Consider the following 46,728-nt stretch of genomic DNA (forward strand, 5'->3'; position numbering starts at 1 on the left):
GTTCAGATAGCCGTAGATGTAGATCTTCAGCAGGACAGCGGGATGGTAAGCCGGCCGGCCAGTATCTGCCGGTATGGCGCCTTCAAAACCCAGTTTGACCAGGTCAAGTTCGTCGACAAAGACGTCGACTACGCGCACCGGATTGGTATCCGTGACGTAATCGTCGAGGCTCTCTGGAAGGAAGGTGCTTTGGCCTCGATGTTCACCTTGGATAAAGCGCTTCATGGGCGATCCTTGCGATGAAATCCTCAGAAATCATAGCAAGGGTTTGCGAAAGAGTTTTTACACACTCTGGGCCGATAACTGTCACTCAGGCGTCATTAGGACTGCGAGCGTCAGATTGATGAACTCCTCGTTCTTGTCGATGGTGTCCAGGGCGCCGCGGACGTTGTCGGCGGCGGGCCTGGACCCAATTCGAAATCTCCATGATGGCGGCTTCAAGGGCGAGTTGGTTTTCGTTGATCTTGTACAGCAGGGAAGGAGCAGGTCTGAATGGGGCATCGCAAATCCTCTGTTTTGAGGACAGCGTAGCATCGCGTTACATGAAGGATGTTTAACGATCGGCAGGACGCCGCAGGATGGGAAAAACCGGAAAGTTTTGTAACGGTTACCAAATAGTTTTGTAACGCCTCCAAAAAGAAGATCCGCCACCCAAATCCCAGAAACGACAAAGCCCTGAAAAATCAGGGCTTTGTCGGTACAAATATGGCGGAGGCGATGGGATTCGAACTCATGGACCTGTTACAGTCGACGGTTTTCAAGACCGTTGCCTTAAACCACTCGGCCACACCTCCGTTTGCGTTGCGGGCGCCATAATACCTGAATGAAACACACTGTCAAACTCTCTGCATAGCTTGTTACAGAGCGTCTGTTATGATCTTTGCGACTGAACGTTTCAAACCAACAGGAGTGTCGCCATGCGCGAACAGGATTACGCAGTTAATAACAGCGTGCAGGCTGAGCAGCTAGAGGTTAGCCGCGTCCTGCGCAACACTTACGGCTTACTCGCTCTCACCCTCGCATTCAGCGGCGTGATGGCGTTTGTCGCTCAGCAGATGCGTGTCGGCTACCCGAACGTTTTCGTGGTGCTGATCGGTTTCTACGGCCTTTTCTTCCTCACCAACAAACTCCGTGATTCGGCCTGGGGCCTGGTGTCGGCATTTGCCCTGACCGGTTTCATGGGTTTCCTGCTCGGCCCGATCCTCAACCGTTACCTGGGCATGCAGGGTGGCGCCGAGGTGGTCAGTTCCGCGTTTGCGATGACTGCGCTGGTATTCGGCGGTCTGTCGGCCTACGTGCTGATTACCCGCAAGGACATGAGCTTCCTGGGTGGTTTCATCACCGCAGGCTTCTTCGTGCTGCTGGGTGCGACGCTGGCGAGCCTGTTCTTCCAGATCAGCGGTCTGCAACTGGCGATCAGCGCAGGTTTCGTGCTGTTCTCCTCGGTCTGCATTCTGTTCCAGACCAGCGCCATCATTCACGGCGGCGAGCGCAACTACATCATGGCGACCATTAGCCTGTATGTATCGATCTACAACCTGTTCATCAGCTTGTTGCAGCTGTTCGGCATCATGAGCCGCGATGACTAATCGTCAGCCTTGAGGAAAAAACCCGCTTCGGCGGGTTTTTTCTTGCCTGCGATTTGAGTAAAGGGTCACGCCATCGGTGGCAAGCGACGCTTGACCGGGGTTTTCTTGACGATTGCAGTGTTGGTTTCGGCGTGGGTGTTGAGGCGGTCGAGCAGGGTGTCCAGTTGTTCCATCGAACGCACATGCAGGCGGGCGATGAAACAGTCGTCGCCGGTGACTTTGTCGCACTCGGTAAATTCGGGAATGGCCTGGATCTGCCGTTCCACTTCCTGCAACTGGCCCGGCAGCGGGCGAATGCGGACGATGGCTTGTAGTTGATAGCCAAAGCATTTGGGGTCGATCTCGACGGTGTAACCCTTGAGTACGCCACGCTCTTCGAGGCGACGTAAACGCTCGGCGACGCTGGGCGAAGACAGGCCGCTGATTTGCGCCAGAGCCTTGAGCGAGCGGCGTGAGTCTTCCATCAATGCCGTGATCAGCACTTGGTCGATATCGTCGGTCATGGCGAAAATCCCTATTAGGCAATTAATTCAAACCGCCTTGATAAAAAAGGCAGAAACCGAGTTTAGCCTGCTTTTTGCGCTGGAGAAGCCCCTCGGCGGATTGGCATACTTTGGGCTCAAACACAGGAGTCTGATGATGGACAAAACAATACGTCACGGGTCATTTGAAATGACCGCCGCCATGCTGATTTCCGGGACCATCGGCTGGTTCGTGCTGGTGTCCGGGCAACCGGTGCTGGACGTAGTGTTCTGGCGTTGCGTGTTCGGCGCCGGCACGTTGTTGCTGATCTGCGCGGCATTCGGCTTCCTGCGCCCCGGCATTCTGACCCGCACCACGTTCCTGCTGGCGGTGCTCAGCGGTGTGGCGATTGTCGGCAACTGGGTGCTGTTGTTTGCTTCTTACTCCCGCGCCTCGATTGCCATCGGCACTGCGGTATACAACGTTCAACCGTTCATGCTGGTGGGGTTGGCCGCGTTGTTCCTCAACGAGAAAATCACCCTGCAGAAACTGTTCTGGCTGGGCATTTCGTTTCTCGGGATGCTGGCGATTGTCAGTGCACATGGCGGGCAGGGCGAGAGCGGCAATGATTACCTGATAGGCATCGCTCTGGCGCTGGGGGCGGCATTTCTTTACGCGATTGCCGCGTTGATCATCAAACGTCTGACCGGCACACCGCCGCATCTGATCGCGCTGATTCAGGTCCTCACCGGCGTGCTGTTACTCGCGCCATTCGCGCACTTTTCGGCACTGCCGCAAGCGCCGAGCGCATGGGCCAGTCTGGTAACCCTGGGCATTGTCCACACCGGTGTGATGTACGTGCTGCTCTACGGCGCCATTCAAAAACTGCCGACGGCGCTGACCGGTGCGTTGTCCTTCATCTACCCGATTGCGGCGATTTTCGTTGACTGGTTTGCCTTCGGCCATCGCCTGGAGCCGCTGCAATGGATCGGTGTTGCCGCGATTCTGTTGGCCGCTGCCGGCATGCAACAGGGTTGGAGCCTTAAGTTTCGTCGGACGGTGACGACGCCGTAAGCCGTCAAGAAACGTCAGATGTTCCAGCGCGGTGCCGTCTTGGCCAAGCGCTGGCGCATCTCGTCGATGTTGGCGGCTAATTGCCGGACCAATAACCGGTAGCCGTCCAGCGGACTGTAAACCGGCGCGGTCAGGCTTGAATCCGACGGCAGTTCGACGGGTCGATTCAGCCGCTGGGATGCACCGGATTTCAGCGCCCGGGCCATACCGATCAGTTGCACCCGAATCAACCGATGTTCGGCTTTCAAGGCCGATTGCAGATGGGCCATGGCATCGGGGTCACTGGCGTCAGGTCGGGTGTTGCCGAGGATTTCCAGGGTGCTGACACACATCCGCAGATGGCGCTGAATGGCATCGAGTTCGGTCATGGAGATCCGTACTTCCTTGGACACCGACGGCATCAACGAGCGCAGTTGCACCATCACCGTGTTCAGGCGGCTCACCAGTTTATGGTGTTCGTCATCGGTGACCGATTGGCCATTGATGATGCGTCCGTAGATCGTCGCGCAGTCGCGCAAGGCATCGGCCAGGTTGTAGCGCCAGGAGTAAACCGCGTAGAGCGGCAGGGCGAAAGAAAACGCCAGGGCCAGGGCGATGCCGATCAGGATGTCCACCCCACGCCACAACCCGTCGGTGATCGGATTGTCGCCATGCCCCGCGACGATAAACACGGTAATCGCCGACAGCAGCGCGGTGTAACCGCCCTTGCCGATGGCGTGGTACGAGAAGAATCCGCAGACCACCGCCATCGCAAAGTAGGTCAGCCAGGGCATCCCCAGCCAGGCCTGTTGCGCCACCAGCAGCAAGCCGACACCGGCACCGATCAAGGTACCGATGGCGCGTTCGGCGGCTTTTTTGCCGATGTTGCCGTGGTGCTGCAAACCGCCGATCACCACCAGCATCGTCACCGACGCCCACTCACCGTGGGGCAAGTGGATACCGGTGGTCAGCAGGATCGTTGCCAGCAACCCCAGCGACACGCGCACCGCGTGGATCACCCTGGCATGGCGATAGCGCCGGTACGGGTCCAGCAACGGACGCAGCAGTCGGCGCATTAGCGGTGGCAGTCGGCTGTCTCTGAATGTACTCAGGCTCGGTCTCCTCAGAAGATGTAATCGGTGGTCAGGAAACTTGAACTGCGTCCGCTGATGATCTCGCTGATGAGTTCTTTGTTGGTTTCCTGGAACTTGGTCGCCACCAGTGTCCGGATCGAAAACACCCGCAGCGCATCATGCACCGACAGCGTGCCTTCGGCGGAGTTCTTGCGGCCGTTGAACGGGAAGGTGTCCGGGCCGCGCTGGCACTGGGCGTTGAGGTTGATCCGGCCGACCTGGTTGGCGAAGGTGTCCACCAGCCGGCCGACCGCCACCGGGTTGGTGCCGAAGATACTCAGCTGCTGGCCGAAGTCCGATTCCAGGACGTAATCGATCACCGTATCCAGATGCCGGTAAGGCACGATCGGCACGACCGGGCCGAACTGTTCTTCTTGGTAGACGCGCATCTGCGGCGTCACCGGGTACAGCACGGCGGGGTAGAAGAATGATGCGCGGGATTCACCGCCATTGGGGTTGACCACGGTGGCGCCTTTGCCGACGGCATCCGCCACCAGCGAGTGCAGGTAATCGACCTTGCTCGCTTCTGGCAACGGCGTCAGCGCCACGCCGCTGTCCCATGGCATGCCCGGTTTCAGCGTGGCGAGTTTGGCGTTGAATTTCTCGATGAACGAGTCGACCACGTCTTCATGGACGAAAAGGATTTTCAACGCGGTGCAGCGCTGACCATTGAACGATAGCGAGCCGGTGAGTGCTTCGCTGACCGCGTTGTCCAGATCCACCTCAGGCAGCACGATGCCGGGGTTCTTCGCATCCAGGCCCAACGCCGCGCGCAAGCGGTGCGGTTTTGGATGGAGTTTTTTCAGGTCGCTGGCGGCTTTGTTGGTGCCAATAAACGCGAAGATGTCGATCTTGCCGCTGGCCATCAGCGCGCTGACGGTCTCGCGGCCGCTGCCGTAGATCACATTGATCACCCCGGCCGGGAAGCTGTCGCGGAACGCTTCCAGCAACGGACGAATCAGCAGCACACCCAGCTTGGCCGGTTTGAACACCACGGTGTTGCCCATGATCAGCGCCGGAATCAGCGTGGTGAAGGTTTCGTTCAGCGGGTAGTTGTAAGGTCCCATGCACAACGCCACACCCATCGGTACGCGGCGGATCTGGCCGAGGGTGTCCTGTTCCAGTTCGAAACGGCTGGAGCGGCGGTCGAGTTCCTTGAGCGCGTTGATGGTGTCGACGATGTAATCGCAGGTGCGGTCGAACTCTTTCTCCGAGTCCTTGAGGTTCTTGCCGATTTCCCACATCAGCAACTTGACCACGGCTTCGCGCTGTTCACGCATGCGTCCGAGGAAGGCTTCGACGTGCTGGATGCGCTCAGCCACCCGCATCGTCGGCCACAGGCCCTGGCCCCGGTCATAGGCACGGACGGCGGCGTCGAGGGCGGTCAATGCAGTGTCGGCGTCGAGCAGCGGCGTGCTACCGAGGATCACTTGTTCGTCGCCATTTTCGCCGGTCAGGTACACCGGGCTGCGGACTTGGGCAAGGGGCCCGGACCAGGTTTTCAGCTCGCCGTCGACCAGGTATTCACGCTGCTCGGTCTGGCCGTTCAGGCGATATTTTTCCGGGATGTCGGTGGCGTCGGGAAACAGGTTGCCAAGGATGTGTGCTGTGGTCATGTCGCTACCCCGTCTGGATTGGGTGATGCGGATAAGGTCTGTTATCGCTACGCACTGCTATCAGGTCAAGGCCTGATCACAACGCGGATGTCGAAAGTAGTGGCGAGAGGCTGCCGATTACAGGTTGCGCGCTCGATCAGCATAGCTGAATCGTTTTATCAGAGGGCAACATGTATTGTCATGACCCACAGCACACGCTGTCTTGATCGGTTGAAAGAGGGATGAAAGTGGCGGTTTTTGACCTGAAAACACACAACGGCCGATGCTGCGGTTAAACTTCGCGCTCTTTCTAAAGGAGTTCATATGAGTTACTACCAGCCGGGCATTCTCGCCACCCCAGTTCCGCCTCAAGCCCGTCATATGTTCTTCGCACTCGAATCCGCCGCAGCCTTGCCGGCCGCGCTGGAGAATCTGAAGGGGTTGGTGGACGGGAAGGCGGCCGTGGTCGGGTTCGGTGAATCCCTGGTCAAGGCCCTCAAGGGGCAAATCGAAGGCCTGCGCACCTTTCCAGCGTTGACCGGTGTCGGCGTCGACAACCCGTCGACCCAGCACGCGCTCTGGTGCTGGTTGCACGGTGTCGACCGTGGCGAATTGCTCAACCACAGCAACGCTATCGAAGCGGCACTGGCCCCGGCCCTGCGCCTGGTGCAGATGAACGAAACCTTCCGCCACCTCACCGGCCATGACCTGACCGGTTACGAAGACGGCACCGAAAACCCTCACGACGACGCCGCCGTGGCCGCTGCGCTGGTGGGTGACGGCGCTGACGGAATGGTCGGCGGCAGCTTCGCCGCGATCCAGCAGTGGCAGCACGACCTGAAAGGCTTTCACGCGATGCCTTCCCATGAGAAGGACAACATCATGGGCCGCCGCTTGAGCGACAACGAAGAACTCGACGACGCGCCGATTTCCGCCCACGTCAAACGCACCGCCCAGGAAAGCTTTGCCCCCGAGGCCTTCGTGGTCCGCCGTTCCATGCCGTGGATCGAAGGCGATCGCGCCGGTCTGATGTTCCTGGCCTTCGGTTTCTCCCTCGACGCCTTCGAAGCCCAACTGCGTCGCATGAGCGGTCTGGAAGACGGCATCACCGACGGTTTGTACCGCATCAGCCGGCCGATCACAGGCGGCTACTACTGGTGCCCGCCGCTCAAGGACGGTCATCTGGACCTGCGCGCACTGCGCATCGGCTAAACATCAAGGAGTGAGTATGAACGTGGTGCGCTGGGGCATGATCGGGTGTGGCAGCGTCGCTGAACGCAAGAGCGGGCCGGCCTTCTACAAGGCGCCTGGCTCGGCGTTGGTGGCGGTGATGGGCCGACGTCTGGAAGCGGTGACGGATTACGCCGCGCGCCACGGCATTGCTCGGGTCTACACCGACGTGGAAGCGTTGATCAATGATCCCGAGGTCGACGCGGTATACATCGCCACGCCGCCTGACAGTCATCACGCTTACGCCTTGAGGGTGGCCGCCGCCGGCAAACATTGCTGCGTCGAAAAACCCATGTCGCTGAATGCCGGGCAAAGCCGTGAGATGCAAAAGGTCTTTGCCGATGCCGGGCTGCACCTGTTTGTTTCCTACTACCGACGCTCGCTGCCGCGCTTTCAGCAAGTGCGGCAATGGCTGGAGGAAGGGCGGATCGGCGAGGTCCGGCACTTGACCTGGACCCTGACCAAAGCGCCATCTCCGACCGATCTTGGCGGTACAGATAACTGGCGCACCGACCCGACCATTGCGGGCGGTGGTTATTTCGCCGACCTGGCCAGTCATGGCTTCGACCTGTTCCAGTACCTGCTGGGTGACATCGTCGAAGTCGCAGGGTTTACGGCGCACCAGGCCGGTTTGTATGCCGCCGAGGATGCCGTCAGCGCCAGTTGGCGGTTTGCTTCGGGCACCCTGGGCATGGGCTGCTGGAATTTCGTGGCGGACCGACGCGAAGATCGGGTCGAACTGATCGGCAACAAAGGCCGGATCAGCTTTTCCGTATTCGATGAGCATCCGGTTCAGCTTGAAGCCGACGAAAACCTCAGCCTGCACATCGAAAACCACCCGCACATCCAGTGGCATCACGTGCTGGGCATGAACGCGCACATTCGGGGTGAAGCGCAGCATCCAGCGGTGGCCGAAGAGGCATTGAAAACCGATTGGGTGATGGACCAGATCCTCAAGCGCGGTTGATAAAAGATCAAAAGATCGCAGCCTCGTTTCACTCGTCAGCTAGTCCTTGCCAGAAAAAAGCCAAAAGAGTACATATGTACTCCATGACGACTTTAACTCCCCGCCGTACCGCCATCCTGACTTTTATCCGCGATCGAATTGCGGAACACGGTCAGTCCCCGAGCCTCGCTGAAATCAGCGAGGCGTTCGGTTTCGCCTCCCGTAGCGTGGCGCGCAAGCATGTGCTGGCGCTGACCGAGGCCGGTTTTATCGAGGTCAATGCGCATCAGGCCCGGGGCATTCGTTTGCTCGGGCAACCGGCGCGGCCCGAGTTGCTGGACATTCCGGTACTCGGTCGGGTGGCGGCGGGTGCGCCGATCGGTGCCGATGCCGAGGTTCACAGCCGCTTGCTGCTCGACCCGTCGATCTTCTCGCGGGTGCCGGATTACATGCTGCGGGTCCAGGGGGACTCGATGATCGAGGACGGCATTCTCGACGGCGATCTGGTGGGCGTGCACCGCAATCCCGAGGCGTTCAACGGCCAGATCGTCGTCGCGCGACTCGACGGGGAAGTCACCATCAAACGTTTCGAACGGGTCGGCGAGGTTGTCCGATTGCTGCCACGCAATCCGGCCTATAAGCCGATCATCGTCGAAGCCAATCAGGACCTGGCCATCGAAGGGGTGTTCTGCGGTCTGGTGAGGCAAGGGTGATGGGCGCCGTCGTTGCGCTGGATACGCTGTTCAATGGCGGCCAGGTCTGGAAGGGCCGGCCTGCGCCACCGGCTGTCAGCCCGCAACCCACCGGGCATGCCGCGCTGGATGCGGCGTTGCCTACGGGGGGGTGGCCGGAAGCGGCGCTGACCGAAATCCTGTTGGCCGGGCAGGGCGTCGGTGAGCTGCAACTGGTGTGGCCGGCGCTGGCGCGGTTGTCCGCCGCGGGCGAGCGCATCGTGCTGGTGGCGCCACCTTACGTGCCGTATCCCCAGGCCTGGCAGAACGCCGGGGTCGATCTGCGTCACTTATCGATCATCCAGGCCTGCGAGCGCGATGCCTTGTGGGCAGCGGAACAATGCCTGCGTTCGGGCAGTTGCGGCGCAGTGCTGTGCTGGCCGCACAAGGCCGATGACCGGGCGTTGCGGCGCTTGCAGGTGGCGGCGGAAACCGGCTCGACCCTGGCGTTTGCCTACCGCTCGATCAATGAGGCAATCAACCCTTCGCCCGCGGCGCTGCGCATCGCCATCGATGCCAAACCTGCGCAATTGCGCGTGCTCAAGTGCCGGGGCGGGTTGGCGCGTTCGGCGCCGATTGCCTTCCCTGTGGGACATTGAGGTTGCCATGCGCTGGGTGTGCATTCTCTTCCCGCAATTGGCGCTGGACGCGGTACTGCGTCAGCGCTCCGATCCCGATGAGCCGCTGGCGCTGCTGACCGGCCCGGCCCAGCGTCGGGTGTTGCAAGCGGTCAACGCTTCGGCCCGGGCGCTGGGCTTGCGTCCGGGCCAGTCGATGACCGCCGCCCAGGCCTTGAGCAAAGGGTTTGTCACGGCTGAATACGACGCTGCCGAGATCGAGCACTGGCAGCAGTTTCTGGCCGCCTGGGCTTATCGATTCAGTTCACAAGTCAGCGTGCATTACCCGCGTGCGGTGGTGTTTGAAATCGAGTCCAGCCTGGGATTGTTCGGCGCCTGGCCGCAATTCGAGGCGCGGTTGCGGGCCGAGCTCGGCGAGCTGGGGTTTCGCCATCGGATTGTTGCCGCGCCCAACCCGGTGGCCGCACGGGTACTGGCCAACGCTTATGACGGCCTGGTGGTGCCCGACGATCAAGCCTTGCAGCATCATCTAGGGCAGTTGCCCATCGACCGGATCGGGCTGGAAACCAGCGTTGCCACCGCGTTGTCGCGCATGGGGTTGCGCACCTTGAGTCAGGTTCAGGCGTTGCCTCGCCATAGTCTGGCCCGGCGTTTCGAGGCCCAGGTGCTCAAGCATCTGGACGCCTTGCTCGGGTTACGGCAGCTGGCGCTGGCGTTCTACTTGCCGCCGGACCGGTTCGATGTGCGCATCGAGCTCAACTTCGACGTGCTGTCCCATCAGGCGCTGCTGTTTCCGTTACGCCGGCTGACCGGCGACCTGTCGGCGTTTCTTTGCGGTCGGGACAGCGGCGTGCAGCGTTTCGACCTGCACCTGGAACACGCCGGGTTGCCGGACACCGTCATCAAGGTCGGCCTGCTCAGCGCCGAACGTGATCCGGCGATGCTCTTTGAACTGGCCCGGGGCCGGTTGGAGCACGTCCAGGTCGAGGCCCCGGTACGCGGTTTTCGCCTGCGCGCCGAAGACTTGCCGGCCTTCGTTCCCCAGTATCAGGAGCTGTTCGACGACCGCCCGCAGCAGTCCTTGCCTTGGGAGCAACTGCGCGAACGCTTGCGCGCGCGGTTGGGGGATGACGCGGTGCAGGGCTTGCGGTTCCAGGCCGATCACCGACCGGAATGCGCGTGGCAGGCCAGTGCCGACAGTCAGCGCTGTGCAGGGCTGCCTGGCGTGCAACGTCCGGGTTGGTTGCTGACGGAACCGCTGGCGGTGCACGAAGGTTCGGCGCGCATCCTGATGGGGCCGGAACGCATCGAGTCCGGTTGGTGGGACGGCGCCGATGTGCGCCGTGATTACTTCCTGATCGAAACCCGTTCCGGCCAGCAGGGCTGGGCCTATCGTGCGGTCGGTGAGGGCGGCCCGTTGTGGTTGCAAGGCTGGTTCGCATGAGCATCGACTATGCCGAGCTGCACTGCCTGTCGAACTTCAGTTTCCAGCGCGGTGCTTCCAGCGCCCTCGAACTCTTTCAGCGGGCGAAAAAGCAGGGCTATCAGGCCTTGGCGATCACCGATGAATGCACCCTGGCCGGTATCGTCCGCGCCTGGCAAGCGGCCAAATCCGTGGAGCTACCGCTGATTATCGGCAGCGAAGTGCGCATCGAGAACGGTCCGAAACTGGTGTTGCTGGTGGAAAACCTTGAGGGTTACCAGACCTTGTGCCGACTGATTACCCGAGCGCGGCGCCGCACGCAGAAAGGCCAGTATCAAGTGCTGCGGGAAGACTTCAGCGAACCCTTGCCGGGGCTGTTGGTGTTGTGGGTGCCGGACGCCGTCGATGACTTCGAACAGGGCCACTGGCTGAAACAGACCTTCGCCGAACGCCTGTGGCTGGCCGTCCAGCTGCATCGCGGCCAGGACGATACCCGGCGTCTGGGCGCATTGCTGGCTCTGGCGAGGGAACTGCGAATCCCGGCAGTGGCCAGCGGTGATGTGCACATGCACGCTCGTGGGCGACGCGCCTTGCAGGACACCATGACCGCGATCCGTCATCACGTGCCGGTGGCGGAGGCCGGGTTGCGTCTTCATCCCAATGGCGAGCGGCATCTGCGCAGTCTCGATGCGCTGCAATCGATCTACCCGCAAACACTGCTCGACGAAACGCTGAACATCGCCCGGCGCTGCTCCTTCGACCTCGGTCAGTTGCGTTATCAATATCCCCGGGAGTTGGTCCCTGAAGGCCAGACAGCCACGTCCTGGCTGCGTCATTTGACCGAGGAGGGCATCGCGTGGCGCTGGCCAAAAGGCCCGCAGGCCCAGGTGCTGACGCAGATCGACAAGGAACTGGAGCTGATCGCCGAGCTGGGCTACGAAAGCTATTTCCTGACGGTTCACGACATTGTGCGATTCGCCCGTGAGCAAAAAATCCTGTGTCAGGGCCGTGGTTCGGCGGCCAACTCCGCAGTGTGCTTTGCCTTGGGCATCACGGAAATCGATCCGGATCGCACCACGCTGTTGTTCGAGCGCTTTCTCTCCAAAGAGCGCAACGAACCGCCGGACATCGACGTCGATTTCGAGCATGAGCGTCGCGAAGAAGTCCTGCAGTACGTGTTCCAGCGTTATGGCCGGACCCGCGCGGCGTTGACGGCGGTGGTCAGCACGTATCACGCGGCCGGCGCGGTGCGTGATGTGGCCAAGGCCCTGGGTTTGCCGTCGGATCAGATCAACGCCCTGGCCGATTGCTGTGGCCACTGGAGTGATGAAACACCGCCCGTGGAGCGCCTGCTTGAAGGCGGGTTCGATCCCGAGAGCCCGGTGCTGCGCCGGGTGCTCAGCCTGACGGGGCAGTTGATCGGTTTTCCCCGACACCTGTCCCAGCACCCCGGCGGTTTCGTGATTTCCGAGCAGCCTCTGGACAGCCTGGTCCCCGTGGAAAACGCCGCCATGGCCGAGCGCACCATCATCCAGTGGGACAAGGACGACCTCGATGCCGTCGGGTTGCTCAAAGTGGATATCCTGGCGTTGGGCATGCTCAGTGCAATCCGCCGCTGCTTCGATCTGTTGCGCCGTCATCGCCATCGGGACCTGAGCCTGGCGACGATCCCGTCCGAAGACTCGCAGACCTACGACATGATTGGTCGTGCGGACACCATCGGCGTGTTTCAGATCGAGTCCCGGGCGCAGATGTCGATGTTGCCGAGGCTCAAACCCCGGACCTTCTATGACCTGGTGATCGAGGTGGCGATCGTCCGTCCGGGGCCGATTCAGGGCGGGATGGTGCATCCGTACCTGCGACGCCGAAACAAGGAAGAACCGGAGATCTATCCGTCCCCGGCACTGGAAACCGTGCTCAAGCGCACCCTGGGCGTGCCGCTGTTCCAGGAACAGGTGATGCAGATTGCGATCGTCGCCGCCGATTACAGCCCCGGCGAGGCCGATCAGTTGCGCCGCTCCATGGCTGCCTGGAAACGCCACGGCGGGCTGGAGCCGCACAAGGATCGTCTGGCCGCCGGGATGAAGAAAAACGGCTACACGGCCGAGTTTGCCGCGCAGATTTTCGAGCAGATCAAAGGCTTTGGCAGTTATGGTTTTCCCGAGTCCCACGCCGCCAGTTTCGCCTTGCTGACCTACGCCAGTTGCTGGTTGAAATGCCACGAGCCGGCGGCCTTCGCCTGTGCGCTGATCAACAGCTGGCCCATGGGTTTCTACAGCCCGGACCAGATTCTGCAGGACGCGCGCCGGCATCATTTGCAGATTCGCCCGGTGGACGTGCGCGCCAGTGACTGGGATTGCAGCCTCGAACCGATCACCGATGCCCAACCGGCGATTCGCATGGGATTGCGGATGATCAAAGGCTTTCGCGAGGACGATGCCCGGCGCATCGAAACCGCACGGTCGAAGGGGGCGTTTATCGACGTTGCCGACCTCGGCGAACGGGCGCGACTCGACGCCCGCGCCCAGGAACAACTGGCCGATGCCGGTGCGCTGCGCGGCCTGGCCGGTGACCGTCATCGGGCTCGCTGGGAAGTGGCGGGGGTGCAGAAACAGCTCGGCTTGTTTGCCGGTCTGCCGAGTCAGGAGGAGGGCGCGGTATCGTTGCCCAAACCCACCGTCGGCGAGGATCTGCTGGCCGATTACAACAGTGTCGGCACCACGCTCGGTCCGCATCCGCTGGCGTTGTTGCGGGGTGAATTGAAAGCCCGGCGCTGCCGCAGTTCGAAGGAACTGCTGGAGGTCGAGCATGGACGACCGGTCAGCGTCGCCGGGCTGGTGACCGGCCGACAACGCCCGGGCACCGCCAGTGGTGTGACCTTTGTCACCCTTGAAGATGAGTTCGGCAACGTCAACGTCATTGTCTGGCGCGACCTGGCCGACCGGCAGCGCCAGGTGTTGGTGGGCTCGCAATTGCTCAAGGTCGACGGGCGCTGGGAAAAGGAAGGCGAAGTGCGGCATTTGATTGCCGGACGGTTGAGCGACCTGAGCCCATTGCTCGACGGCATCAGCGTGCGCAGCCGGGATTTCCGTTGACCTGTGGCGAGGGGGCTTGCCCCTCGCCACAAGGAGTCGCTCTGCAAGGGTCAATGACCTGACGCCAAAATAATTTAATACTGTCTTCGATAGTGGCACTTTGGCATAATGCCGGCCGCCGACGTCCCACACGTCGATTGTCGATTTGATTCCCCCTCGCTTTTTCGCCGCTGCAACCCGCAGTGGCTGGCTATTGCCGTGTCGGGATAAACCGTTTTTCAAAAGGAATGCGCAGTGAGAATGATCTCTCGGATGTTGGTATCGGCGGCAGCGGTTGCCGTCTTGGGCGCGATGGCTGGGTGTGCGACCGAAAGCTCGCGTGCCTTGCCGGTAGAAAAGGTCGAAAGCGCCAGCCTCGCTTATGCCGGCGTTCGCGTACCCATGGCGGTCGGCAAGTTCGACAACCGTTCGAGCTACATGCGCGGGATCTTTTCCGACGGTGTAGATCGCCTTGGCGGTCAGGCCAAGACCATCCTGATTACTCACTTGCAGCAAACCAACCGCTTCAGCGTGCTGGATCGCGACAACATGGACGAGATCCAGCAGGAGGCCGCGATCAAGGGCCAGTCCCAGCGCCTCAAGGGGGCTGACTTTGTGGTCACTGGTGATGTCACCGAATTCGGCCGCAAAGAGACTGGCGATCACCAGTTGTTCGGCATTCTCGGTCGCGCCAAGACCCAGGTGGCCTACGCCAAGGTCAATTTGAACATCGTCAACATCAGCACCTCGGAAGTCGTTTATTCGACTCAGGGCGCGGGCGAATACGCCTTGTCCAACCGTGAAGTCATCGGCTTTGGCGGCACCGCTGCCTACGATTCGACCCTCAATGGCAAAGTGCTCGACCTGGCCATGCGCGAGGCGATCAATCGTCTGGTGGACGGCATGAATGCCGGTGCATGGAAACCGGGCAACTGATCAAGGTCGATGACAAGGAGCGGTACAAGCATGTTCAAGAGTTATGCGAAATGGGCGCTGATGGCGTCGACCGTGCTGGTCAGTGGCCTGTTGGCCGGCTGCAACAGCGGCCCGAAAACCCTTTACCAGTGGGAAAGCTACCAGCCGGAAGTCTACGAGTACTTCAAGGGTGAAGAGCCCAAGGAAGCTCAGGCCGAAGCCCTGGAGCGCGACTTGCAGAAAATCAGGTCCACCGGCAAGACGCCGCCGCCTGGCTACCACGCTCATTTGGGGCTGTTGTACCTGAGCATGGGCAAGGACGATCAGATGGTGCAGCAATTCAGAACCGAGAAGACGTTGTTCCCCGAGTCGACGCCGTACATGGACTTTCTGCTTAAAAACGCCAAGACCGGAGACACCCAATGATCGCGCGCTCATTGAAACTGATGGCCGGGCTACTGGCTCTGGCGGTACTCGGCGGTTGCGTCAGTCCCAAGACCGTGGACTATTCGGCATACAAGCAAAGTCGTCCGAAAACCATTCTGGTGCTGCCGCCGCTGAACAACTCGCCGGACGTCAAGGCGTCCTACAGCCTGTTGTCGCAGGTCACGTATCCGTTGGCTGAAGCCGGTTACTACGTGCTGCCGATTGCCCTGGTCGATGAGACGTTCCGCCAGAATGGCTTGACCACACCGGCGGATATCCATCAGGCACCGGCCAACAAACTGCAAGAAATCTTCGGTGCCGATGCTGCGCTGTACATCACTGTGACGGACTACGGCACTCGCTACATGATCATCAGCAGCGAAACCGTGGTTACGGCCAGCGCGAAACTGGTGGACCTCAAGAGCGGCACCACCCTGTGGACCGGCTCGGCCCGGGCTTCGAGCGAGGAGGGCGGTAACAACGGTGGCGGTGGTTTGATTGGCATGCTGATTACGGCTGCAGTGAAGCAAGTGATCAACAATTCCACCGATGCCGGTCACCCGATTGCCGGGGTGACCAGTGCAAGGCTGTTGTCAGCCGGGCAACCGGCGGGGTTGTTATACGGGCCGCGTTCGCCGAAATACGGCACTGACTGAAACCCGTCAGTTCAAGCAAGCTCCCGTGGCAACGGAGCTTGCTTGCGTTGGCCGGTCTGCGCTCGGCAAGAGGCCGGCCAACACACCTTCAGCGAATCACCTGGCTCTTTTTAACCGGACCGAAACACACAATCCGCTCTTGTTAATCTGATCCGAAAAACTCAATCGCAGGTGTGCCCCCATACGATCAGCGATCGCTTTGACGATAGCTAATCCCAGCCCGGAGCCTGCTTCATTGGTCCCCAGACTGCGGTAAAACGGATCGAACACCAGCAATTGTTCTTCTGCGCTGATACCCGGACCCGAGTCCTTGACTTCAAGGATCACCGTTTCACCCGCCAACTCGACCGCCAGGTCAACTCGTCCGCCAACGGGGGTATAACGGATCGCGTTGTCCACCAGATTCCTGACCAGGATCAAGAGATCCATCTCGTTACCAACGACCTGCACGTCTTCGAAGCTTTCGACTCCGATATCGATGTGTCGGCGCTCTGCCAGCGGCAGTAAGTCCTCAAGTACCCATCGATAGATTTCATGGACTGAAACGGATGTCTGTGATCGATCCGAGCTCGATTGTGCTGCCGCCAGGGCCAGCAGTTGATCGATTAATTTTCTGCTGCGTTCAATTCCCCCGGTCAATGGCAACAAACGCTCATAGGCCGCTGCCGACATTTCTATGGCCGACAGTCGCTCGGCTTGTAGTGACAGGGCTGTCATCGGGGAACGCAGTTCGTGGGCTGCGTCGGCAATGAAGCGACGCTGGGCTTCCATGGATTGCGCGACGCGCGTCAACAATCGATTGATTGCCACGACGAAAGGTCGGATCTCGGTTGGCAGGTGGTTATCGTCGATAGGGTGCAGCGCCTGCTCGTCGCGCTGATCGATTTCGTCCGAAAGGGTTGCTATGGGACGAAACAGTTTGCGCACCAGATCGCTTACCACCAGCAACAGCACCGGAAACAGAATGAGAAACGGCAACAGGCTGCGCCAGGCACTCTTTCTTGCCTCTTTTTCACGCACGTCCGCTTCTTGGGCGACAACGATGCGTTCGCCGCTGGCTGTTGTTCTCACCAGCACGCGAAAATTTTCGCCTGCGACGCTCAAAGTCGAGAAGCCATCGGCCAGTCCGGTCGGGAAGGGCAGCGGCGTTGTTGCGTCATCACTGCCATTCGCTTTAGTGCTATCGGCCAGGTATTGGACGATAACCCTGGACTCTTCGTCGTCGCCGGCTACCTGCTCCACCACAGGGTAGTGCAAGGTCATCTTTTGCCGATCAAAAAGGATGGCCACTTGACGCAGGGTCTCGTCCTGCATTTCGTGCGTCTCGTTGATCGCAGAGAAAAAAGCGAAAAAACCTGCCAGTACCGCCACGATTAGGATGGCCAGCGACAGCGTTACAGACAAACGTACCTGCACCGAGTCATTCAAGCGCTCTTTGAAACCATCCATCCCATACCCCTGACATTCTTGATGATGTGGTTTCCCAGTTTTCGCCGCAGCGCATGAATCAGAAATTCCACCGCGTTGCTTTCCACCTCATTGCCCCAGCCGTAAATTCGCTCTTCGAGTTCGCTGCGGGAGAGAATGGCACCCGGCCGGATCAACAGAGCCTGTAGCAGCGCGAACTCACGACTGGAAAGCTGAACATCGGGGGTTTCGGCGGTGCTGGCTTGTTTGGAGAGAAGATCCAGCGACACCACGCCGTTGTCCAGCCGTGACTGGGCGCTGCCGCCTTTACGGCGCAACACCGCGCGGATACGAGCTAGCAGCTCCGCCATGGCGAAGGGTTTAAGCAAGAAATCGTCAGCACCGCCGTCGAGGCCGCGCAGGCGGTCTTCGAGACCATCTCTCGCGGTGATGACCAGCAGCGGTACCGGGTTGTTGCGGCCGCGTATGCCATCGAGCACATCGAGCCCGTCTTTGCCGGGCAATCCGAGATCCAGCAACACCAGGTCATAGACATGGGTTTCCAGTGCCGCAAGGGCGATGAGTCCGTTTTTGACCCAATCGGTGGCGTAGCTTGCATCGTTCAGCGCGCCCTGGATGGCGTCACCAATCATCGAGTCATCTTCGACCAGCAAGATTCGCATGTACGGCTCCGAAAAAAAGCGCGACGGTCATGACCGTCGCGCCTGTATTGAAGCACCTGAGCCGGCGTTTGTCCGCCAGCGGATGAGTGCATGTGCGACGGTTGGTCACTGTTTGCCTTTCATCGAATCGAAAGCTTTCAGCAGATCATCCATTGTTGCCTTGCAATCGCCCTGCTTTGGTGTGCTGGCACGCAGGGCATCGAGTGCCCGGTCAATGGCTTTGTCCAGCACATGCCAGTCACTGGCGGCACGGGGTTTGATGCCGGCTTCGGCAGAGTCCCAAGACGTTTCCAGATCCTTGATGCGGGTTTTCGCGCCGGGCAGGTCGCCTTTATCGACGAGCGCGGCGACATCCGCTGCGATGGCACGGAACTGGGACAAATCACCCAGTTTTGAACCGGTCTGTGCAGATGCGCTTACCGAAGTGGCCGGTGTGCCTGCACCGGGTTTGTCGGCAGGTTTCGAGCAGCCAGCGGCGACGCTGAGCAAAAAGATCGACGAAACGAAGGCAATGTGGCGAAGGACATTTTGAAGTGGGCGCATGACAATCCTTGATTGGCTTTTGAAGGGTTACTGAGTGACGGTTTTACGGTTGACTACGTTGAATTGAGCAACCGCGACCAAAAGCATAATGACGCACAGGAAAATGGCGCTCGTCCACGCGGCTCCCATGCCGAGGCCACCATAGGTTTTAGCCTGGGTCAGCAAATCGCCGAGAGAGGCACCAAACGGACGGGTCAGGATGTAGGCCAGCCAAAAGGTCAGCACCACATTGCCGCCTAAGCGCCAAGCCACTAGCGTTGTGGCGATAAGCGCACCGAAAATCACCACGCCAAGGGTGAAGCCCAGGCCCAGCGCTTCAGTGGCCAGGTCGCCCGCTGCAGTCCCGAGGGCAAAGGTACAAAGCACGGTCGCCCAGTAGAAAAGCTCCCGTCGCGGGGTAACGATTTCGCGGATCGACAGGTTGTGCTCCACCCCGTACCAGACCAGGAAGTTGATTGCCAGCAGAACAGCGAAGACCGCCGTGCTGGTGTACAAGCTGATGTCGAGCATGTCGGTCATGATGTCGGTGATCTGTGTCCCGACAATGCTGACCAACACCACGGTTAACCAGTAGATCCAGGGTGAATAGGCTTTGGTACGCAGTTGAAAAAACAACGCTAGCGCCAGCAAGACGGCCATACCGATGCTCGTCCAACCAGCGCCAAAACCAGCATCCACGGCCAGAAAGTCCGCGCCGGTTTCACCCACAGTTGTCGATAGAATCTTGATAACCCAGAATGACAGCGTCACCTCGGGCACTTTGTTGAGCCATCCGGCTTTTTCGAGATTCATGTGCTGGTAGCCTCTCCTGATCTGCGCTGAACTTGCGTAGAGGGAGAAGATACGTCGCTAAACTTAGCTGAGACTGAGGGGCGGTGATGCGAATGCCACAATTCCCTGGGGCAAGCCGCCTGCCACGGTGAGTGTGAGGCTGTTCTATTTGGTGTCAGGCCAAAACCGCTGCCCACCCCCCGGCGCCTCCGTCCACGCCTGCAACGACCGTGTCGGCAAATCGAAATAATCCCGCGTGCGCGCATACCCATGCCCACCCATCCGGCCAATTGCATCGAGCCCGAGCTGATCGATATACAGGGTTTTCGGGTCGATCAATTCATCCCGCACATGCGCCATCAGTACTTCGCCAAAGATGATCTCCCGGGACTGTCCGATGGACAGCGCCATCATCCGTCGACATTCCAACGCCACCGGGGCTTCGCCGATCCTTGGGCATTTGACCGTGGTGCCGGGAATGGCCGTGAGGCCGGCGGCCGTCAGCTCGTCGAAACCAGGGGCGAACGGCACGGCGCAGACGTTCATGGCTTCCACCAGAGCATCGCTGACGATGTTGACGGTGAATTCCTGGTTGAGCTGGATATTGCGCGTGGTGTCCTTGGGGCTTTGGTCGCCGTAGTTTTCCACGCCCAACGCGAGGATCGGCGGGTCGGCCGAGAGGGCGTTGAAGAAGCTGAAGGGCGCGGCATTGATCCGGCCTTCGCCGTCGATGGTGGTGACCAGGGCAATCGGCCGTGGCACCACGCTGCCGATCAGAATCTTGTATTTGTCTCGCGGGCTCAATTGGCTGAAGTCGAAGCTTTGCATGGGCAGAATTCTCTAAAGAAGGGGATCAATCGCGCTCAGCGGCGCGTGTGCGCTGTAGTCGTCAGCGAACGGGATGGCCGGTTTGAACAGGCCTTTCCAGTCCGGTTGGCCAAAGGCCCGGTCGCTGTGGCTGCGCATCAGTTTTTCGAATTGTTGTTGAGCCTGGCGTTGCAGGGCGGGGTAGTCGACGCCTTGAACCTGACCGTCCCGCATCACGCAGCGGCCGTCGATGTAGCTGGCGATGCAGTCGTCACCGCGCCCGGCCAGCACCAGGTTTTTCAGTGGATCGAACAGCGGCCCCAAATGCAGGCCGCGAAGGCTGAACACCGTGATGTCGGCCTTGGCGCCCGGTGCCAAGCGGCCCAGATCATCGCGACCCAGGGCCCTGGCGCCGCCGAGGGTGGCGGCGTTGTACAAATCCAGGGTGCTGGTGAGCAAGTTCCCGCCCTCCATCAATCGTGCGATGTTCAGACCCTGGCGCATGTTCTCCAACAGGTCCGCCGGCCAGGTGTCGGTGCCCAAGGCGAAGTTGATGCCCTTGGCCCGATAGCGACCGAAAGCGTTCAACGCCTCACCGTCACGGGCAAACACCACCGGGCAATGCACCAGACTCGCGCCGCCATCCACCACGCGTTGCAGATCGTCATCGCCTGAGGTGTAGATGCCGTGGGGCAGCAGACTGCGCGGGGTCAGCAGGTCCAGTTGCTGCAACCAGGTCAGGGGTGACACTCCGCGCAGTTGCTCGACCATCGCCACCTCACCGAGCCCCTGGCAGCAATGCAAACGCATCGGCGCGTTCAGTTCCCGACTCAACGCGGCAGTGCGTTGCAGCAGGGCCGGGGTGCAGGTCTGGATGCGGTCCGGCAGCAGCGCGCTGCGAATCAAACCCTCATGCGCACCGTCGACATCACGGAAAAACCGAGCAGCCGCATCGAGCCCCGCCATGCCTCGCGCTTCATCCCAGTGATGCCCGAGGCTTCCATCGGCGTGCCAGTAACTCATGCCGCTCATGTAGCAGGGACCGAGGTAAGTCCGCAGCCCCAACTCGGCAGCGACACCGGCCACTGCAGAAAACTCGTCGTAAGTTTCGGCCCACTCTCGGTAGTACATCGAGGTGATCGGCATGGCAGTAGTGATGCCGTTGCGGATCAACTGAGTGAAGGCATAGCGGTATTTGAAGACTTCTTCATCGGGGCTGTAACTCTCTCGCGGACCTGCCGTCAGGTAGTCCTCGGACCACATCCGCCCCATGTCGCGCTCATCGCCGTTGTCCAGCGTCAGCACCGTCGAATCCAGATCCCCGAGCGCATCCAGATCGATGAAGCCCGGACCGATCAACGCATTGCCATAATCGACCCACTGATCCACCGGCCCCGGATAGTCACGCCCGACAAACACGATGCGCGAACCTTCGAACACCACTTCGCCGTCGCGCCACAGCACATGCTGGGTGCCGTCGAACCCGACCACGCAACTGGCTTTCAATCCAATCCTTTTCACAAGCGACTTTCCAGCAGTCGGCCACCGGAAGCGATCAACTCACCGCCGCGATAAACCTGCCGTATCGGACGCGACACCACCGCCTCACCCAGCGTCTGCACCGGCATCAGCAAAAAGTCCGCCGGCGCACCAATCTCCACTCCATAACCTTCACAGCCCAACGCCCGGGCGCCATTCACCGTGGCGGCGTCGAACGCCGCCGCCAGTTCATCGTCCTTGTTCAAGTCGAAACGAAACGCCAGCAGCATCGCCCGTTCCAGCATGTCGCCGTTGCCCATGGGCGACCAGGCGTCGCGAATGCCGTCCGAACCCAGGCACACGTTTACCCCGGTCTCGCGCAACGCAAGGAACGGCGGCACCGCGCAATCCGCGGGTGCCGAACTCATCAGTGAAATGCCCAGCGCCGCCAAACGCTCGGCCACCGGTTTGACCTGGCTCCACGGCAACATGCCCAGGCAGTAAGCGTGGCTGATCATCACTCGACCCTGACGCCCGAAGCGTTCGGTGTAGTCGGCGATCAGTGCGATCTGCCACAGGCCGAGTTCGCCCTTGTCGTGCAGGTGAATGTCGACGCCACGCTCGAATTCGCTGGCCAGCTTAAACACGAAGTCGAGCTGGGCGATGGGGTCATTGTCGATGCCGCACGGGTCAAGGCCGCCGACGTTTTCCACGCCCAGGGCCATGGCTTCGCGCATCAGTTCGGTAGTGCCGGGGCGGCTGATCAGGCCGGTTTGCGGGAACACCACCAGTTGCAGGTCGATCAGGTCGCGGTAGTTTTCGCGCAGTTGCTGCATGGCCTCGACGTGGCGCAGGCCGAATTCCGGGTCGATGTCGACGTGACAACGCATCGTCAGCGAGCCACGGGCTATGCAGTTTTCCAGCAGGGCGCCAGCACGTTGGGCAATCGGTGCCTGGACTTCACGCAGCACGCGGCGCTCGTTGGCGATGTAGTCCTTGAGCGTCGGGCCGGCGCTGTTCGGGCGCCAGGGTTGACCCCAGAGGGTTTTGTCGAGGTGGACGTGGCTTTCAACCAGGGCAGGGGTGAGGAGCTGGTTTTGGCCGTCGATGTCGGTGGGGGTCAGGACCGCAGACGATGCCGGACGGCGTTGTTTAATCAGACCGTTTTCGATCAGTAGGTCTTCGGTGGTTGAACCGTAGGGGCGTACGTTACGTAGCCAGCGGGGTTGGGTCATTTCAAACCTCAAATTTTGTGGTGTTTGGTCGGGCCTCATCGCGAGCAGGCTCGCTCCCACAAGGGGTTTGTGTTGAACATGGAATGTGTGAACAACCCAATACCCTGTGGGAGCGAGCTTGCTCGCGATGGCCGCGCCTCGGTCTAAAGTCAGCCCTTGAGCTTCGACCAGATCCGGTCCTGCAGCTCCCGCGCCTTGTTGCTGCACTCTTTTTCCGGGCGCAGGCGCGAGGCGAACTCGTCGGGCATGTTGATCGCGTCCATCACCCGCCATTTGGCGTCGATCAGCTTGTCGCTCTGGATGCCGTTGTCGTAGGCGATGGCGTTGGACACGGCGGCGGCGTTTTCCGGCTTCATCATCCAATCGATGAAAATCTTCGCGTTGCCAGGGTGCGGGGCGCTTTTCGGTACGGCGAAGTTGTCCTGGAACATCGCCAGGCCTTCGCGTGGGTACACGTACTTGATGGTGCTTTTTTGCAACGTGGCCCGGGCGGTCGAGCCGTTCCAGTTCTGCATCATGATCACCTCACCGGAGGCCATGCGGTCGACGGTGTTGTCCGAGCTGTACATCTTCAAGTGCGGTTTCTGTTTTTGCAGCAGCTCCAGAATGCGCTTGGCGTCCTGCGGGTTTTCGCTGCATTCGTCGACGTTCAGGTAATGGCTGGCCGCGTTGATCACACTGCTGGAGGTGTCGAGGGCGGCGAGTTGGCCTTCGAGTTCCTTGCGCGGTTCGAAGAACTCTTTCCAAGAGTCATCGAGTTTGCCGCCGGGCACCCGCGCGCTGTCATAGGAAAACCCGGTAGTGCCCCACAGGTACGGGGCTGAGAACTTGCGGCCCGGGTCGAAACTCGGGTCGCGGAACGCCGGTTTGACGTACTGGAAGTTGGGCAAGGTCGACGCATCGATTTGCAGCAGCAGGTTCTGGTTGATCAACGTGCGCATGATCGACTGCGATGGCACGATCACGTCATACGCCGCGCCACCGGCCTGCAACTTGGCCAGCAGGGTTTCGTTGCTGTCGTAGCCGTCCATGGTGACCTTGATCCCGGTCTCCTTTTCGAACTTGGCCAGCAGTTCCACCGGGTAGTAGTCGGTCCAGTTGTAGAAGAACAATTCCTTGGGTTCGGCGGCCTGGGCGCTGAACGTCGTGAAGCAACTCAGGGCCAGACCGGCGACAGCGAAACGCATGCTTTTGATGCTCATAGATGTACGCTCCAGAAGTACCACGAAGGACAAAGGTTCATTGGTTTTTGCCGCGCTGTCCCAGCCAGAAGGCCAGTACCACCAGCACGATGGAAATCACCAGCGTCAGGGTCGAGATCGCGTTGATCTCCGGTGTTACCCCGGATTTGATTGCCGAGAAGATGTACACCGGCAACGTCGTCGAACCGGGGCCGGCAACGAAGAAGGTCATGATGAAATCGTCGAGGCTGACCACGAACGCCAACACCGAACCGGACAACACTGCCGGCCACAGCAGCGGCAGTGTCACCCGACGAAATACTTGCCACGGGTTGGCGTACAAATCGTTCGCCGCCTCCAGCAAGCTCTTGTCCAGGTCATTGAGCCGGGCGCGGATCGGCAGGTACGCGAAAGGAATGCAGAAGCCGATGTGCGCGACGATCACCGTCAGCAAACCGAGCTTGATCCCCAGGGCCATGAACAGCAGAAGCGTGGCGACGGCGGTGACGATCTCCGGCAGGATCAGCGGCAGGTTGATCCCGCCCTCGACCATCTTCTGTCCATAGAACGGCCGGTACGTCGCCAACGCCGCGAGCAAGGCAATGGCCGTGGCACACACCGTGGCGATGCCGGCGACGATGATCGAGTTCAGCGCCGCCGTCTGAATCGACGGGTTGGCCAGAATCCTTCCGTACCAGGCAAAGGAGAACTCGGTCCACACCGTGGCCGAACGGTTGGCGTTGAAGCTGTAGGCGATCAGCACGAAGATCGGCACGTACAGATACGCCAGGATCAACAGGCTGACTTCGCGGGTCAGGGGCAGTTTTTTCAGGTGCAGGGCGATCATGCGGTGGCTCCCCGACGCAGGGTTTTGGCGGCGCTGCGGCTGTAGAGGGCGTAAAGCACCAGGGACAGCAGCAGAATTCCCAGCAACAGGAATGACAGCGAACTGCCCAGCGGCCAGTTACGCGCGGTGCCGAACTGTTGCTGGATCAGGTTGCCGATCATCAGCGTCTTGCCGCCGCCGAGAATCGCTGGAGTGATGAAGGCGCCGAGGCTCGGCACGAACACCAGCAACGCACCGGCAATCACGCCGGGCATCGACAGCGGCAGGATGATTCGCCGCAACGCGTGCCAGCGATTGGCGCCAAGGTCGTAAGCCGCTTCCACCAGACGCCAGTCGAGTTTTTCCAGGGTCGAGTAGATCGGCAAAATCATGAACGGCAAGAAGCTGTAGACCAGCCCGACGCTGACGGCGAAGTCGTTGTAGAGCAGGGTGATGTCGCCGGCCTGCGGGAACAGCGCGTTAAGACTCTGGGCAACCCAACCGTGTTCGCGCAGGATGATCAGCCAGGCGTAGTTGCGGATCAGCAGGTTGGTCCAGAACGGAATGGTGATCAGCAACACCATGAGGTTGCGCCGCTGTGGTGTCAGGCTCGACATCCACAACGCCACTGGGAAGCCGAACAGGAAACATAGCAACGTGGTACCACCGGCCTGGAACACCGAGCGCAACAGCGCCTGGGCGTAGACCCAGTTCAGTTCCAGTTCACCGTCGAAACCTTCCTGGAAAAACAGCTGCACGTAGCTTTGCAATTGCCAGTTGGCCTGCCAGTCGACGCCGCCATACACGTTGCGCGGCAACAGGCTGATGTAGCCCATGATGCCGAGCGGAATGGCGATCAGCGCCAGCAAAGTCAGAACCACCGGGCTGAGCAACAGCGCACGGTTGAGGGCGGGAGAAGTGCTGCTGACGCTCATCTCAGGCCTCCATCAACAGGCAGGCGTGGGGCGGCAGGTTGACCGCGACGCGATCGCCGACCACCCGACCGCGGTTCAGACCTTCGTTGTTCTCGCGCAGCATGACCTTGATGTCGTTGTTCAACCGGCACTGGTAGAGGGTCGCGGTGCCGACATACAACACCGCTTCGATCACGCCGCGCAGGTGATGCGGTTGCGCCGGGTCGACCAACTGCGAGCGTTCCGGGCGGAACGCCAGTTGCACGCTGGTGCCGTCGAAGCCTTGGGCCGGGCAGGGGATTTCCACCGGCATGCCGTTCGGCACGAACAGTTTTTCGTTTTGCTGGCCGCGCTTGAGGTGGCCGGGGAGGAAGTTGATGTCGCCGATGAATTGAGCAACGAAACGGTGCTGCGGCCGTTCGTAGATATCGTTGGGTGTGCCGATTTGCAGGATCTTGCCGGCAGACATCACGGCGATTCGGTCGGACAGGGTCAGCGCTTCTTCCTGATCGTGGGTGACGAAAATGAAGGTGATCCCGGCTTCCTTCTGTACGCGCTTGAGTTCGACCTGCATTTCCTTGCGCAGCTTCAAGTCCAGCGCCGACAGCGGTTCGTCGAGCAACAGCACTTTGGGTTTCGGCGCCAGGGCCCGGGCCAGGGCTACGCGCTGCTGCTGGCCACCGGACAACTCGGCCGGTTTGCGCTGGGCCAGGTGTTGCATTTGTACCAGCGCGAGCATCTCATCGACCCGTTGCGGGATGAGCTTGCGATCAAGACCCTGCATCTCGAGGCCGAAGGCGATATTCTGCGCGACGCTCATGTGCGGAAACAGCGCGTAGCTCTGGAATACGGTGTTGACCCGGCGCTTGAACGGTGGCAAATCATTGACCGGTTCGCCCGCCAGACGAATCTCGCCTTCGCTGACCTGTTCGAAGCCGGCGATGGTGCGCAGCAGGGTGGTCTTGCCGCAGCCGGAAGGGCCGAGCAAAGTGAAGAATTCATTGTCGGCAATGTCGACTGAAACGTTGTCGAGGGCTGGAGCCAGCCCCGGATCGTCGGAATACCGCTTGGAGACGTTACGCACTTCAATCGCTGTTGGATGACCCATATTGGTGCATTCCTCTAATTATTGTATGCAATATCTGGATGCAATCTAGAAATAACCGGATTAATCTGCTCGTGCAACCCCCTTTTTCAAAGGTTGTTCATCGCCTGGGGCCGGTTGTTTAGCGCTAAAGGAGTGTTCAGATGACTGAGAAAAAACTCGAGACCACGGTCGACCGCGTCTACCAAGGGGTTTACGAGGCGATCAGCAAACGTTCATTGCGTCCCGGCATGAAGCTCGGCGAAGCGTCATTGGCCGAACTTTTTAATGTCAGCCGGACGTCGGTTCGTGCCGCGCTCAAACAGTTGGAGGCCGATGGCCTGGTCACCACCGAGCCCAACAAAGGGGCGTCGGTGTCGTTGCCCAGTGATGAGGAGATTCGCTCGCTGTTTGAAACGAGGCGTCTGATCGAGATCGGCATCGTCACTGAGCTCTGTCGTCGTCGTGATACTGCCGTGACCCAGGACCTGCGTGATCACCTGTTACTGGAGGATGAAGCGCACCGCAGTGGCGACCATGAACGGTTGATTCATCTGCTGGGTGAGTTCCATATCAAACTCGCGCAAAGCCTGAACAACCCGGTGTTGCTGGACTGGTTCCGCAAGCTGATTTCCCGCGCCTCGCTGTACGCCGCCGCGCTGGATGACGACAGTCACGAGGCCTGCCGCGACGATGAACATCTGCGGCTGATCGAGTTCATCGAAGCCGGCAACCAGAGCGCCGCGATCGAACTGACCTGCATGCATTTGAATGGCATCGAGAAGGCCATTCTCGACGTCGCCGCCACACTGAAAACCGGCTACCACCCGCTCAAGCACCTGATCGAGGTTTAACGACGAGATCCGTAGCAGCTGCCGAGCTGCGCGAGGCTGCGTTCGGCTGCGGAGCAGTCGTGAAATCAAACACCTCGGTGTGTCAGGACAAACTCGCATGCAGGGTTTACGACTGCTTCGCAGCCGAACGCAGCCTCGCGCAGCTCGGCAGCTGCTACAAGGTTCGTTCGCTGGGCAAGCTCCATTGCTGCAAAAACCTGGATGATGTCAATCAGCTAACCTCTATGAAACCATTGGCGACGGCGATGCTCGAAACAAACGGGCACGCACCGTCCTCATGCCGTTGCGATCCCTTAAGCCAGTCATCTACAGGGATACAGAGTCAGTCGATGCAGTTTCTAGAAGATAGCCATGGGTGTGCAGGCTGGAACGGTGAAATGGCCGGGCGCATCCGCGCGTTCGACTGGAGCCTGACTGAGCTTGGGAACATGGACACCTGGCCCAGAAGCCTGTGCAGCGCGGTGCAGTTGATGCTTGCGTCCCCACTGCCGATGGTGATGCTGTGGGGACGACCGGGTTACATGATCTATAACGATGCGTACTCGAAGTTTGCCGGTGGCCGCCATCCTTACCTGTTGGGCTCCCCGGTGGAACTGGGCTGGCCGGAAGTCGCCGAATTCAATCGGCAGGTGGTCGACACCTGCCTGGCCGGCGGCACCTTGTCCTATCGCAACAAAGTCCTGGAGTTGCTGCGCGACGGGATACCCGAAGACGTCTGGCTGGACCTCTATTACAGCCCCGTGGCGGATGATGACGGGAAACCGGCCGGGGTCATGGCGATGGTGGTCGAGACCACCGAGCATGTGATTTCCGAACGCCGTCGTCAGGCCGCCGAGGACGCCTATCACGCCGACAACGAACGGGTGCGCCTGGCGCTCAATGCCGGGGCTTTGCTCGGCTCGTTCGTCTGGGACATCAAGGGCAATGCGCTCTCCGGTGACGAGCGTTTCGCCCGCACCTTTTCCTACCCGCCGGAGCAAAACCTGGCCGATCTGCCAACGGACATCGCCGAAGCACGGATCCATCCCGATGACCGCAGCTGGGTGCAGGAGCAGATCAATCAATCAGTGGAAACCGGCGAACCCTTTAACGCCGAGTATCGGGTCCTGCGCCCGGATGGCAGTTATCTGTGGGTGCAGGCGAGTGGTGGCTGCGAGTTCAATGAGCAGGGCGAACCGTTCCGTTTCCCCGGGGTGTTGATCGATATCCACGAACGCAAGACCGCCGAAGAATCCTTGCTCAAGTTCACCCGCAACCTGGAGCAACGCGTTGCCGACGAAGTCGAAGCGCGGCTGGCCGCTGAAGAACAACTGCGTCAATCGCAGAAACTCGAAGCCATCGGCGGCCTCACCGGTGGCGTGGCCCATGACTTCAACAACCTGTTGCAGGTGATCGCCGGCAACCTGCACTTGTTGGCGCGGCAGGAACCGGACAACGCCAACGTGCAGCGCCGGGTCAGTGCTTCGATTGCCGCGGTCGAACGTGGCGCCAAGCTCTCTTCGCAATTGCTCGCGTTCGCCCGTCGTCAGCCATTGTCGCCAGCGGTCTGCGATCTGCGGCAGGTCTTCGATGGGCTCGGGGAATTGTTGCAGCGGGCGCTGGGGGAAACCATCCAGATCAATGTCAGCGCGGCCGAAGCCCTTTGGCACATCTACGTGGACCGCAATCAACTGGAAAACGCCATCCTCAATCTGGCGATCAATGCCCGTGATGCCATGAACGGCGAGGGGACCATTGACCTGAGCGCCGAGAACATTGCCCTTGATAGCAAGTTTTGTGCAGGCAGGGGCATCGTCGCCGGCGACTATGTCTGTGTAGCGGTGGCTGACAAGGGGGTCGGCATGTCGCCGCAGGTACTCGCACAGGCGTTCGAACCGTTTTTTACCACCAAGGCCGATGGTCAAGGCACGGGGCTGGGCCTGAGCATGGTGTTCGGTTTCGTCAAGCAGAGTGGCGGGCACATCGAGATTTCGAGCGTGGTCGGGCAGGGCACTCGGGTGCAGTTGTATTTCCCTCGCAGCCTGCGCCCGATGCTCAACGAAACGACACGCCATGACCCGCACCAGCGAGGCGGACACGAAACCATTCTGGTGGTCGAGGACAACGAGGCGGTGCGCAGCTCAGCGGTGGAGTTACTGAGCGAAGAAGGTTATCAAGTGCTGACGGCGGCCAACGGTGACGTCGCGATGCAGATGTTGCTGGATGGTGCCGTGGTAGACCTGATTTTCACCGATGTGGTCATGCCCGGCCTGATCAAAAGCTCCGACCTGGCCGCCTGGGCCAAGATGCAGACGCCGCCGCTGGCTGTGCTGTTCACCTCGGGCCACACCCGTGACATTATTTCGCGCAATCACCAGCTCAGCCCCGACACTTACTTGCTGAGCAAACCTTATGGCCCCGAGGCGCTGACCCAAATGGTTCGCACCGTCCTCAATGGCTGAACACAGACCCCTGTAGGAGCTGCCGCAGGCTGCGATCTTTTGATCTTATGGCGGTCATGACATTGCCAGGATCAAGATCAAAAGATCGCAGCCTGCGGCAGCTCCTACATTTGTATCGCGTTCATCCACATCATTCCCTTTAAGGACGCTCATGACATCCAAGCGCACCTCCAATCCTCCCTCCGGCATGGTCAGGGTGCGCGGCGCCCGGGAACACAATCTCAAAAACGTCGATGTCGACATCCCCCGGGATGCCCTGGTGGTGTTCACTGGCGTGTCCGGTTCGGGGAAATCGTCGCTGGCGTTCTCAACCCTCTACGCCGAAGCGCAACGCCGCTATTTCGAATCCGTGGCGCCTTATGCGCGGCGCCTGATCGATCAGGTCGGGGTTCCGGACGTCGACTCCATCGAAGGCTTGCCGCCAGCGGTGGCGCTCCAGCAACAACGAGGTACGCCGAGCACGCGCTCTTCGGTGGGCAGCGTGACGACGTTGTCGAGCCTGATCCGCATGCTGTACTCCCGCGCCGGCAGTTATCCGTCGGGGCAACCGATGCTCTATGCGGAAGATTTTTCGCCCAACACGCCCCAGGGCGCGTGCCCCGAATGTCATGGGTTGGGGCGGGTGTATGAAGTCACCGAAGCGTTGATGGTGCCGGCCCCGAGCCTGACCATTCGCCAGCGCGCGGTCGCCTCCTGGCCCACCGCCTGGCAGGGACAGAACCTGCGCGACATCCTGGTGACGATGGGTTACGACGTCGATAAACCCTGGCGCGATCTGCCGAAAAAACTGCGCGACTGGATTCTCTTCACCGAAGAAACGCCCACGGTGCCGGTGTATGCCGGGCTCACCCCCGAAGAAACCAAAATCGCGCTCAAACGCAACATGGAGCCGAGTTACCAGGGCACATTCACCGGTGCCCGGCGCTACATCCTGCACACCTTCAGTCATTCCCAAAGCGCGCTGATGAAGAAGCGCGTCTCGCAATTCATGCTCGGCAGCCCGTGCCCGTTGTGCGACGGCAAACGGCTCAAGCGCGAGGCGTTGTCGGTGACCTTTGCCGGTTACGACATCGGCGAACTGTCGCAGATGCCGTTGTTGCAAGTGGCCGAAGTCTTGAAACCAGTGGCCGCTCACAGCTACCTCGAACAGGCCGAGGCGGCGGGCGAAGTATTGACGCACGACCAGACCCGCGAAGCCCGCGAGCAACGAGTGGCCCACGGCGCCAGTGCTCACGCCAACGCGCCGGATGTACGCCACACACCGAACCTTTCAGTAGAGAAACGCCTGGCCGCGCAGCGGATCGCTCAGGACTTGCTGGAACGGGTCAGCACATTGACCGATCTGGGGCTCGGTTACCTGGCGCTGGAACGCAGCACGCCGACGCTGTCGTCCGGCGAATTGCAGCGTCTGCGTCTGGCGACGCAATTGGGCTCGCAGTTGTTCGGCGTGATTTACGTATTGGACGAGCCGTCGGCCGGTCTGCACCCGGCGGATGGCGAAGCATTGTTCGAAGCGCTGCAACGTCTGAAAGCCGCCGGCAACACCTTGTTCGTGGTCGAGCATGACCTGGAAACCATGCGTCGTGCTGACTGGTTGATCGACGTAGGCCCGGCGGCCGGCGAGCATGGCGGCCAAGTCCTGTACAGCGGACCGCCGCCAGGGTTGGCGCAGGTAACGAACTCGCAGACGCGCGCTTATTTGTTCGCCGAGCAGGTCACTCAACCCCAAGCCAGCCGCAAGGCGACCGATTGGCTGCGGCTCGAAGGCATCACCCGCAATAACCTGAACAACCTCAGCGTCGAGTTTCCGCTGGGGTGTTTTACCGCGGTGACGGGCGTCTCCGGCTCCGGTAAATCAAGCCTGGTCAGTCAGGCGTTGCTGGAACTGGTGGGCGCGCATCTCGGGCGCGCGGCAAGTGACAGTGAGCCGCAAGAGTTGAGCCTTGAGGACGACGCACCGCAAGTCAGCGGCGGTCAGGTCTCGGCGGGGCTGGAATCGATCAGGCGTCTGGTGCAAGTCGATCAGAAACCCATCGGCCGCACGCCACGCTCAAACCTGGCGACCTACACCGGTCTCTTCGACAACGTGCGCAAACTGTACGCCGCCACACCCGAGGCGCAGACCGAGGGTTACGACGCGGGCCAGTTCTCCTTCAACGTTGCCAAGGGGCGATGCTCGACGTGCGAAGGTGAAGGCTTTGTCAGCGTCGAGTTGCTGTTCATGCCCAGCGTCTATGCTCCGTGCTCGACCTGCCACGGCGCGCGCTACAACCCCGAGACGCTGGCAATCGTCTGGCAAGGGTTGAACATCGCCCAGGTGTTGCAGTTGACGGTGGATGAAGCGGTCACGGTGTTCTCTGAACAACCGGGTATTCGCCGCTCGCTGGAGGTGCTGCGCGATATCGGCCTGGGTTACCTGCGCCTCGGCCAGCCGGCGACCGAACTGTCGGGCGGTGAAGCCCAGCGGATCAAACTGGCCACCGAGCTGCAACGCAACCAGCGCGGGGCCACCCTGTATGTGCTCGACGAGCCCACCACCGGTTTGCACCTAAGGGATGTCGATCGCTTGCTCGAACAGTTGAATACGCTGGTGACGGCGGGGCATACGGTGATCGTCGTCGAACATGAAATGCGCGTGGTGGCGCAGAGTGACTGGGTGATCGACATCGGTCCGGGGGCGGGGGATCAGGGCGGGAAGATTGTTATTGCAGGCACACCGCAGAAGGTCGCCAAGAGTAAACAGAGCCGGACGGCGCCGTTTTTGGCCAGAACCCTTGGTCGATGATCCATCCAATGGAACGTTGCTTGCCGGGCGGCTTCGAATCTTCAAGGCCCGACTGTTTCAGCCGCGCATGTGCAGTGATGAATGAGGTACTTATGAAAGATGACAGTGATCTTGAGGAAAACGCGAAAACAGCCGAACCGGAAAGCGCAGACAAAGCGGTCGACCAGAAGCAACTCCACACCGATAACGACAACGAGTTCAGCCCGGGTTTCAAGCCGAATCCCGACCGGCCCAAACCTGGGGATGACACCGATGCCGACATCGACACCGATGGCGGCTAGTCAGGGATTGAAAAAGGCCGCATCAAATGATGCGGCCTTTTCGTGGGAGGGTTATTTGCCTGGATGAGCAGCCTGGAGTTTTTTCGCCATATCCAGATGCTTCTCCAGCGCCGGCAGCATTTTTTGCGCGAAACCTTTGAGCTCCGTGGCGCCTTTGGTTCTGTCGTCCGTCACGGTGTTGGCTTCTTTCTTGAATAGCTCAATGGTGTCTTCATGGGCCTTCACCTGATTGTTGGCGTAGGCCGCATCGAAGGATTCATCGCGTAAGTCGAGGATTTTCTCTTTCGCCTGTTTGACCAGCGTCGTGCTGTCCGGCACCTTGATGTCATGCTTTTTCGCCAGCGCCGCCAGTTCATCGTTGGCCTTGGAGTGGTCGGTGATCATCATGTTGGCGAATGCCTTGATGTCCGCCGATGAACTTTTTTCCAGGGCCAGTCGGCTCGTTTCGACTTCCGCGATACCGCCCGCGGCCGCGCTGTCGACGAAGTCATTGGAAGTGGCAGCGAAAGCCGCGCCCATGCTGGCGCTCAAGGCAACGGCCAACGTGAGGTGGCGCAGGGTAAATCCGTCCATTGGTTATTCTCCACACAGGTTTTCATGGGCGATCAAGTGATCGTTAACGTGTGGATGCCGACGAGTGGACAAAGGTTTTATTGCGTTTGCGCCATGGCGACGAACGGGCACCGCTGGTCTGATAGGCGGTCGACAGAACCGGCTAACCAAGGCCATTCTGATAGTTGGTGAACGCCATTGATCGCGTTTGCCTCCGATCAACAAACGGAGGTGTTCCATGCCGGTGCCACACGACCTTTATCAGGATCTCAAACTTTCAAAGGAAGATATCCAGCAAAAACGCACCAAGGATCCATTACTGGATTCACTGATCAACAAGTATTCGCAGGCGGACGCCGAGGTCGTAAAGGCCGAAACCGCCAAATCGGATGCGCCCAGCGATGACGCATTGAAGAAACTCAAGGAGAAGCGCGTGCAGGTTAAGCAAAAGATCGTTGATCGGCTCCAGACGCCGTCCTGACGCGCCCTGTCTGGTCATCGACAATCGGTGACTGAAAAATTGGAACGGCGATAAATACCGGCACCTCGAATGAATAGAGTCCGAATTTACGGCTCCATGCGAGGTGCCTCATGAATCCAAAATTCCCCAGTGAAGAACAGGGTGGCTACGATCCCATCCCGACACATCCCGAACCCCTGAGTCCAGGACGCACCACGATCAATCCCGAAGATGAGCCGGGCATCGACGAACTGCCCGACAATGAAGGCGCGCGCCCGCTGGACGAGGATGACTCCACCGCCATGGACCCGGAAAGGGTGCTTGAGGAAACGGATAATGCGGTACGCGATGGCGAAGTGGATCCGCGCTAAACCACGATCAAAAGATCGCAGCCTCCGGCAGCTCCTACAGGTGTACGCGGAATCAATGTAGGAGCTGCCGAAGGTTCGGGCCGCGTTCGGACGATCTTTTGTTTTTTACTGCAGCGCAGTACTCAACGGCAATCGCACCATGTTTTTCGCCTTCAACGACCCGAAGTACAACCAATCGCCATACTCGCGAACGGTAGTGATCGGCGAGTAGTTGTCGCGGCTACCGTCCTGCAAGTTGGCGATGACTTTACCGTCCAGATCCAGCCCCAGCGCAAAGGCGCGTTTCTCCACCGGTTTAGGCAGGACAGTCATGGCTCGCACGATCATCTTGCGCACGAATGGATGCGGCGCGGTGGCATCGAGCAGTGCGTTACGTGGTGCATAAAGTGCCACCCAGAAGCGGTCGCGACCATTGAACGCGAGGTTGTCCGGCAACCCTGGCAAGTTTTCGATGAATAGATCGTGGGTACCGGCCTTGGGCCCGCTCAGCCAGTAACGACTGATGCGATAGGCGCCCGTTTCGTTGACCAACACAAAGGCATCGTCCGGGCCCAGGGTCACGCCGTTGGCGAATTCCAGCTTATCCAACAGGACCGCGGTTTTGCCGGTCTGGAAGTCATAACGCAGCAAGCGGCCATCGCCGCCGTGCTCGATGATCGCTTCGCCGTCACTGCCGTAGCCAAAGCGGCTGGAGGCATCACTGAAATAGGCGTAGTGCCCGGATTTGTCGATCGCCACGTCGTCGGTGAAGCTGAAGGGCACGCCGTTGGCCGCCGTGGTCAATGGAATCAACCGGCCCTGGGCATCCAGTGACAGCAAGCCCTTGACCCCGTCGGCAATCACCAGCAGACCATTGGGATGGCGGGCCAGGCCCAAGGGTCTACCGCCCGTATCGGCCAGAACCTTGGTGACCTTGCCGTCGAGGCTGGTACGGATCAATCGGCCGTCATGCAAACCCGTGATGAGGACGTCTTCCTCCAGCAGCAACGCTTCCGGTCCGTCGATATCAGCGGCGCCGACGCGCTCCACGCCTTTTAAACGCTGATTGTCGGCGTAGATGCCGCTGGTGAGGGAAGGCGCCGGTGGCGGTGTCCAGGCCACCGGTTGAACCTTGGTCGGCATCAGCAGCAGGAAGGCGCCGATGGCAACGATCACCAGCAACGCCACATGACGAAACTTGACGGTTCGACTCATGCGCTGACTCCTGCCGGGGCCAATTGTTTTTGCGCCATCTCACGCAACGCCAGCATCGATGCCGCCGACTCACGATCGATGCGCCGCTTGAGCAGCAGTCGATTGGCAATGCGCATCGCCAGGCCGCTGAACCGATACTCCAGGGTGCGGACGAAGCGTGTGCCATCGCCCCGGGCCGCGCACTCGTAAGTCACCACTAAAGACAACCCGTGATCGTCATGGCCCCAGGCACTCCAGCGGCGTCCTGGCAGGTATTCGTTAACCTCCCAGTGCAAGTGTCCCTCACGCCCGCCCGCCTTGATGTCTTCCTCAAACCGCCCCCCGGCATGCGCCGGACCGCTCTGGCCATCGACCTTGAGGGACGAAGGATGCCACTCCGGCCAACGGGTCACGGTGCTGGCGTAGGCGAGCACGTCAATCGGGTCTCCAGCAATGTCGATCTGATGCTGCATGCAGGTCATGGGCATTCTCGTCGGGTGCAGGTCGATCGGCTCCGGTTCCCAATAGAGGGTGCCGAACAGGTAATCCATCAGCGGAAAAACGATATTGAAATTGCGTTCCTGCATCAGCTCACGACGGTGATGCAGTTCATGCAGGCGGCGCATCTGGCGGATCCACGGCAACCATGTGACGGGGTTCTCGGGTGGCAGGTGCTCGCAGGCATGGAACACTTCATAGGTCAGGTAGCCGAGGACCAGGCAGCCTCCGAACAACCCGGCGACGTTGGCATCGAACTGCTCAAGCAGCCACCAGACGGGCAGGGTGATGACGACCGTGTGCAACACGATCAGCCAGGCTGGAAACAGAATCACCCGCCAGTCCCGGGCAGTGTCGTAGGTCATGTGGCCGGGGGCGAAAAAGCTGTGATGGTCGCCGGCATGGCGAGCATAGAACATTCGAGCGAAGTTCTTTTTGTGATGCCCCAAGTGCCGATGGACCCAGTACACGCCGAAGTTGAAAAACAACAACGTCAACGGCACTGCCAGCCATTCCAGTGGATGAACCTGATGCACGGTGCTCCAGAATCCGCCGATGGCCAGCACCCCGAACAGCAGCACAAAAGCGCCGTGCAGCCATGGGTTGTAGAGCGGATGAATAGCAGCGCGGTAGCGGGTGCGGAAAGCTTCGGTGGTCTGCCTCACTGCAATCACCTGTAATTATTGTTATCTCCAGCAGATTAGACGATCCCGGCGTTTTGGCTGGCCAAACCTTGAGGACGCAACCGCTATGCTCCGGTGCAAGCCGGATTCAGGTCAGCGGGTTCCAGCGTTGCGACCAGTCATCGTCGGATTTGATCACTTCGCGCAGCAGGTCGAAGGCTTGTTGCAGGGTCGCCGAGTCGCGGTCGCGGGAGTAAACCAGATAGGTCGGGTAGCTGAATTCCGGGGCTTTGGGCACTTGCTCCAGCACACCGCTTTCCAGATAGCTCTGGACCACCCGGGTGCGGAAGTAGCCGCTGCCGCCGTTTTCCAGAATGTACTGCAAACCCAGTGGGCCGAGGTTGAAGCTCAACGCAGCTTTGGCTTTTTCCGGCAGGGCCGCATCGTGCTGACGGCGGAAGTCCGGGCCCCAGTCGATGTACACGTAGGGATCGGGTCTTGCGGCCAGGCGGATGAGGACCAGTTTTTCTTCCAGCACCTGTTCGACTTGCAGGCGCGGCCAATACTCGGGCTGGTAAACCAGCGCCGCATCCAGAACCCCCAGTTCCAGTTGGCGCAGCAGGTTTTCACCGTCACGGATTTCCATGCGCAGGGCGTGGCTGGGAATCTTCTCGCGCAGCGCGCCGGCCCAACTGAGCATCAGCGGGTTGCACAGACTGACCTCGCCACCGATGTGCAGCACGTCGCGGTAACCCTCGGGCAACGGCAAGTCCCGGCGCGCCGCTTCCCAGGTTTCGACCAGTTGATTGGCGTAAACCACGAAGGCTTCACCGTTAGGCGTCAGACGGGCACCGGCGCGGTTGCGCACTAACAACGTACTTCCTAGCTGGCTTTCGAGTTTCTGCACGCGCGCAGTGATCGCGGTCTGGGTGACATGGAGTTTTTCAGCCGCCGCGGCAAGGCTGCCGTGGCGGACGATTTCCAGAAAGGTGCGGGCGAGATCGATGTCCATGGGGCGGCCGGTACAGGAGGTGCAGGCATTGTAAACGGATACCGCCGGATCAGTTCATGTAGCAGCTGGCGAAGCCTGCGTTCGGCTGCGTAGCAGTCGTAAAATCCGCACATACGGTGTGTCAGGAAGACCGTGCAGCAGGATTCACGACTGCTGCGCAGCCGAACGCAGCCTTCGGCAGCTGCTACAGGGATCGAGGAGCTGCCGCAGGCTGCGATCTTTTAGCGGTTCATTTCAAAACGCAAAACACGAACAACCAAACGCTCCCCAGAAACCGGCGAAATCACTGACCGGTGCGGACGACAGTCTCGCTCTCTCGTGACTATGCGCATGCACCGCGCAAGCCCCGACGCATTGATGAACTTGTGCCGTCAGCGGCGCCAGGGGTTTCCAATGGCCCGGTACTTTGGCCACCGGCGACCACTCAGGCACCACCGGAACTGGAGGTGGCCCGAGTTTTTCAAATTCGACGCTGCCGTAGACGATCTTGCCGTCGACGATGGTCAGGACTGATTCGATCCATTTGACGGCTTCATCCTCGATGTGGAAATAGTCCGCCGACAGCGCAATCAAGTCCGCCAATTGTCCGACCTTGATCTGTCCTTTTTTGCCTTGCTCGGAGGAAAACCAGGCGCTGCCGTGGGTGAAGAGTTCCAGCGCGGTATCGCGGCTCAAGCCTTGCGGGTACAGCGCCAGACCTCCGACGGTGCGACCGCTGACCAGCCAGTACAGCGAAGTCCAGGGGTTGTAGCTGGACACGCGCGTGGCATCGGTGCCGGCGCCGACCGGAATGCCTTCGGCCAACATACGAGCAATGGGCGGCGTGGCTTCGGCAGCCTTGGCGCCGTAACGGTCGACGAAATATTCGCCCTGGAATGCCATGCGGTCCTGGATCGCGATGCCACCGCCGAGGGCTTTGACTCGTTCGATGTTTTGCGGGGTGATGGTTTCTGCGTGGTCGAAGAACCACGGCAAACCGTCGAACGGAATGTCGCGATTGACCTTCTCGAACACGTCGAGCATGCGGCTGATGGATTCGTTGTACGTGGCGTGCAGACGGAACGGCCAGCGCTGCTCCACCAGATGGCGGACCACCGGTTCCAGTTCCTGTTCCATGGTTTGCGGCAGGTCTGGGCGGGGTTCGAGGAAGTCTTCGAAATCGGCCGCCGAGAACACCAGCATTTCCCCGGCACCGTTGTGCCGAAGAAAATCGTCGCCCTGACCGTAGTGGGTGGTGCTGGTCCAGTTTTTGAAGTCGGTCAGCTCTTCCTTGGGTTTTTGCGTGAACAGGTTGTAGGCGATACGCACCGTGAGTTGTTGGTCTTTGGCCAGTTGCTGGATGACTTGATAGTCATCTGGATAATTCTGATAACCGCCGCCGGCATCGATGGCGCTGGTGACACCCAGGCGATTGAGTTCACGCATGAATTGGCGGGTGGAGTTGACCTGGTATTCCAGCGGCAGTTTCGGCCCCTTGGCCAGGGTCGAGTAGAGAATCATCGCGTTGGGGCGGGCGATCAGCATGCCCGTCGGGTCGCCATTGCTATCGCGCTGGATTTCACCACCCGGCGGGTTCGGCGTGTCACGGGTATACCCGACCACCTTCAACGCGGCGCGGTTGAGCAGTGCACGATCATAGAGGTGCAGGACGAATACCGGGGTGTCTGGCGCGGCCTTGTTCAGTTCATCAATCGTCGGCAGGCGTTTTTCGGCGAACTGGAATTCGTTCCAGCCACCGACCACCCGCACCCATTGCGGCGTGGGTGTGCGATCGGCTTGATCCTTGAGCATGCGCAGCGCATCGACCAGTGAAGGGACGCCTTCCCAGCGCAGTTCGAGGTTGTAGTTGAGGCCACCACGAATCAGGTGCAGGTGCGAGTCGTTGAGACCGGGAATCACCGTGCGACCGTGCAGGTCGATAATCTGTGTGCCAGGGCCTTGCAGGGCCATGGCCTGGGCATCGCTGCCGACCACCACGAAGCGTCCATCCTTGATCGCGACGGCGCTGGCTTGAGGTTTTTTGCGGTCGACGGTGTGCAGGCGTCCGTTGTACAGGATGAGGTCGGCGGGGGCGTCGGGCATGGTTTTACTCTCTGCGATTAGCGGGCTGATCCAGGCACCGACGGCGCCTGCCGAAAGGCCTTGCAGTACACGGCGGCGGTTGAATCCGTCGTGGTCGTCAGGTGGGCTCATGGGCAGTGCTCCGCACAAAGGCTCTTCATAAAAAAGCGAAGGCAAACAGCCGATGTCTGACGCATGCGGCCAGAAGGAATATAGACGGCAAATCCACAGGTAGCCGTTTTCCGATGGCGAAAAACGACGAATCCCGCCTCGAAGGGCGGGATTCGTTTGTAGCCAGACGTGCTCCCCAAGACCGGGAGCCGCTGTCTTAGCTCGGGAACAGCTCGGACAGTTTCATGGCCAGCATCATGTCGCCTTCAGCGCGCAGTTTGCCGCCCATGAACGCTTGCATACCGTCAGTCGAACCGTCGACGATGCCTTCCAGGGTTTCGCCGTCCATCACCAGAGTCACCTGGGCGTTCGGGTTTTCGCCTTCCTGGAGCTCGCAGGTGCTGTCCTTGACGATCAGCGAGAAGTTCTTGGTGTCGTCGATGCGGAAACCGAATACCAGGTCCAGACCGGCAGCAGCGGCTGGGTTGAACTTGGCTTTCATTGCTTGTACGGCATCAGCTACGGAGGTCATGGTTCGATCCTTTCTTGGGTAATTAGAGCTGGGTGAATACAGCCAGGGTCACAATAGTCCGGACTCAGCGAAACGTGATGAGTTCCGGGGTCTTCAACAGTTGCAGGTGCGCATGACTGTTGAAAGAAGACAGAGCTACCTCACGACCGCGAAACTTCAGCAGGTTGAGCGAGGTGTTGACGATTTGCCAGTTCAGTTCAAACGCCTGCCTGGCAGGCATTTGCGTAATGAGATGGAGCAGGGCCGTGATTGTGCCGCCGGAGGTGAACACGGCGATTTTCTGGGTGTTGTCGGCGCTTTCGAGGATTCGCTGCAAACCGGCCTGCACCCGTTCGACAAACCCCAGCCAGCTTTCCAGGCCCGGTGTGTCATAGGTGCCGGCGAGCCAGCGTTCGATAATCAGGGCGAAGATTCGCTGGAACTCACCGCGGTTTTGCGCGGCATTGCGCAGGATGTGCAGCGCTTCGGGTTCGTCCGGTAACATGGCCGGCAGCAGCGCGCGGATCACCGCATCGGCGTCAAACTCATTGAAAGCGGAATCGATTTCCAGGACAGGAACCGGCAGGCCTGCGGCAGCGAACTGTTCCAGTGCACTGTTGGCCGTGTGCTGTTGGCGGCGCAGATCGCCCGAAAGGCAGCGATCGAAGCTGATACCCAGCTCGGCGAGGTGCTGGCCGAGGACTTCTGCCTGGCGAACACCGGTCGGCGACAGGACGTCATAGTCGTCTGCACCAAAGGAGGCCTGGCCATGTCGAATCAAATAGATACTGCCCACGTCCGCTTCATCCCGCTACGTTGAAGGTTCGGCGAGGTTATGAGGATGACGGTGAGCTGTCAATGAAAAAACATACGCTTGTTTGAAATGCCCGTTACAGGCTGGTTGCCAAAGGTTTCACGGCTGGCCGCCGACGCGGCGCATGGGTATGCTGGAGGTATCCCGCGCGCGTTTATGCAGCGCATCGTATTAAAGGAGTCCCTGTGGAGTTTTTTGCCAACTGGGGCGCAACGAAGGTCAAACCCAAGCAGGACAAGGGCGCGACCAATAATGACCTCCTATACCAAGGCACCAACTGTTAGAACCCTGTTAGAACTCGCCACGCCATGGGTCTACCGCAGGCAAGGCCGTTACACTCTCCGCATTCGCCCACTGGGCTCTAAAGTTACCTGCACGCTCTCCCTCAAGACGATCCATAGGCAAACCGCTGTGACCATCGCTAAGCACCTGCTGACCACGCTCAGAACCTTCCATCTCGATCAGCCTGAGGCCACTTGGGATCAACTCCGCGAGCGCCTCAAGGAGATCGCTGAGGGTGCCTTGGCGACTGGCTCCGCTTGGGACCCTTACGATCCAGTGAGCGCCTCACCAGCTTATGGCGGCATGGGGTTGGTCTATTCAGACATCCGTAGGGACCTCGACGAGATTGCCTGTACGGTGCCCTTGAACTCCGATCAGGCCAAGGCGGTGATGATGGGGACAAGGATCATGGCTGCCGCTGAAGAGCGAACTCATGGAAGCCTTGGAGAGATCGTTGAGATCATCGAAGAGATGAAGCACGCGAGTGACGTGCCTCTTCCTGTGTCCCTATCTGTATTAGGGTCCGAAGGGGCTCCTCAAGGTCTCGACAATCTGATCACACCTGTCCACACCTTCGAGTATCTCTCCGCGCTCTACATGACCGAACGTAAGGACGACCTCACCGGCTCCACACTGAAGAACCTCAGGGCGTCTTGCGGGACAATCAGCGGGCTCCTTGGTGACTTGGACTTGAAGATCCACACACGGGCTCACATGCTGGCCTTGAGGGATGGTCTGAAGGCGGGTCGCAAAGTCTCCACGGTCAACAAGATCCTTACTCACCTCACGACTATTATGGGATGGGCTGAGGCCAACGCCTATATCGACAAGGCTTTCGTCCAGAAGCTGCAAATCCTCAAGGGCTCTGAGAGTCAGCGTAAGGAATTCTCACCGGCTCAAGTGGCTGCGCTGATGGATTACGCGAACAAGCTCCCTGCTACCGATTGGAAGCGCTGGGCGCTGAGCATTGGCGTGGTCTCTGGGGCTCGCATTGGCGAGATCTACCAGTTGACCTCGAAGGACATCATTGAGGCCCAAGGCTTGCTGGTCATGGACATAAACACCAATGACGGGAAGACCATCAAGAACAAATTCAGTGTCCGTAAGGTGCCCTTGGTGGCTGCCTATGGGCTGGACTTGGAGGCGCTCAAGGCATTCGCTGAGGCTGCCGGTGGTGCTAATCACACCGATGGGAAGCTCTTCAAGCGGTCCTCAAGTGGCTTCACGTCCATTCTCAATCAGTTGACCCGTGATGTGCTGGGCACCGAGACCAATACCGGGCTGTCTTTCCACTCGCTTCGTCACTCCATGTCGGGGCGTCTCAAGGCCGCTGAGGTGCCGTTGGGTATCTCTCAGGAGATCACCGGGCATAGCTCTGGGTCGATCACGTATGATCTTTATGGTGCCGCTGGGGCTGTGCAATTGGGTCGTATGGCTACGGCGCTCAAGGAGGCGTTTTCAATGGCCAAGTGATATCATCAGGGTTTCGAATGGAGGCTCTATGAGAAACCTTGATCTATACGGAATTGCGAAGGTAAACAAGGAACTGCACGAACGGGCCGTGGTGGTAGACAGGATCTTATCCCTTGGTGAGAAAACAGCCCGCATCATGGCTTGGCAATGTTTTGTTCAGGACCAAATCAAACTGGACGATAGCAACGAGCGGACCGCTAACCTTGCTCGAATGAAGCGTGGAGAAGCCATTGAGGCTTATTGGGAGACAGGCGAGGAAATGGACACTGACTCTGATACTTTCGTCTCTCACTTCTTCGATGAGCTTGGAGTTATCAATCGAAAGGTCACAAAGAATAGCGTACAGATCATCTTCTATGTATTCGTGGCGCTTGGCCTGTTCGGTCTTTACAAGCTGTTTTTCTAATTGAAAAGCGCATCTTTATGGGCATCGAGTTGGATGTCCTCGTGGGTCACCCTGAGCACGACCTGTTGTTTGTGGCGGTACAAGTGGCCCGAGCGGCTGGCCTGAAGAACCCGAGTCAGCAAGTGAGTCGGCATGCTGGCTACTCTGGCATCGCCGGGGCACTGGCACTGGGGTCTATACCAAATGTAGAGACCTTGCCAAAGCTGCCTAACATGCAGCCACGCTCTTGGGTCTTCACTGAGGCTGCAACCTACCAGATGCTCCTAAGGGGCCACGCGCCAGCCTCTGAGCCCTTCCGCCGCTGGGTCACTGAGGAAGTCCTCCCGACCATCCGCAAGACCGGCAAGTACAACGCTGAGGAGTCCACGAACCCGGCGGTACTGCGTACCTGATCGCGCTCCTATGTGAAATCCAATCGACTCGCTGGGTCCTGGCCTTGCTCCGTGAGCGTAGGCGCGTGCTTGTTCATGACTTTGTGATCCATTCTGGTCATTCCTGAGACGGTTTATTTTGTCCTCACTATTGAGAGACACCCAACCAAAACTCAGGAGGGCCCCACTATGATCAGCTTCACCGCAATGCCATCCCTTACCGACCTTCAGGTCCGCTATAAGATCGACCCAGAGAGCCCGTCGGGCTTGTCCCGTACCAAAGCTACAACAGGCCGCAATGGCAAAGTTGGTCCTGTCGTGAGCATCGGCAGCGATGGTTACTACCGTATGCAGTTCAACGGTCAGTTCTATCGGACCCACCGAGTCATCTATTACATGCACACTGGAATCGACCCGGCTGAACTTGTTGTCGATCACCGTGATGGTGACTGCCGAAATAACAATGTCGAGAACCTTCGTGCCTGTACCCAGCAAGAAAACAAATGGAATTCCAAGAGGTACGCAAAGTCATCCGATCTTCCAAAAGGAATCTCCAAGTTGCCTAACGGTTGGTTTCGAGTTCAAGTGTCGATCAACGGTGAACCTCAGGTTGCCCATCTGGCTAATATGAGGGCTGCCCAGGACTATCTGAAAACCAGACGTAAGGAATCACACGGAGAATTCGCAAGGGCTTGAGAGATTCAAGGCTAAGACTTTTGTGCCACTGTCAATATGGTGGCACTTTGGTTTATTAGACCCTCACTATTGGGAGACACCACAGAAACCAAAAATAAATTTCTCTGTGGCTCTTCCAGATTCCTACCGGGTTCCCTTGTGGACCCGACCAGCGACAACTGAGACGACCAGTGCGACCGCCCTTCATGGGAGGCACGCCAAGCGCTCAACAGTCCCCGGTAAGCAGACCATCAGCGTCTGGCTCCAGTAGGAAGGAGCGCAGCTTGATATTGTCACTCATTAGTCGAAGTCCATGGAGGACGCCGCAGAGAGACCTTGCACGGGATTGGGGCCACCGTGTATTGCTCAAGTTGCAAGGGGCCTTTAACTTAAAGATCTTAAAGATTACTCATTGAGTAACTCCATCATTATTGTCTTTAATTAAATCTTTATCCTTTATCTTTAAGTTTCTCTTAAGTTCATCTCTAAGTTAGGGATTGGTCTGGCGACCATGATAATCCCTATTCTCTCAGTCCATCTCTAAGGAGGCCCTATGCGCTACCACTTCAAGTTAGATGGTCTCAGCTCAGCCGATGCTGATCGTCTGTTGTCTATCGAAGCGGCCATGTTGAATGGTCGTACCCGTCTCGCAGTGTTCGACTTGAAGAACCTCAACGTATTCTCCAGCCAAGACCCCGAGAAAGCTAAGGCATTCGTGTCGAGCAGGCTTGGAGCGTACCTCATGGAGCCCCTTGAGTCCCTATTGGCTGCTACCGGTCTCGACTTGCTCAGCCTCTACCATGCCGTCCGTGGCGTCCCTGTGATCCTCACCGCTCGTCCCCAGTAACACCCGACCGTCGCCACGGTTGTCCTTTCGATGTCCTTCAGGCTTGCCATGTCCTGATCAAGCATCAGCCACACCACCCAATCAAGAACCTATTCGTCAGTCTTGGAAGATGCCCACGCGGCTCAATCCTTGCCGTCTTGTCGTGCGCGTCTATGGCGCCAAGGCTGAACGAATGGGTCACCTCATAGGAGATCCAACACCATGAAAATCACCATCACCATCACCAACGTCCTGAAGAATGAAGTCACCGTGTCCGGCCAGACCATGAGCCGTGAGTACGTCGAGAGCATCATGCTGCCGTTACTAATGGCTCAGTGTGGCCGCAATAACAGCGCTAAGTTCGAGATCGTTAAGGTCTTCGATGAGGCTGGTCTGTCGCTCTCAGCGACTCTCGAAGTCGCCCGTGAGTACCGCCAAGACCAGCACGCTAAGGCAACTGAGAGAGCACGTCAGCAACGTGAGGCCAACGCCCATGCTGAGCGGCTCCGTGAAGCTACGCCCCGTGAGCTGGCCCAAGCGAAGGCCGATAGAGAAGCCCGAGCGGCTGCCATTCGTGAACAAGGCGACCGTGTCCGTGCTGCCTCTCGTAACTCTGGCTGGTAGTAACTACGAAGTAGCCCAGTCCTCGCCATCACCCACTTTCTAATTCAGGAGAACCATCCCATGAAACTGCATAACCAATACATCGCCCCAACCAAAGACAACGTTAAGCACCTGACCTCGACCTTCGGCAATAGCAGCACTATCCAATTCTCTACCGGCAACATCCGTCCTGAAGACTTGGCAGCCACCGATGTGTCCGTCTACGTGGAAGCCCTGACCGAGGGTCTCAGCGAGTACCTCAACGGTGACGAATGGCGCGAAGAGGCCGCTGAGAGAACCCCTTGCGAGTTCCGTCCGGCTGGCTCTAATGCCTCAGGTCAACAAATCATCACCATGGCTGATCGCTCGGTCACTTTTGACCCTCGCAAGAACTGGGACAACCAGACCATCTCGAAGGGCGCAGTCCTGGCCGGGTCTGTGATCTTCACCGAGCCCACCGATAAAGCCTTGGTCATCAGCCACCGCTTCACCATCCTCGACCACACTGGACTTGCCCCTACCAAACCGGACACCAACTCCCCGTTAAATTGATGCTGCCGCCAAGCGCCTGAACTCCCTCGGTGAGCGATAGTTCAAGGCGCTGTGCGGATGCTGCTCGTTGTAATGCTCGAAGGCAATGGCCAAGTTGCGCAGTGCCGTTTCGCGATCCGGCTTAGGCATGTGCGCCACGTAATCACGCTTGATCGTCTTCACAAAGCTCTCGGCCATGCCGTTGCTCTGCGGGCTGCGCACAGGTGTGGTTACCGGCTGCAAACCGATCTGCCGAGCAAACAGGCGTGTCTG

The 46,728-nt window shown here is 59.5% G+C and carries 47 protein-coding genes, 1 tRNA gene and 1 pseudogene; 24 read left to right on the forward strand and 25 right to left on the reverse strand.

Annotated elements, in window-relative coordinates; translation table 11 throughout:
* From EAH74_RS30985 to EAH74_RS30995, 3 genes and pseudogenes are all read right to left on the reverse strand, one after another.
* Nucleotides 1-225, reverse strand: a 225-nt coding sequence (locus tag EAH74_RS30985) for a transposase (RefSeq protein ID WP_140684011.1), incomplete at its 3' end; no start/stop codon positions are given.
* Between the two features lie 81 nt (nt 226-306).
* Nucleotides 307-501 (reverse strand): annotated as a pseudogene (locus EAH74_RS33530) (hypothetical protein).
* A 205-nt stretch (nt 502-706) separates the two neighbouring features.
* Nucleotides 707-794 (reverse strand) — tRNA-Ser (locus EAH74_RS30995).
* A 123-nt stretch (nt 795-917) separates the two neighbouring features.
* On the opposite strand from EAH74_RS30995, the gene EAH74_RS31000 reads away from it, so the two are divergent.
* Nucleotides 918-1,589 carry a Bax inhibitor-1/YccA family protein gene (locus tag EAH74_RS31000; RefSeq protein WP_008155030.1) on the forward strand — a complete coding sequence of 224 codons (672 nt, stop codon included), beginning with the start codon at nt 918-920 and terminating at the stop codon, nt 1,587-1,589.
* Nucleotides 1,590-1,654: 65 nt separating this feature from the next.
* On the opposite strand, the gene EAH74_RS31005 is transcribed toward EAH74_RS31000, so the two are convergent.
* Nucleotides 1,655-2,092: an Lrp/AsnC family transcriptional regulator gene (locus tag EAH74_RS31005; protein ID WP_008155029.1), complete on the reverse strand. Its 438-nt coding sequence runs from the start codon at nt 2,090-2,092 to the stop codon at nt 1,655-1,657.
* 136 nt (nt 2,093-2,228) lie between these two features.
* On the opposite strand from EAH74_RS31005, the gene EAH74_RS31010 reads away from it, so the two are divergent.
* Nucleotides 2,229-3,125, forward strand: a complete 897-nt coding sequence (locus EAH74_RS31010) for a DMT family transporter (RefSeq protein ID WP_140684012.1) — start codon at nt 2,229-2,231, stop codon at nt 3,123-3,125.
* A gap of 14 nt (nt 3,126-3,139) precedes the next feature.
* On the opposite strand, the gene EAH74_RS31015 is transcribed toward EAH74_RS31010, so the two are convergent.
* Nucleotides 3,140-4,180: an FUSC family protein gene (locus EAH74_RS31015; protein ID WP_193560162.1), complete on the reverse strand. Its 1,041-nt coding sequence runs from the start codon at nt 4,178-4,180 to the stop codon at nt 3,140-3,142.
* A gap of 47 nt (nt 4,181-4,227) precedes the next feature.
* Complete coding sequence (locus EAH74_RS31020) at nt 4,228-5,853, reverse strand: NADP-dependent glyceraldehyde-3-phosphate dehydrogenase (RefSeq protein ID WP_140684014.1); 1,626 nt, start codon at nt 5,851-5,853, stop codon at nt 4,228-4,230.
* 303 nt (nt 5,854-6,156) lie between these two features.
* On the opposite strand from EAH74_RS31020, the gene EAH74_RS31025 reads away from it, so the two are divergent.
* The 9 genes from EAH74_RS31025 to EAH74_RS31065 all read left to right on the forward strand — a co-directional run bounded on the left by EAH74_RS31025 (nt 6,157) and on the right by EAH74_RS31065 (nt 15,811).
* Nucleotides 6,157-7,044 carry a Dyp-type peroxidase gene (locus tag EAH74_RS31025; protein WP_140684016.1) on the forward strand — a complete coding sequence of 296 codons (888 nt, stop codon included), beginning with the start codon at nt 6,157-6,159 and terminating at the stop codon, nt 7,042-7,044.
* Between the two features lie 16 nt (nt 7,045-7,060).
* The gene (locus EAH74_RS31030) at nt 7,061-8,029 is read left to right on the forward strand and encodes a Gfo/Idh/MocA family protein (protein ID WP_140684017.1); all 969 of its coding nucleotides are present in this window, start codon (nt 7,061-7,063) and stop codon (nt 8,027-8,029) included.
* Nucleotides 8,030-8,103: 74 nt separating this feature from the next.
* Nucleotides 8,104-8,721 carry a transcriptional repressor LexA gene (lexA, locus tag EAH74_RS31035; protein ID WP_140684019.1) on the forward strand — a complete coding sequence of 206 codons (618 nt, stop codon included), beginning with the start codon at nt 8,104-8,106 and terminating at the stop codon, nt 8,719-8,721.
* Nucleotides 8,721-9,338: a translesion DNA synthesis-associated protein ImuA gene (gene imuA / locus EAH74_RS31040; protein WP_140684021.1), complete on the forward strand. Its 618-nt coding sequence runs from the start codon at nt 8,721-8,723 to the stop codon at nt 9,336-9,338. Before lexA ends, imuA begins: the two co-directional genes overlap by 1 nt.
* 7 nt (nt 9,339-9,345) lie before the next feature.
* A complete protein-coding gene (locus tag EAH74_RS31045; protein WP_140684023.1) occupies nt 9,346-10,761 on the forward strand; it encodes a Y-family DNA polymerase in 1,416 nt (471 codons plus the stop codon).
* Nucleotides 10,737-13,835 carry an error-prone DNA polymerase gene (locus tag EAH74_RS31050; protein WP_170206651.1) on the forward strand — a complete coding sequence of 1,033 codons (3,099 nt, stop codon included), beginning with the start codon at nt 10,737-10,739 and terminating at the stop codon, nt 13,833-13,835. The genes EAH74_RS31045 and EAH74_RS31050 overlap by 25 nt, the downstream gene beginning before the upstream one ends.
* 240 nt (nt 13,836-14,075) lie before the next feature.
* Nucleotides 14,076-14,750 (forward strand): CsgG/HfaB family protein, encoded by a 675-nt coding sequence (locus EAH74_RS31055; protein ID WP_161990863.1) that lies wholly within the window; start codon nt 14,076-14,078, stop codon nt 14,748-14,750.
* Between the two features lie 60 nt (nt 14,751-14,810).
* Nucleotides 14,811-15,155 (forward strand): DUF4810 domain-containing protein, encoded by a 345-nt coding sequence (locus tag EAH74_RS31060; RefSeq protein ID WP_371925536.1) that lies wholly within the window; start codon nt 14,811-14,813, stop codon nt 15,153-15,155.
* Nucleotides 15,152-15,811 carry a DUF799 domain-containing protein gene (locus EAH74_RS31065; protein WP_140684029.1) on the forward strand — a complete coding sequence of 220 codons (660 nt, stop codon included), beginning with the start codon at nt 15,152-15,154 and terminating at the stop codon, nt 15,809-15,811. Before EAH74_RS31060 ends, EAH74_RS31065 begins: the two co-directional genes overlap by 4 nt.
* Nucleotides 15,812-15,907: 96 nt before the next feature.
* Here the strand turns inward: EAH74_RS31065 and EAH74_RS31070 are convergent, their stop codons facing one another.
* The 11 genes from EAH74_RS31070 to EAH74_RS31120 all read right to left on the reverse strand — a co-directional run bounded on the left by EAH74_RS31070 (nt 15,908) and on the right by EAH74_RS31120 (nt 26,765).
* Nucleotides 15,908-17,260: an ATP-binding protein gene (locus EAH74_RS31070; RefSeq protein WP_123368119.1), complete on the reverse strand. Its 1,353-nt coding sequence runs from the start codon at nt 17,258-17,260 to the stop codon at nt 15,908-15,910.
* On the reverse strand, nt 17,236-17,901 hold the full coding sequence (locus EAH74_RS31075) for a response regulator (RefSeq protein WP_140684031.1): 666 nt from the start codon (nt 17,899-17,901) through the stop codon (nt 17,236-17,238). Before EAH74_RS31075 ends, EAH74_RS31070 begins: the two co-directional genes overlap by 25 nt.
* Before the next feature lie 105 nt (nt 17,902-18,006).
* Entirely contained in the window at nt 18,007-18,444 is a 438-nt protein-coding gene (locus EAH74_RS31080) for a hypothetical protein (protein ID WP_140684033.1), read from the reverse strand.
* A gap of 27 nt (nt 18,445-18,471) precedes the next feature.
* A complete protein-coding gene (locus EAH74_RS31085) occupies nt 18,472-19,236 on the reverse strand; it encodes a COG4705 family protein (RefSeq protein ID WP_140684035.1) in 765 nt (254 codons plus the stop codon).
* 144 nt (nt 19,237-19,380) lie between these two features.
* Nucleotides 19,381-20,043 (reverse strand): flavin reductase family protein, encoded by a 663-nt coding sequence (locus EAH74_RS31090; protein WP_140684037.1) that lies wholly within the window; start codon nt 20,041-20,043, stop codon nt 19,381-19,383.
* Between the two features lie 12 nt (nt 20,044-20,055).
* Nucleotides 20,056-21,543, reverse strand: coding sequence for an amidohydrolase family protein (locus tag EAH74_RS31095; RefSeq protein ID WP_140684039.1), 1,488 nt, complete (start codon nt 21,541-21,543; stop codon nt 20,056-20,058).
* Nucleotides 21,540-22,736, reverse strand: a complete 1,197-nt coding sequence (locus EAH74_RS31100; protein WP_140684041.1) for an amidohydrolase family protein — start codon at nt 22,734-22,736, stop codon at nt 21,540-21,542. The genes EAH74_RS31095 and EAH74_RS31100 overlap by 4 nt, the downstream gene beginning before the upstream one ends.
* A 149-nt stretch (nt 22,737-22,885) precedes the next feature.
* The gene (locus tag EAH74_RS31105) at nt 22,886-23,938 is read right to left on the reverse strand and encodes an extracellular solute-binding protein (protein ID WP_140684043.1); all 1,053 of its coding nucleotides are present in this window, start codon (nt 23,936-23,938) and stop codon (nt 22,886-22,888) included.
* A 37-nt stretch (nt 23,939-23,975) separates the two neighbouring features.
* Nucleotides 23,976-24,764 carry an ABC transporter permease gene (locus EAH74_RS31110; RefSeq protein ID WP_140684045.1) on the reverse strand — a complete coding sequence of 263 codons (789 nt, stop codon included), beginning with the start codon at nt 24,762-24,764 and terminating at the stop codon, nt 23,976-23,978.
* On the reverse strand, nt 24,761-25,678 hold the full coding sequence (locus EAH74_RS31115) for an ABC transporter permease (protein ID WP_140684047.1): 918 nt from the start codon (nt 25,676-25,678) through the stop codon (nt 24,761-24,763). The genes EAH74_RS31110 and EAH74_RS31115 overlap by 4 nt, the downstream gene beginning before the upstream one ends.
* A 1-nt stretch (nt 25,679) precedes the next feature.
* Nucleotides 25,680-26,765, reverse strand: coding sequence for an ABC transporter ATP-binding protein (locus EAH74_RS31120; protein WP_140684049.1), 1,086 nt, complete (start codon nt 26,763-26,765; stop codon nt 25,680-25,682).
* Nucleotides 26,766-26,905: 140 nt separating this feature from the next.
* Between EAH74_RS31120 and EAH74_RS31125 the strand changes: the two genes are divergently transcribed.
* The 4 genes from EAH74_RS31125 (at nt 26,906) to EAH74_RS31145 (ending at nt 33,102) form a co-directional block, all read left to right on the forward strand.
* Nucleotides 26,906-27,595, forward strand: coding sequence for a GntR family transcriptional regulator (locus EAH74_RS31125; protein ID WP_129443602.1), 690 nt, complete (start codon nt 26,906-26,908; stop codon nt 27,593-27,595).
* A 329-nt stretch (nt 27,596-27,924) separates the two neighbouring features.
* Nucleotides 27,925-30,036 carry a hybrid sensor histidine kinase/response regulator gene (locus EAH74_RS31135; protein ID WP_140684051.1) on the forward strand — a complete coding sequence of 704 codons (2,112 nt, stop codon included), beginning with the start codon at nt 27,925-27,927 and terminating at the stop codon, nt 30,034-30,036.
* Between the two features lie 151 nt (nt 30,037-30,187).
* A complete protein-coding gene (uvrA, locus tag EAH74_RS31140) occupies nt 30,188-32,821 on the forward strand; it encodes an excinuclease ABC subunit UvrA (RefSeq protein ID WP_140684053.1) in 2,634 nt (877 codons plus the stop codon).
* Nucleotides 32,822-32,913: 92 nt separating this feature from the next.
* Nucleotides 32,914-33,102, forward strand: coding sequence for a hypothetical protein (locus EAH74_RS31145; RefSeq protein WP_140684055.1), 189 nt, complete (start codon nt 32,914-32,916; stop codon nt 33,100-33,102).
* A 51-nt stretch (nt 33,103-33,153) separates the two neighbouring features.
* Here EAH74_RS31145 and EAH74_RS31150 read toward each other — a convergent pair whose 3' ends face one another.
* Nucleotides 33,154-33,675 (reverse strand): DUF4142 domain-containing protein, encoded by a 522-nt coding sequence (locus EAH74_RS31150; RefSeq protein WP_140684057.1) that lies wholly within the window; start codon nt 33,673-33,675, stop codon nt 33,154-33,156.
* A gap of 217 nt (nt 33,676-33,892) precedes the next feature.
* Between EAH74_RS31150 and EAH74_RS31155 the strand changes: the two genes are divergently transcribed.
* Both EAH74_RS31155 and EAH74_RS31160 read left to right on the forward strand, forming a co-directional pair.
* Nucleotides 33,893-34,135 (forward strand): DUF465 domain-containing protein, encoded by a 243-nt coding sequence (locus EAH74_RS31155; RefSeq protein WP_076030754.1) that lies wholly within the window; start codon nt 33,893-33,895, stop codon nt 34,133-34,135.
* 110 nt (nt 34,136-34,245) lie between these two features.
* Nucleotides 34,246-34,485, forward strand: a complete 240-nt coding sequence (locus EAH74_RS31160; protein WP_140684059.1) for a hypothetical protein — start codon at nt 34,246-34,248, stop codon at nt 34,483-34,485.
* Nucleotides 34,486-34,590: 105 nt separating this feature from the next.
* Here EAH74_RS31160 and EAH74_RS31165 read toward each other — a convergent pair whose 3' ends face one another.
* The 6 genes from EAH74_RS31165 to EAH74_RS31190 form a co-directional block, all read right to left on the reverse strand.
* Entirely contained in the window at nt 34,591-35,679 is a 1,089-nt protein-coding gene (locus tag EAH74_RS31165; RefSeq protein WP_140684061.1) for an SMP-30/gluconolactonase/LRE family protein, read from the reverse strand.
* Nucleotides 35,676-36,821, reverse strand: a complete 1,146-nt coding sequence (locus tag EAH74_RS31170; protein ID WP_140684063.1) for a sterol desaturase/SRPBCC family protein — start codon at nt 36,819-36,821, stop codon at nt 35,676-35,678. Before EAH74_RS31170 ends, EAH74_RS31165 begins: the two co-directional genes overlap by 4 nt.
* Before the next feature lie 106 nt (nt 36,822-36,927).
* Nucleotides 36,928-37,791 carry a LysR family transcriptional regulator gene (locus EAH74_RS31175; protein ID WP_140684065.1) on the reverse strand — a complete coding sequence of 288 codons (864 nt, stop codon included), beginning with the start codon at nt 37,789-37,791 and terminating at the stop codon, nt 36,928-36,930.
* Nucleotides 37,792-38,025: 234 nt separating this feature from the next.
* Nucleotides 38,026-39,873: an amidohydrolase gene (locus EAH74_RS31180; RefSeq protein WP_140684076.1), complete on the reverse strand. Its 1,848-nt coding sequence runs from the start codon at nt 39,871-39,873 to the stop codon at nt 38,026-38,028.
* Between the two features lie 307 nt (nt 39,874-40,180).
* Complete coding sequence (locus EAH74_RS31185) at nt 40,181-40,495, reverse strand: SCP2 sterol-binding domain-containing protein (protein WP_103484766.1); 315 nt, start codon at nt 40,493-40,495, stop codon at nt 40,181-40,183.
* Between the two features lie 64 nt (nt 40,496-40,559).
* Nucleotides 40,560-41,270 carry a histidine phosphatase family protein gene (locus tag EAH74_RS31190; protein ID WP_140684067.1) on the reverse strand — a complete coding sequence of 237 codons (711 nt, stop codon included), beginning with the start codon at nt 41,268-41,270 and terminating at the stop codon, nt 40,560-40,562.
* A 270-nt stretch (nt 41,271-41,540) separates the two neighbouring features.
* Between EAH74_RS31190 and EAH74_RS31195 the strand changes: the two genes are divergently transcribed.
* The 7 genes from EAH74_RS31195 to EAH74_RS31225 all read left to right on the forward strand — a co-directional run bounded on the left by EAH74_RS31195 (nt 41,541) and on the right by EAH74_RS31225 (nt 46,476).
* Nucleotides 41,541-43,043: a tyrosine-type recombinase/integrase gene (locus tag EAH74_RS31195; RefSeq protein WP_140684069.1), complete on the forward strand. Its 1,503-nt coding sequence runs from the start codon at nt 41,541-41,543 to the stop codon at nt 43,041-43,043.
* A 28-nt stretch (nt 43,044-43,071) separates the two neighbouring features.
* Nucleotides 43,072-43,449 (forward strand): hypothetical protein, encoded by a 378-nt coding sequence (locus EAH74_RS31200; RefSeq protein ID WP_140684071.1) that lies wholly within the window; start codon nt 43,072-43,074, stop codon nt 43,447-43,449.
* A 17-nt stretch (nt 43,450-43,466) separates the two neighbouring features.
* Complete coding sequence (locus tag EAH74_RS31205) at nt 43,467-43,841, forward strand: BRO-N domain-containing protein (protein ID WP_140684072.1); 375 nt, start codon at nt 43,467-43,469, stop codon at nt 43,839-43,841.
* Between the two features lie 168 nt (nt 43,842-44,009).
* Nucleotides 44,010-44,516, forward strand: coding sequence for an HNH endonuclease (locus EAH74_RS31210; protein WP_140684073.1), 507 nt, complete (start codon nt 44,010-44,012; stop codon nt 44,514-44,516).
* 532 nt (nt 44,517-45,048) lie between these two features.
* The gene (locus EAH74_RS31215; RefSeq protein WP_140684074.1) at nt 45,049-45,342 is read left to right on the forward strand and encodes a hypothetical protein; all 294 of its coding nucleotides are present in this window, start codon (nt 45,049-45,051) and stop codon (nt 45,340-45,342) included.
* Between the two features lie 201 nt (nt 45,343-45,543).
* Nucleotides 45,544-45,945: a hypothetical protein gene (locus EAH74_RS31220; protein WP_240050590.1), complete on the forward strand. Its 402-nt coding sequence runs from the start codon at nt 45,544-45,546 to the stop codon at nt 45,943-45,945.
* 60 nt (nt 45,946-46,005) lie between these two features.
* Nucleotides 46,006-46,476, forward strand: a complete 471-nt coding sequence (locus EAH74_RS31225) for a hypothetical protein (RefSeq protein WP_240050591.1) — start codon at nt 46,006-46,008, stop codon at nt 46,474-46,476.
* Here EAH74_RS31225 and EAH74_RS31230 read toward each other — a convergent pair.
* On the reverse strand, nt 46,468-46,728 hold a 261-nt coding region (locus EAH74_RS31230), incomplete at its 5' end, for an integrase core domain-containing protein (RefSeq protein ID WP_140678765.1). The genes EAH74_RS31225 and EAH74_RS31230 overlap by 9 nt on opposite strands.

This window comes from Pseudomonas mandelii (assembly GCF_006438925.1).
Lineage (GTDB): Bacteria > Pseudomonadota > Gammaproteobacteria > Pseudomonadales > Pseudomonadaceae > Aquipseudomonas > Aquipseudomonas mandelii_C.

Excerpts from the sequence above, each read along its gene's own strand:
- EAH74_RS31180 (WP_140684076.1), bottom strand. The coding sequence starts at position 39,873 with ATGCCCGACGCCCCCGCCGACCTCATCCTGTACAACGGACGCCTGCAC.
- EAH74_RS31025 (WP_140684016.1), top strand. The coding sequence starts at position 6,157 with ATGAGTTACTACCAGCCGGGCATTCTCGCCACCCCAGTTCCGCCTCAA.
- EAH74_RS31080 (WP_140684033.1), bottom strand. The coding sequence starts at position 18,444 with ATGCGCCCACTTCAAAATGTCCTTCGCCACATTGCCTTCGTTTCGTCG.
- EAH74_RS31225 (WP_240050591.1), top strand. The coding sequence starts at position 46,006 with ATGAAACTGCATAACCAATACATCGCCCCAACCAAAGACAACGTTAAG.
- EAH74_RS31115 (WP_140684047.1), bottom strand. The coding sequence starts at position 25,678 with ATGAGCGTCAGCAGCACTTCTCCCGCCCTCAACCGTGCGCTGTTGCTC.
- EAH74_RS31070 (WP_123368119.1), bottom strand. The coding sequence starts at position 17,260 with ATGGATGGTTTCAAAGAGCGCTTGAATGACTCGGTGCAGGTACGTTTG.
- EAH74_RS31220 (WP_240050590.1), top strand. The coding sequence starts at position 45,544 with ATGAAAATCACCATCACCATCACCAACGTCCTGAAGAATGAAGTCACC.
- EAH74_RS31165 (WP_140684061.1), bottom strand. The coding sequence starts at position 35,679 with ATGAGTCGAACCGTCAAGTTTCGTCATGTGGCGTTGCTGGTGATCGTT.
- EAH74_RS31210 (WP_140684073.1), top strand. The coding sequence starts at position 44,010 with ATGATCAGCTTCACCGCAATGCCATCCCTTACCGACCTTCAGGTCCGC.
- uvrA (WP_140684053.1), top strand. The coding sequence starts at position 30,188 with ATGACATCCAAGCGCACCTCCAATCCTCCCTCCGGCATGGTCAGGGTG.
- EAH74_RS31090 (WP_140684037.1), bottom strand. The coding sequence starts at position 20,043 with ATGCAAAGCTTCGACTTCAGCCAATTGAGCCCGCGAGACAAATACAAG.
- EAH74_RS31010 (WP_140684012.1), top strand. The coding sequence starts at position 2,229 with ATGGACAAAACAATACGTCACGGGTCATTTGAAATGACCGCCGCCATG.
- EAH74_RS31045 (WP_140684023.1), top strand. The coding sequence starts at position 9,346 with ATGCGCTGGGTGTGCATTCTCTTCCCGCAATTGGCGCTGGACGCGGTA.
- EAH74_RS31200 (WP_140684071.1), top strand. The coding sequence starts at position 43,072 with ATGAGAAACCTTGATCTATACGGAATTGCGAAGGTAAACAAGGAACTG.
- EAH74_RS31160 (WP_140684059.1), top strand. The coding sequence starts at position 34,246 with ATGAATCCAAAATTCCCCAGTGAAGAACAGGGTGGCTACGATCCCATC.
- EAH74_RS31005 (WP_008155029.1), bottom strand. The coding sequence starts at position 2,092 with ATGACCGACGATATCGACCAAGTGCTGATCACGGCATTGATGGAAGAC.
- EAH74_RS31020 (WP_140684014.1), bottom strand. The coding sequence starts at position 5,853 with ATGACCACAGCACACATCCTTGGCAACCTGTTTCCCGACGCCACCGAC.
- EAH74_RS31145 (WP_140684055.1), top strand. The coding sequence starts at position 32,914 with ATGAAAGATGACAGTGATCTTGAGGAAAACGCGAAAACAGCCGAACCG.
- EAH74_RS31105 (WP_140684043.1), bottom strand. The coding sequence starts at position 23,938 with ATGAGCATCAAAAGCATGCGTTTCGCTGTCGCCGGTCTGGCCCTGAGT.
- EAH74_RS31205 (WP_140684072.1), top strand. The coding sequence starts at position 43,467 with ATGGGCATCGAGTTGGATGTCCTCGTGGGTCACCCTGAGCACGACCTG.
- EAH74_RS31185 (WP_103484766.1), bottom strand. The coding sequence starts at position 40,495 with ATGACCTCCGTAGCTGATGCCGTACAAGCAATGAAAGCCAAGTTCAAC.
- EAH74_RS31120 (WP_140684049.1), bottom strand. The coding sequence starts at position 26,765 with ATGGGTCATCCAACAGCGATTGAAGTGCGTAACGTCTCCAAGCGGTAT.
- imuA (WP_140684021.1), top strand. The coding sequence starts at position 8,721 with ATGGGCGCCGTCGTTGCGCTGGATACGCTGTTCAATGGCGGCCAGGTC.
- EAH74_RS31215 (WP_140684074.1), top strand. The coding sequence starts at position 45,049 with ATGCGCTACCACTTCAAGTTAGATGGTCTCAGCTCAGCCGATGCTGAT.
- EAH74_RS31000 (WP_008155030.1), top strand. The coding sequence starts at position 918 with ATGCGCGAACAGGATTACGCAGTTAATAACAGCGTGCAGGCTGAGCAG.
- EAH74_RS31100 (WP_140684041.1), bottom strand. The coding sequence starts at position 22,736 with ATGACCCAACCCCGCTGGCTACGTAACGTACGCCCCTACGGTTCAACC.
- EAH74_RS31195 (WP_140684069.1), top strand. The coding sequence starts at position 41,541 with ATGACCTCCTATACCAAGGCACCAACTGTTAGAACCCTGTTAGAACTC.
- EAH74_RS31110 (WP_140684045.1), bottom strand. The coding sequence starts at position 24,764 with ATGATCGCCCTGCACCTGAAAAAACTGCCCCTGACCCGCGAAGTCAGC.
- EAH74_RS31150 (WP_140684057.1), bottom strand. The coding sequence starts at position 33,675 with ATGGACGGATTTACCCTGCGCCACCTCACGTTGGCCGTTGCCTTGAGC.
- EAH74_RS31125 (WP_129443602.1), top strand. The coding sequence starts at position 26,906 with ATGACTGAGAAAAAACTCGAGACCACGGTCGACCGCGTCTACCAAGGG.
- EAH74_RS31065 (WP_140684029.1), top strand. The coding sequence starts at position 15,152 with ATGATCGCGCGCTCATTGAAACTGATGGCCGGGCTACTGGCTCTGGCG.
- EAH74_RS31055 (WP_161990863.1), top strand. The coding sequence starts at position 14,076 with ATGATCTCTCGGATGTTGGTATCGGCGGCAGCGGTTGCCGTCTTGGGC.
- EAH74_RS31015 (WP_193560162.1), bottom strand. The coding sequence starts at position 4,180 with ATGCGCCGACTGCTGCGTCCGTTGCTGGACCCGTACCGGCGCTATCGC.
- EAH74_RS31155 (WP_076030754.1), top strand. The coding sequence starts at position 33,893 with ATGCCGGTGCCACACGACCTTTATCAGGATCTCAAACTTTCAAAGGAA.
- EAH74_RS31175 (WP_140684065.1), bottom strand. The coding sequence starts at position 37,791 with ATGGACATCGATCTCGCCCGCACCTTTCTGGAAATCGTCCGCCACGGC.
- EAH74_RS31135 (WP_140684051.1), top strand. The coding sequence starts at position 27,925 with ATGCAGTTTCTAGAAGATAGCCATGGGTGTGCAGGCTGGAACGGTGAA.
- EAH74_RS31060 (WP_371925536.1), top strand. The coding sequence starts at position 14,811 with ATGGCGTCGACCGTGCTGGTCAGTGGCCTGTTGGCCGGCTGCAACAGC.
- EAH74_RS31085 (WP_140684035.1), bottom strand. The coding sequence starts at position 19,236 with ATGAATCTCGAAAAAGCCGGATGGCTCAACAAAGTGCCCGAGGTGACG.
- lexA (WP_140684019.1), top strand. The coding sequence starts at position 8,104 with ATGTACTCCATGACGACTTTAACTCCCCGCCGTACCGCCATCCTGACT.
- EAH74_RS31075 (WP_140684031.1), bottom strand. The coding sequence starts at position 17,901 with ATGCGAATCTTGCTGGTCGAAGATGACTCGATGATTGGTGACGCCATC.
- EAH74_RS31030 (WP_140684017.1), top strand. The coding sequence starts at position 7,061 with ATGAACGTGGTGCGCTGGGGCATGATCGGGTGTGGCAGCGTCGCTGAA.